General features: G+C 71.4%; 51 protein-coding genes and 1 pseudogene (1 of these 52 running past the window's edge). 33 read left to right on the top strand and 19 right to left on the bottom strand.

The window, feature by feature from the left end; all coding sequences use genetic code 11:
* Positions 1 to 4184 carry the 5' portion of a permease gene (locus AB0C20_RS05500; protein ID WP_357567442.1) on the bottom strand. Its footprint begins 712 nt before the window's first position, so 4184 of the gene's 4896 nt are visible here — the first part of the coding sequence; the start codon lies at positions 4182 to 4184; its stop codon lies beyond the left edge, outside the window.
* Positions 4185 to 4335: 151 nt separating this feature from the next.
* A complete protein-coding gene (locus AB0C20_RS05495) occupies positions 4336 to 5763 on the bottom strand; it encodes a UDP-glucose/GDP-mannose dehydrogenase family protein (protein WP_238683194.1) in 1428 nt (475 codons plus the stop codon).
* A gap of 250 nt (positions 5764 to 6013) precedes the next feature.
* On the opposite strand from AB0C20_RS05495, the gene AB0C20_RS05490 reads away from it, so the two are divergent.
* The gene (locus tag AB0C20_RS05490; protein WP_357190500.1) at positions 6014 to 7180 is read left to right on the top strand and encodes an acyl-CoA dehydrogenase family protein; all 1167 of its coding nucleotides are present in this window, start codon (positions 6014 to 6016) and stop codon (positions 7178 to 7180) included.
* Positions 7181 to 7225: 45 nt separating this feature from the next.
* Here the strand turns inward: AB0C20_RS05490 and AB0C20_RS05485 are convergent, their stop codons facing one another.
* Genes AB0C20_RS05485 through AB0C20_RS05465 form a run of 5 tightly spaced genes read right to left on the bottom strand, consistent with a single transcriptional unit; the run spans position 7226 to position 11405 of the window.
* A complete protein-coding gene (locus AB0C20_RS05485; RefSeq protein WP_357567441.1) occupies positions 7226 to 7840 on the bottom strand; it encodes a hypothetical protein in 615 nt (204 codons plus the stop codon).
* Positions 7837 to 9225 (bottom strand): hypothetical protein, encoded by a 1389-nt coding sequence (locus AB0C20_RS05480; RefSeq protein WP_357190504.1) that lies wholly within the window; start codon positions 9223 to 9225, stop codon positions 7837 to 7839. Before AB0C20_RS05480 ends, AB0C20_RS05485 begins: the two co-directional genes overlap by 4 nt.
* Complete coding sequence (locus AB0C20_RS05475; protein ID WP_357190540.1) at positions 9222 to 10022, bottom strand: ABC transporter ATP-binding protein; 801 nt, start codon at positions 10020 to 10022, stop codon at positions 9222 to 9224. Before AB0C20_RS05475 ends, AB0C20_RS05480 begins: the two co-directional genes overlap by 4 nt.
* Before the next feature lie 34 nt (positions 10023 to 10056).
* The gene (locus tag AB0C20_RS05470) at positions 10057 to 10857 is read right to left on the bottom strand and encodes a zf-HC2 domain-containing protein (RefSeq protein ID WP_357567440.1); all 801 of its coding nucleotides are present in this window, start codon (positions 10855 to 10857) and stop codon (positions 10057 to 10059) included.
* Positions 10854 to 11405 (bottom strand): RNA polymerase sigma factor, encoded by a 552-nt coding sequence (locus tag AB0C20_RS05465; RefSeq protein WP_220090806.1) that lies wholly within the window; start codon positions 11403 to 11405, stop codon positions 10854 to 10856. The genes AB0C20_RS05470 and AB0C20_RS05465 overlap by 4 nt, the downstream gene beginning before the upstream one ends.
* Before the next feature lie 378 nt (positions 11406 to 11783).
* Here AB0C20_RS05465 and AB0C20_RS05460 point away from each other — a divergent pair, with 378 nt between their 5' ends.
* Entirely contained in the window at positions 11784 to 13004 is a 1221-nt protein-coding gene (locus AB0C20_RS05460; protein ID WP_357567451.1) for a multidrug effflux MFS transporter, read from the top strand.
* A 48-nt stretch (positions 13005 to 13052) separates the two neighbouring features.
* On the opposite strand, the gene AB0C20_RS05455 is transcribed toward AB0C20_RS05460, so the two are convergent.
* Entirely contained in the window at positions 13053 to 13724 is a 672-nt protein-coding gene (locus tag AB0C20_RS05455) for a hypothetical protein (RefSeq protein ID WP_357190511.1), read from the bottom strand.
* Between the two features lie 23 nt (positions 13725 to 13747).
* On the opposite strand from AB0C20_RS05455, the gene AB0C20_RS05450 reads away from it, so the two are divergent.
* Both AB0C20_RS05450 and AB0C20_RS05445 read left to right on the top strand, forming a co-directional pair.
* Positions 13748 to 14266 carry a hotdog domain-containing protein gene (locus tag AB0C20_RS05450; protein WP_091394150.1) on the top strand — a complete coding sequence of 173 codons (519 nt, stop codon included), beginning with the start codon at positions 13748 to 13750 and terminating at the stop codon, positions 14264 to 14266.
* A gap of 143 nt (positions 14267 to 14409) precedes the next feature.
* On the top strand, positions 14410 to 16419 hold the full coding sequence (locus tag AB0C20_RS05445) for an acetoacetate--CoA ligase (RefSeq protein WP_357567439.1): 2010 nt from the start codon (positions 14410 to 14412) through the stop codon (positions 16417 to 16419).
* A gap of 124 nt (positions 16420 to 16543) precedes the next feature.
* Here AB0C20_RS05445 and AB0C20_RS05440 read toward each other — a convergent pair whose 3' ends face one another.
* Positions 16544 to 17233: a TIGR03089 family protein gene (locus AB0C20_RS05440; RefSeq protein ID WP_357567438.1), complete on the bottom strand. Its 690-nt coding sequence runs from the start codon at positions 17231 to 17233 to the stop codon at positions 16544 to 16546.
* 154 nt (positions 17234 to 17387) lie between these two features.
* Here AB0C20_RS05440 and AB0C20_RS05435 point away from each other — a divergent pair, with 154 nt between their 5' ends.
* Together AB0C20_RS05435 and AB0C20_RS05430 are read left to right on the top strand one after the other, a co-directional pair.
* Positions 17388 to 18533 carry a glycosyltransferase family 1 protein gene (locus AB0C20_RS05435; RefSeq protein WP_112582435.1) on the top strand — a complete coding sequence of 382 codons (1146 nt, stop codon included), beginning with the start codon at positions 17388 to 17390 and terminating at the stop codon, positions 18531 to 18533.
* A gap of 63 nt (positions 18534 to 18596) precedes the next feature.
* Positions 18597 to 19688 (top strand): sugar phosphate nucleotidyltransferase, encoded by a 1092-nt coding sequence (locus tag AB0C20_RS05430; RefSeq protein ID WP_357190518.1) that lies wholly within the window; start codon positions 18597 to 18599, stop codon positions 19686 to 19688.
* Here the strand turns inward: AB0C20_RS05430 and AB0C20_RS05425 are convergent.
* Positions 19657 to 20274 (bottom strand): NUDIX domain-containing protein, encoded by a 618-nt coding sequence (locus tag AB0C20_RS05425; RefSeq protein ID WP_357190520.1) that lies wholly within the window; start codon positions 20272 to 20274, stop codon positions 19657 to 19659. The genes AB0C20_RS05430 and AB0C20_RS05425 overlap by 32 nt on opposite strands.
* Positions 20275 to 20313: 39 nt before the next feature.
* Between AB0C20_RS05425 and AB0C20_RS05420 the strand changes: the two genes are divergently transcribed.
* Both AB0C20_RS05420 and AB0C20_RS05415 read left to right on the top strand, forming a co-directional pair.
* Positions 20314 to 21360 carry a hypothetical protein gene (locus AB0C20_RS05420; protein WP_357190522.1) on the top strand — a complete coding sequence of 349 codons (1047 nt, stop codon included), beginning with the start codon at positions 20314 to 20316 and terminating at the stop codon, positions 21358 to 21360.
* A gap of 279 nt (positions 21361 to 21639) precedes the next feature.
* Complete coding sequence (locus AB0C20_RS05415) at positions 21640 to 22632, top strand: winged helix-turn-helix domain-containing protein (RefSeq protein ID WP_357567437.1); 993 nt, start codon at positions 21640 to 21642, stop codon at positions 22630 to 22632.
* Positions 22633 to 22662: 30 nt separating this feature from the next.
* Here AB0C20_RS05415 and AB0C20_RS05410 read toward each other — a convergent pair whose 3' ends face one another.
* The gene (locus AB0C20_RS05410) at positions 22663 to 23748 is read right to left on the bottom strand and encodes a coenzyme F420-0:L-glutamate ligase (RefSeq protein ID WP_357190526.1); all 1086 of its coding nucleotides are present in this window, start codon (positions 23746 to 23748) and stop codon (positions 22663 to 22665) included.
* Positions 23745 to 24692: a 2-phospho-L-lactate transferase gene (gene cofD, locus AB0C20_RS05405; protein ID WP_357190528.1), complete on the bottom strand. Its 948-nt coding sequence runs from the start codon at positions 24690 to 24692 to the stop codon at positions 23745 to 23747. The genes AB0C20_RS05410 and cofD overlap by 4 nt, the downstream gene beginning before the upstream one ends.
* 98 nt (positions 24693 to 24790) lie before the next feature.
* On the opposite strand from cofD, the gene AB0C20_RS05400 reads away from it, so the two are divergent.
* The 6 genes from AB0C20_RS05400 (at position 24791) to AB0C20_RS05375 (ending at position 31483) form a co-directional block, all read left to right on the top strand.
* Entirely contained in the window at positions 24791 to 25816 is a 1026-nt protein-coding gene (locus AB0C20_RS05400; protein ID WP_357190530.1) for a hypothetical protein, read from the top strand.
* Between the two features lie 173 nt (positions 25817 to 25989).
* Positions 25990 to 28533 (top strand): bifunctional FO biosynthesis protein CofGH, encoded by a 2544-nt coding sequence (locus tag AB0C20_RS05395; protein ID WP_357567436.1) that lies wholly within the window; start codon positions 25990 to 25992, stop codon positions 28531 to 28533.
* 162 nt (positions 28534 to 28695) lie between these two features.
* On the top strand, positions 28696 to 28974 hold the full coding sequence (locus tag AB0C20_RS05390) for a hypothetical protein (RefSeq protein ID WP_196921188.1): 279 nt from the start codon (positions 28696 to 28698) through the stop codon (positions 28972 to 28974).
* Between the two features lie 51 nt (positions 28975 to 29025).
* Positions 29026 to 30420, top strand: coding sequence for a DUF4331 domain-containing protein (locus tag AB0C20_RS05385; RefSeq protein ID WP_357190534.1), 1395 nt, complete (start codon positions 29026 to 29028; stop codon positions 30418 to 30420).
* A gap of 17 nt (positions 30421 to 30437) precedes the next feature.
* The gene (locus AB0C20_RS05380) at positions 30438 to 30767 is read left to right on the top strand and encodes a phospholipase (RefSeq protein WP_357190536.1); all 330 of its coding nucleotides are present in this window, start codon (positions 30438 to 30440) and stop codon (positions 30765 to 30767) included.
* A 458-nt stretch (positions 30768 to 31225) separates the two neighbouring features.
* Entirely contained in the window at positions 31226 to 31483 is a 258-nt protein-coding gene (locus AB0C20_RS05375) for a WhiB family transcriptional regulator (RefSeq protein WP_007455784.1), read from the top strand.
* A 190-nt stretch (positions 31484 to 31673) separates the two neighbouring features.
* On the opposite strand, the gene AB0C20_RS05370 is transcribed toward AB0C20_RS05375, so the two are convergent.
* Positions 31674 to 32123 (bottom strand): metallopeptidase family protein, encoded by a 450-nt coding sequence (locus tag AB0C20_RS05370; RefSeq protein ID WP_074316962.1) that lies wholly within the window; start codon positions 32121 to 32123, stop codon positions 31674 to 31676.
* 153 nt (positions 32124 to 32276) lie between these two features.
* Here AB0C20_RS05370 and AB0C20_RS05365 point away from each other — a divergent pair, with 153 nt between their 5' ends.
* Positions 32277 to 32645 carry a DUF3499 domain-containing protein gene (locus AB0C20_RS05365; RefSeq protein ID WP_238691079.1) on the top strand — a complete coding sequence of 123 codons (369 nt, stop codon included), beginning with the start codon at positions 32277 to 32279 and terminating at the stop codon, positions 32643 to 32645.
* A 199-nt stretch (positions 32646 to 32844) separates the two neighbouring features.
* On the opposite strand, the gene AB0C20_RS05360 is transcribed toward AB0C20_RS05365, so the two are convergent.
* On the bottom strand, positions 32845 to 34191 hold the full coding sequence (locus tag AB0C20_RS05360; RefSeq protein ID WP_357567435.1) for an aspartate aminotransferase family protein: 1347 nt from the start codon (positions 34189 to 34191) through the stop codon (positions 32845 to 32847).
* Between the two features lie 778 nt (positions 34192 to 34969).
* Here AB0C20_RS05360 and AB0C20_RS05355 point away from each other — a divergent pair.
* Together AB0C20_RS05355 and AB0C20_RS05350 are read left to right on the top strand one after the other, a co-directional pair.
* On the top strand, positions 34970 to 35713 hold the full coding sequence (locus AB0C20_RS05355) for a DUF5753 domain-containing protein (protein WP_357567450.1): 744 nt from the start codon (positions 34970 to 34972) through the stop codon (positions 35711 to 35713).
* Positions 35704 to 35925, top strand: coding sequence for a DUF397 domain-containing protein (locus tag AB0C20_RS05350; protein ID WP_238683563.1), 222 nt, complete (start codon positions 35704 to 35706; stop codon positions 35923 to 35925). The genes AB0C20_RS05355 and AB0C20_RS05350 overlap by 10 nt, the downstream gene beginning before the upstream one ends.
* On the opposite strand, the gene AB0C20_RS05345 is transcribed toward AB0C20_RS05350, so the two are convergent.
* Positions 35904 to 36416: an Lrp/AsnC family transcriptional regulator gene (locus AB0C20_RS05345; protein ID WP_091394101.1), complete on the bottom strand. Its 513-nt coding sequence runs from the start codon at positions 36414 to 36416 to the stop codon at positions 35904 to 35906. The genes AB0C20_RS05350 and AB0C20_RS05345 overlap by 22 nt on opposite strands.
* Before the next feature lie 214 nt (positions 36417 to 36630).
* Here AB0C20_RS05345 and AB0C20_RS05340 point away from each other — a divergent pair, with 214 nt between their 5' ends.
* From AB0C20_RS05340 to AB0C20_RS05275, 14 genes are all read left to right on the top strand, one after another.
* Entirely contained in the window at positions 36631 to 37815 is a 1185-nt protein-coding gene (locus tag AB0C20_RS05340; RefSeq protein ID WP_238683562.1) for a spermidine/putrescine ABC transporter substrate-binding protein, read from the top strand.
* Positions 37815 to 38972 carry an ABC transporter ATP-binding protein gene (locus tag AB0C20_RS05335; RefSeq protein WP_357567434.1) on the top strand — a complete coding sequence of 386 codons (1158 nt, stop codon included), beginning with the start codon at positions 37815 to 37817 and terminating at the stop codon, positions 38970 to 38972. Before AB0C20_RS05340 ends, AB0C20_RS05335 begins: the two co-directional genes overlap by 1 nt.
* Entirely contained in the window at positions 38969 to 39877 is a 909-nt protein-coding gene (locus AB0C20_RS05330; RefSeq protein WP_357183964.1) for an ABC transporter permease, read from the top strand. The genes AB0C20_RS05335 and AB0C20_RS05330 overlap by 4 nt, the downstream gene beginning before the upstream one ends.
* Positions 39877 to 40713 (top strand): ABC transporter permease, encoded by an 837-nt coding sequence (locus AB0C20_RS05325; protein WP_357183967.1) that lies wholly within the window; start codon positions 39877 to 39879, stop codon positions 40711 to 40713. The genes AB0C20_RS05330 and AB0C20_RS05325 overlap by 1 nt, the downstream gene beginning before the upstream one ends.
* Positions 40714 to 40750: 37 nt before the next feature.
* Positions 40751 to 42211, top strand: a complete 1461-nt coding sequence (locus tag AB0C20_RS05320) for an FAD-dependent oxidoreductase (protein ID WP_357567433.1) — start codon at positions 40751 to 40753, stop codon at positions 42209 to 42211.
* Entirely contained in the window at positions 42211 to 43392 is a 1182-nt protein-coding gene (locus AB0C20_RS05315) for a saccharopine dehydrogenase C-terminal domain-containing protein (protein WP_357183973.1), read from the top strand. The genes AB0C20_RS05320 and AB0C20_RS05315 overlap by 1 nt, the downstream gene beginning before the upstream one ends.
* Before the next feature lie 271 nt (positions 43393 to 43663).
* Positions 43664 to 44440 carry a G5 domain-containing protein gene (locus AB0C20_RS05310; protein ID WP_357567449.1) on the top strand — a complete coding sequence of 259 codons (777 nt, stop codon included), beginning with the start codon at positions 43664 to 43666 and terminating at the stop codon, positions 44438 to 44440.
* Between the two features lie 277 nt (positions 44441 to 44717).
* Positions 44718 to 45563 (top strand): DUF559 domain-containing protein, encoded by an 846-nt coding sequence (locus AB0C20_RS05305; RefSeq protein ID WP_357567432.1) that lies wholly within the window; start codon positions 44718 to 44720, stop codon positions 45561 to 45563.
* Positions 45564 to 45920: 357 nt separating this feature from the next.
* A complete protein-coding gene (locus tag AB0C20_RS05300; RefSeq protein WP_357183983.1) occupies positions 45921 to 46586 on the top strand; it encodes a response regulator transcription factor in 666 nt (221 codons plus the stop codon).
* On the top strand, positions 46583 to 47647 hold the full coding sequence (locus AB0C20_RS05295; protein WP_357183986.1) for a HAMP domain-containing sensor histidine kinase: 1065 nt from the start codon (positions 46583 to 46585) through the stop codon (positions 47645 to 47647). The genes AB0C20_RS05300 and AB0C20_RS05295 overlap by 4 nt, the downstream gene beginning before the upstream one ends.
* Before the next feature lie 73 nt (positions 47648 to 47720).
* Positions 47721 to 48731, top strand: a complete 1011-nt coding sequence (locus tag AB0C20_RS05290) for a pyridoxal-phosphate dependent enzyme (RefSeq protein WP_357183989.1) — start codon at positions 47721 to 47723, stop codon at positions 48729 to 48731.
* A complete protein-coding gene (locus AB0C20_RS05285) occupies positions 48728 to 49858 on the top strand; it encodes a D-alanine--D-alanine ligase family protein (protein ID WP_357183992.1) in 1131 nt (376 codons plus the stop codon). The genes AB0C20_RS05290 and AB0C20_RS05285 overlap by 4 nt, the downstream gene beginning before the upstream one ends.
* A complete protein-coding gene (locus AB0C20_RS05280; protein WP_357183995.1) occupies positions 49855 to 50532 on the top strand; it encodes a M15 family metallopeptidase in 678 nt (225 codons plus the stop codon). The genes AB0C20_RS05285 and AB0C20_RS05280 overlap by 4 nt, the downstream gene beginning before the upstream one ends.
* A 57-nt stretch (positions 50533 to 50589) precedes the next feature.
* A complete protein-coding gene (locus AB0C20_RS05275) occupies positions 50590 to 51264 on the top strand; it encodes a hypothetical protein (protein ID WP_266303627.1) in 675 nt (224 codons plus the stop codon).
* A gap of 74 nt (positions 51265 to 51338) precedes the next feature.
* Here the strand turns inward: AB0C20_RS05275 and gabT are convergent, their stop codons facing one another.
* Positions 51339 to 52610 carry a 4-aminobutyrate--2-oxoglutarate transaminase gene (gene gabT, locus AB0C20_RS05270; RefSeq protein ID WP_357567431.1) on the bottom strand — a complete coding sequence of 424 codons (1272 nt, stop codon included), beginning with the start codon at positions 52608 to 52610 and terminating at the stop codon, positions 51339 to 51341.
* Between the two features lie 64 nt (positions 52611 to 52674).
* The gene (locus tag AB0C20_RS05265; RefSeq protein ID WP_357184002.1) at positions 52675 to 54111 is read right to left on the bottom strand and encodes a gamma-aminobutyraldehyde dehydrogenase; all 1437 of its coding nucleotides are present in this window, start codon (positions 54109 to 54111) and stop codon (positions 52675 to 52677) included.
* 142 nt (positions 54112 to 54253) lie between these two features.
* Between AB0C20_RS05265 and AB0C20_RS05260 the strand changes: the two are divergent.
* A pseudogene (locus AB0C20_RS05260) lies at positions 54254 to 54433 on the top strand (aldehyde dehydrogenase); the annotation flags it as partial.
* A gap of 54 nt (positions 54434 to 54487) precedes the next feature.
* Here AB0C20_RS05260 and AB0C20_RS05255 read toward each other — a convergent pair.
* Positions 54488 to 54949, bottom strand: a complete 462-nt coding sequence (locus tag AB0C20_RS05255; protein WP_357184005.1) for a MarR family transcriptional regulator — start codon at positions 54947 to 54949, stop codon at positions 54488 to 54490.
* 43 nt (positions 54950 to 54992) lie between these two features.
* Between AB0C20_RS05255 and AB0C20_RS05250 the strand changes: the two genes are divergently transcribed.
* On the top strand, positions 54993 to 55724 hold the full coding sequence (locus tag AB0C20_RS05250; protein WP_357184008.1) for a hypothetical protein: 732 nt from the start codon (positions 54993 to 54995) through the stop codon (positions 55722 to 55724).
* Here AB0C20_RS05250 and AB0C20_RS05245 read toward each other — a convergent pair.
* The coding region (locus tag AB0C20_RS05245; protein WP_357567430.1) for an SUKH-3 domain-containing protein at positions 55721 to 56357 on the bottom strand (637 nt) is incomplete at its 5' end. The genes AB0C20_RS05250 and AB0C20_RS05245 overlap by 4 nt on opposite strands.

Here is a 56357-nt window from a genome sequence, read left to right as displayed (position 1 = left end):
GCGAGCACCCCGAACGCGGACCAGACCGCCGCCAGTCCGGCGACCAGGCCGGCGGTGAGCACGAAGAGCTGCGCCATGAGTGAGGCGAAGAGCCAGCCGAGGATGCGCGCCCGCTGGGTGGTGCCGAACAGCGCCGCCACCGCGCCCACCCCGACCGCGCTGCCGAGGGTGAACAGGGTCATCTGCCGGTCGGCCAGGCTGCCGGCGAGCCCGGCGCTGCCACCGGCCAGACCAATGGCGAACACCAGCACCCGGGCCAGCCGCAGTGAGCGGGCCCGCTCGACCAGCGCCGGCGGCGGGGTCAGTGCGAGACCGAGCATCGCGATGGTGAAGACGGAGAGCGCGGCGACGGTGCTGGCGGGCCAGCCCTGGCCCAGCGCGATGGGCGCGATCAGCAGCGTGACGGCCGCCCCTGGCAGCACCACCGGCACGGCGCGGGACCGTCGCCCACCGCTGAACCCGGTGGCGGCCAGCGCGGCGGTCGCGGTGAGCAGCAACGCCGTCAGTACGTGAGTCGGGTTGACCACGTCCGACGGTGGAGTGAGCAACTCCGGGAGCGGACCCTGCCAGATCCGGGTCAATGTGCGGTGTGGCTCGACCAGGGCGGTGACCAGCGCGGGTGCGATCGAGGCGAGCGCCAGGGCGGTCGGCAGCGCCGCCGCGGCCAACGCGCCCGCTGCCGGGTTGACCCGCCACCGCCGTCGCTCCGGGTCGTCGGGCAGCCGCCAGAGGGCGCCGTCGAGTCGCACCGACCAGCGCCGGACCGGCTGGGCCGCGCCGGTGGGCGGCACTGTGGCAGCGCGGATCAGCTCGGCCAGCACGCCGAGCAGGGCGGCGGCGGCCGCGTAGACCCCGGCGGCGAGCCCGGTGGGGATGGCGGCGAGGGCGCTGATGGTGGCCCCGCCGACCACCGCCACGCTGACCCAGGGCAGATATTGCGGCACCAACCGGCGGACGGCGGCCACAGCGGCCAGGCCGAGGCTCGTCGCGGCCAGCGCGGCGGTCAGCACCACCTGCGCCGAATGATCGAACTCGGCGGACAGTGCCGCCACCGCACCGGGAAGGGCCAGCAGGGCGGCACCGATCGCCGCGCCGCCGATCTGCGCCAGGTGCGGCGGCATACCCTCGGTTTCGATGTCGGCGACCTGTGGACCGGCGAGGACGCGGGCCAGCGAGGCCACCACCACGCCGATCAGCGCGATGCTGCCCAGCGCCAGGGCCGTGGTCCACGGGCGGACCAGTCCAGCTCCGGCGGCGTGCAGCGCGACGACCCCGGCCACCGTGGCCCGGGACAGCCCGGCGCGGGCCTCCTCGGTGGCCACCGCGGCCATGCCGAACACGGTGGCGACCATTCCGCCGACCAGGACCGGTGACCACCAGGCCAGATCGAATGCGGCCGGCGCGCCGATCGTGGCGAGCACCACCGCCACGCCGGAAACGTCCCAGCGCCACGGCGGCGGGAGCAGAATGCCGGCGGCGAGGGCCAGGAGCGCCAGCGCCACAGGCGCCTGCCAGGTGGCACCGCCCACGGGGGCGGCCGGCCAGTCGCTCAGGTCGCCCCTCCAGATCGGGCCGGGGGTGGCCAGCACGCCGACCCCACCGCGCACCGCCGACCAGCCGGCGAGGACGCCGATCAGGACACCGCCGACTGTGAGGCCGAGGATCGGCCCGCGTCGCCACTCCTCCGGCATGCTGCGGGCACCCACGGCGACCACCAGGAGCAGGGCGGCGGCCACCGCCAACTGCCCGCCCGGGGCGAGCACCGCCCCGATCCGTACCAGCGTGGCGATCAGGGCGGTGGTGACCGCCGCGGCGGCCAGGTCCGAGCCGTCGAGGGTGAGGTCGGCTCGACGGCCGGCGTCGATGGAGGGGGCCAGGAAGAGCAGCACCGCCGCGACCAGCAGAAGCGCACCCACCCAGGCGTCGGCGACTGTCGCGCCGGGCGCCCCGAACGCGGCGGCGGTGACCATCAGCGCGCCCAGTCCGGTGCCGACCGACAGCGGCGCGGGGATGTGGCGCTGGGAGACCTGCACGACGGCTGCGTAGCCCAGGGTCACGCAGACCGCCAGGAAGCTGGCCGCCAGGATCGGGACTGTCACCTCGCGCAGGCTCGCCGGGGTGGGGGTCGGGTCGCTCGGCATGGTCGCGGCCACGAACGCCGCCACCGCCCCGGGCAGCGCGAACGCGGCGCCACCGGCGGCCCAGGCGGTGACCGTGTCCGAGGCGGCCGAGGCGATCCGAATCCGGGGCGCCAGCGTGACCAGCGTGCCGGCCACGAACACTGTGATCAGGACCGCGGCGGTGAGTGTGGGGCTGGCCAGGCTGGCACCCGCGCCGAACAGGCCGACCACTGCCGCCCCGATGGCGTGCGCCACAGCGGCCCGGTCGGTGCGGGCGGACAGCCCGATGACACCGATGCCGATCGCGGCGATCACCATGGGCCAGGGTGCTGTCGCCCAGCCGAGACCGAACGAGGCCGGGACGGCGAGCGCGGTCAGCGCCGCGCCGGCGACAGCGAACTCCCGGCGGATCTCGGTGGGCAGGGCCAGCACCGCCGCGATGGTGAGCAGGAACGCGGCGCCAGCGAGCTGCCAGGTGGTCGGCCCGACGGCGGCGGCCAACTCACCCGGGTACCGGCTGAGGTCGGGGTTCCAGGCGGGCAGTGCGGCCCGGACCGGTGCCACCCCGGCGCGTAGCGCGCCGCCGGCGACCACCAGCCCACTGACGGTCAGCGCCACCGCGGAGGCGAGCTGCGGGCCCCGTCGAGCCGCCTCCGGGACCGCGCGCACCGCCAGCCCGGTCACAGTGATGACCGCCGCGATCAGCAGCAGCGCCCGGCCGGGGAGTGCCACCGAGGCGATTCGGCTGAGCGAGCCGATCACCGCCAGGGTGACGATGCCGGCTGCGACGTCCGGCAGCGGCGGGCGACGCAGCACCAGCGCGCCGGCCAGCCCGATCACGGCGGCCAGCAGCAGCACCACCCCGGCGCCGGTCGCGGTCGGCACTGTCTGTGCCCGCAGCAGGGCGGTGACCGCGTACGCCAGCGAGACGGCGACCGCCACGGCGTGCAGCGACCAGGTCAGCTCACGCAGGCCGGGTACCGGTCGGGTCGGCTGGGGGTCGGCGGTGCCGCCGCTGGCGTCGATCAGCTCCGCGGCCTCCTCCGGGTCGCCCTCCGGCCGGCTCTCGGCGTCGCGTTGGCGGGGCGCGGACGGGGTGCCCGGCGTTGGCAGGTCCTGCCGCACGGGGCGTTCGACTGTCACGCCGGAGCGGGCCAGGCCGAGGTTGACGAGGGCGACCACTGCCAGCACCAGGGCCCAGCCGCCCGGCCCGGTGATCTGGTCGTACGCCAGCAGAGGCAGCACCGGCTGGGCGGCGAGCACTGTGGCGAAGCGGGGCGCGCGCAGACCGGTCCAACCGGCGTACCCGAAGGCGACGGCGGCGGTGACCGCGAAGATCACCCCGGCGAAGACAGTGCCGGAGCCGCCGCCGGCGCCGATCCGGTCCACCGCCCAGAGGGCGTTGCCGGCGAGCGGCACCAGCAGCAGGCCGACAGCGGCGATGGTCTCGGCGGTCGAGGTGAGCCCGCGCCGGGCCAGTGCCGGTGGGGCGAGCAGCATCAGCACGGTGGCCAGGAGCAGGATGCCGAGCCGGGCCAGCGCGTCCATCGAGCTGGTTGCCACCGCGGCGAAGACCACAGCGGCCACGCCGAGCAGCAGCGCGCCCAGCCCGAGCGGGATGTTCTGCACCTCGCGCGAGGACGCCTCCGGCGGGTGCTCCGGGTCGTCCACGTCCAGCCAGGCGGCCCGGGGCGGGGGCGGCGGCGGATCCTCCGGGGCGGGCGGAGTGCCCTGGCGGGGCACCCGGGGCGGCGTTCCCATGGTGGCCGTCGGTGGCCGGCGGCTTGGGCGGCGGCGCAGCACCCGGCGCGGCCGGGTCGCCTGCTTGATCCGCTCCTCGCCGGCGTGGGCGAGGATGTCCCGCTGGAAGAGCGCGGCCTGCATCTTGGCGGCGATCTGCCGCTGCTCGCGGGCGATGGCCGCGTCGCGCGCCTTCATCTCCGCGATCGAACGCTCAATGTCGGCCAGGTGCTCTACCCACTGTGGTTGATCTGCCCCACAGTGCGGGCATCGGACGGCCGGCTTGATCTCCCGGCCGCACGAGGAGCATTGAAAGGTCGCCACGACACCCCTCCACCCGCACTGTGGACATCCACTGTCGCAGCATGCCCAAAGCTGGCGCGGATTTCGACTCTTGTCGGCGGGTCCGGGGCAAACAACGACACCGGCCGGTCACCGAGATGCGCGATGGCCGGCCGGTGGTGCGTCGGTGGGGTCAGGGGCGACCCATGCCCCGGTACTCCCAGCCCGCCTGTGCCCACAGTGCCGGGTCGAGGCAGTTACGGCCGTCGACGACCTTGCGACCCTTGACCAACTCGCCGAGGGCGACCGGATCAGCGTTGCGGAAGTCGGCCCACTCGGTGAGGACGCAGACCAGGTCGGCCCCGTCGACCGCCTCGTTGATGCTGCTCTCGTAGGTCAACTCGGGGACCGCGCGGCGGGCGTTCTCGGTGCCCTGCGGGTCGTACACGTGCACGTCGGCGCCGGCCTTGTGCAGCAGCGCGGCGACGGCGAGCGCCGGGGCGTCGCGGACGTCGTCGGTGTTGGGCTTGAAGGTGGCGCCGAGCACGGCGATCCGGGTGCCGGAGAAGTCCGGGCCGGCCGGGCCGGAGCGGCGGCCGAGCAGGTCCGCGGCGAGCTGAAGCACCCGGGTACGACGGCGCAGGTTGATCAGGTCGACCTCGTGCAGGAAGCGCAGCGCCTCACCGGCGCCCAGCTCCTGGGCGCGGGCCTGGAAGGCCCGGATGTCCTTGGGCAGGCAGGCGCCTCCGAAGCCGAGGCCGGCCTGGAGGAACCGGTTGCCGATCCGCGGGTCGTAGCCGATCGCGCGGGCGAGCTGGGTGACGTCGCCACCGGAGGCCTCGCAGACCTCGGCCATCGCGTTGATGAAGGAGATCTTGGTGGCCAGGAAGGCGTTCGCGGCGACCTTGACCAGCTCGGCGGTGGAGAAGTCGGTGACCACCAGGGGCACCTCGCGGTCCTCCGTGGCGGCCAGGTCGAACACGCCCTTGTGCGCGGCGTAGAGCATGCCGTTGGCCCACTCGCTCTTGACGCCGACGACGATCCGGTTGGGCCGCAGGACGTCGTCGACGGCGAAGCCCTCCTGGAGGAACTCGGGGCTCCACGCCACCTCGACGTCCAGGTCGTTCGGGGTGTGCTTGCCGACGAGCTGCTCGACCCACTCGGCGGTGCCGACCGGCACGGTGGACTTGCCGACGATCAACGCCTTGCGGGTCAGGTGCTGCGCGAGGCTGGTGACCGACGCCTCGACGTACGACAGGTCGGCGCCCATGCCGTCGGCCCGCTGCGGGGTGCCGACGCAGATGAAGTGCACGTCACCGAACTCGGCGGTCTCGGCGATGTCGGTGCTGAACCGGAGGCGGCCGGCGGCGAGATTGCGCCGGAGCAGCTCGTCCAGGCCGGGCTCGTGGATCGGCACCTGACCAGCGTTCAGCATTGCGATCTTGTCGGCGTCGACGTCGAACCCGAGAACCTCGTAGCCCAGTTCGGCGTAGCAGATGGCGTACGTCGCACCGAGGTAACCAGTCCCTAGGAACGTCACCCGCGGCCGGGGTGCGCCCGAGGGCGGGGTCACCGCGGCGATGGCGGGGGTCGGCTGGATGGTGGGGTAGGGGATCGTCACGCCTGTCTTCTCCGCTCGCGCTGGCGTCGCGTCGTCGCGTCGCATTCTGCTGCGGCGCCTGGGCGGGGCACCGGAGGGTGGCTCACTGTCTCAATCTCCATCATCGCTGAGCGCGTCAGGTGCACCGTCCTGCCCATACCTACGCGCCGGTAACATCACCTGAACTGCAGTCGCTAGTCTTCAGTCTGCGCGGTCGGCGGTCAGGAGTCGTCACAGACTGCGCATGATAGTGGTGAAGGGGAGGGCCGAGATGGCCGCAGGTGAGTCGTTCGACGTCTACCGGTTGCCCGAGGAGCACCAGGCGATCCGGGAAGCCGTGCGAGAGGTCTGCGCCGCGAAGGTGGCTCCGCACGCCGCGGAGGCCGACGAGACCGGGGAGTTCCCCAAGGCGTCCTACGACGCGCTGCGAGCGGCCGACTTCCACGCACCGCACATCCCCGAGGAGTACGGCGGCGCGGGCGCGGACGCGCTGGCCACCGCCATCGTGATCGAGGAGGTGGCACGCGCCTGCGCGTCCTCCTCGCTGATCCCGGCGGTGAACAAACTCGGCACCATGCCGCTGTTGTTGTCCGGTTCCGCCGATCTCAAGACTCGTTACCTGACGCCGGTCGCGGCCGGTGACGCGATGTTCTCGTACTGCCTCTCCGAGCCGGAGGCGGGCAGCGACGCGGCGTCCATGACCACCAGGGCGGTACGTGACGGGGATCACTGGGTGCTCACCGGTGTGAAGCGCTGGATCACCAACGCCGGGGTGTCCGAGTTCTACACCGTCTTCGCCGTCACCGACCCGTCCGCCCGGTCCCGGGGCATCTCGGCGTTCGTGGTCGAGAAGTCCGATGCGGGGGTGAGCTTCGGCGCGCCCGAGAAGAAGCTCGGCATCAAGGGCTCGCCCACCCGCGAGGTCTACCTCGACAACGTGCGGATCCCGGCCGACCGGATGATCGGCGCGGAGGGCACCGGCTTCGCGACAGCGATGAAGACCCTGGACCACACCCGGGTCACCATCGCCGCGCAGGCCGTCGGGATCGCGCAGGGCGCGCTCGACTACGCGAAGGGGTACGTGGCCGAGCGCCGGCAGTTCGGCAAGGCCGTCGCCGAGTTCCAGGGGATCCAGTTCATGCTGGCCGACATGGGCATGAAGCTCGAGGCGGCCCGGCAGCTCACGTACGCGGCCGCCGGCAAGTCGGAGCGGGGCGACGCGGATCTCACCTACTTCGGGGCGGCGGCGAAGTGCTTCGCCTCCGACGCGGCCATGGAGATCACCACCGACGCGGTGCAGTTGCTCGGTGGCTACGGCTACACGCGGGACTACCCGGTCGAGCGGATGATGCGGGACGCCAAGATCACTCAGATCTACGAGGGCACCAACCAGGTGCAGCGGATCGTCATGGCGCGGCAGTTGCTGGCCGACGTCTAGGACGGGTTTCCGGCGCTCCGGGATCCTGGAGCGCCGGAGCGTCCGTCACCGGTCGGGGGCGGTCTCGCTCACCGGCCGCACGGGGCAACCCCGCAGGGCGTACGCGAGCAGACCGGTCACCGCCAGGACGGCGGCGCAGGTGGTGGCGGCGGTTGTCCCGGCGGGTTGGATCAGCCAGCCGGCGACCTGCATCCTCAGATCCGGGCTGGGCCCCATCATCGGCAGCACCGCGATGAGGGTCCAGATCAGCGGAGCGATCCAGGCCAGGGCGGCGCCCAGCAGTGTGGCGCCGAGCGCGGTGAGCCCGAGTAGCCCCGCGGTGTTGCGCAGCACCAGGGCGAACGGTTCGTAGCGCGTGTCGGTGATCATGCTGAGCGACAGCAGCGCGGCGATCACGGCGGCGGCGAGCAGCAGGTGTCCGGCGCGGCGTACCGGCCAGTTGACCGCCATGGTGTGGTCGAGGGAGTTGTCGGCACCGGTGAGGGTCGTGCCGACGGCGACCGCCGCCAGCATGATGGCCAGGCTGGCAGTCCGAGCGTTGATGGTCGGCGAGTCGGTGTAGGCCAGCGACAGCGCCCACGCCAGCGCGATCAGGGCGGTCCCGGTGGCCGTGGCGAGGGGGACCCGGCGGGAGCGCAGGTGGAGCTGGAGCAACCTCACGGCCGGTCCTCCGACATGATCGCCACCAGCTCGTCGTCCCGGCAGGCCAGTGCGCCCTCGCGTGCCGTTGCCATCCGGCGTCGTTGCTCGGCCTCCGGCAGGTTCACCAGCGCCTGGTACGCGTTCTCCAGCAGTGCCATCTCCTCGGGTGCCCATGCGGGCTGCGGGGCCGGTGGCTGCCCGGTCAGCCAGGCGGCGGCGACGGTCCGGGCCCGGTACACGTCGCCCAGAATCGGCTGTTCGCCGCACTCCTGCCGCCAGGCGGCCTCCAGCAGGGACGGCAGGAAGTAGTCGCCGGACAGGTCGGCGTGCCCGAAGCGGTCGATCGTGGGAGTGTCGAAGACGAGGGTGTCGGCGGAGTTGCGGGGCGGTGCCATGTCCGGTTCCAGCATCGCCCAGAAGGTGACCCGTTCGGTCTCGACCGCCCGGACCGGTGCGTTGGGCAGCTTCGCCGCCATCAGGCCCAGCGCCTGCCGGGCGGGGCCGACGACATCGGGCAGCAGCCCTGCGTGCACTCGCCGCACGCAGACCTGCGGGCCGTCGTTGTCGCAGACCAGCTCGACGGCGACCGGGTCGACGGCCGCCGCCCCGCGGGCTCCGCCGACGGGCAGGAGCGGTAGGGCGACCGCGACGCCGAGCACCGCGGGGAGTACGGCGAACGCGATGGCGCGGCGGCGGACCGCGCCGAGCAGCAGCAGGCCGGTCGCGGCCAGGGACACCAGCCACAGCGCCTGGACCAGGCTGACCCGCGTCATGACCGTCTGGAAGTCGTCCAGACTGTTGATCGTCGGTAGGAGCAGCATCGCCGCCGGTTCCGGCCGGAACCGCGCGATCCCCGTGCTCGTGTCGGGTGCCATGGCCAACTCCGGAACCAACCCAACCACGGCGAACCCGACCACCGCGAGGACCGGTGCGGTGATCACCCGGGGCACGGCCCGGCCGGCGGCCATTCCCAGCCAACCCGCGGCGACCAGTGCCGGGACGCCGACCGCGGTGACGACGATCGCCGCGAACGGGAAGTAGCCCGCCGTGGGCACCACCCATCCGGCCCCGACGAGGAACGTCAGGAGGTACGCGGTCGTCACCGAGACCGCGAGCGCGCCGGCGGTCGGGACGACACGCTGCCACCGCGGCCGGACGGTGCTGGCGAACAACTCGTCGACCCGGTGGCGCGCGTCGCGCCGGCCCATCCACGCCCCACCGGCCAGCGCGAGCGGCAGCAGCACCATCAGCAGCGACCGGGCCATCACCGCCAACTGCATCCAGCGCCCCGCGAAGAACTGGGTGGACGACAGCAGCAACGCCGCGCCACTCACCAGTATCAACAGGGCGGTGCCCAGTGCCGCCGAGCGGCGCAGTTCGATGCGGAGGATGCGTCCCGTCATGCCGACACCCGCTCGCGGTAGGCGCGCAGCACCGACGAGTAGCCACGTTCGGTGGCGCTGTCACCGGCGTCGCCGGCCCCACCCTGTTCGGTCAGTTGCCCGGTGGTGCCCTGCCACACCAACCGGCCCTCACTGATGAGCACCACGTCGGAGCAGGCCACCGCGACGTCCTCGACCAGGTGGGTGGAGACGAGTACGCAACTGTCCAGGCCGATCTCCCGCAGCAGTTCGCGGAAGTCGAGGCGCTGCTCCGGGTCCAGGCCGACCGTCGGCTCGTCGAGCAGCAGCACCGCCGGGTCGTTGACGATCGCCTGGGCGATGCCGGCGCGGCGCAGCATCCCGCCGGACAGCGTCTTCATCCGGGAGTCGGCGCGGTCCGCCAGACCCACCCGTTCGACGGCCCGCTGCACGGCGCCGGGGATGACCGCCTTCGGCATCTCCTTGAGCCAGGCGATGTACTCGACGAACTCCCGGACCGTGAAGCGCGGGTAGAAGCCGAAGTGCTGCGGCAGGTAGCCCAGGCCGCGGCGTACCTGGCGGAGGTCGGCGTTGCCGGTGACCTCGCCGCCGAGCACCGTCAGCCGCCCCCCGGCCGGCTTCAGCACCGTGGCCAGGGCTCGCATCAACGTCGTCTTTCCGGCGCCGTTGGGGCCGAGCAGCCCGTGCACACCGGTGCCCAATTTCAGGTCGAGCTCGTTCACCGCGAGGTGTCGGCCGGCCCGGACCTGCAACTTCTCGGCGTGCACCGCCCACGCGTAGGTGGGCGGGGCGGTCTCGGCCACGCTGACCGTACGCATCATGATCTCTCCATTCGGCAGTGGCTCGGTGTCGTCATCGGTGCAGAAGGTTCTTGTGCGGTTCGTGCGGCCGTCGCCACGCTCGAACGAGGACGACTGCCGTCAACGCCACTGTGGCGAGCCCCCACCCCGGCAGGCTGCCGCCGGTGAGGACCGTCGGAAGTTGCCCGTCGGTGAGGCTCGGCCCGACCACACCGGCGGACCAGGCGACTGTCAACGCGAGTGCGGCGCGGTCGACCCCCACCACAGTGCCCAGCGCCAACGCGCCGGCGGTGAACCCGAGGGCGGGCAGCAACCAGAGGCCAGGGGAGTGGCCGGTGACCCAGCCCGCCACCGCCAGCACCGGTATGACCGCCGACAGCACCCCCAACGTGCGGCGCATCAGCAGCGGCAGGCCGGTGCGAGGCATGGTGGCCGTCAGTTCCCAGGCCGGGTCGAGGCGCCGGCTCCAGACCGCTGCCACCGGCAGCAGCGGTGCCACCGGCGCGATCAGCAGCACCAGCGACGGCAGGCTGTCGAACGTCCACTCGAACAGGGCCGCCGCCAGCATCAACCCGGTGGCGGTGACCAGCCAGGGCAGCACCCGCGCGGCGACACCGGTACGCGGCAGCCGGCGACGGCGTACCGGAGGTGGGCCGGTGGCGATCCCGGTGGCGATACCGTCGGCCACCCGGTCCAGCAGGTCCCGGGTGCCGGGGTCGACGTCCGTGAGCACCGCTCGGCAGGCGGCGCAGGTCTCCAGGTGCGCCTCGATCGCCCAGATGGTCGTGTCGTCGACGCCGGCAGCACCCGAGGCGTACTGGGAGATGACTGTGGGCGTCGGGTGAGTGGTCATGACAGCGCCTCCCGGAGGGCGATTCGGGCCCGCCGGGCCCGGGTCTTCACGGTCCCCTCCGGCATGCCGAGCAGCAGAGCGGTCTCCCGTGCGGTCAAGCCGTCGAGGACCATCGAACGCAGCACCTGACGGAGTTCCGCAGGTAGCTCGTGCAGGGCCCGCTCCAGGTTGGCGTCCATCCCGCCGGCCAGCGCCTCGTCCTCGGCCGCCGGGGCCACGGTCTCGAAGGTCTGCACGGACGGGACCCGCTCCCGTCGGGCGCGGTGGCGAAACGCGTCGATCAACCGGTGCGCGGCGATCGTCCACAACCAGCCCACCGCGCTGCCGGAGGTGGAGGACTGCGCCTGACTACCGGCCGACCGCCAGACCGCCAGGTACGTCTCCTGCAACACCTCGGCCACCACGTCCTCGTCGGCGCAGCGTCGGCGCAGTCGCGCTGTCAACCACGGGGCGGTACGCCGGTACAGCGCGTCGAAGGCGCGCCGGTCGCCCCGGGCGACGCGGCGAAGGAGTTCGCCCTCGTCGAGCCCGTCCAGACTTCGTTTCACACCAGGCAAGACGACGCGTACCCCGGCCTCGGTTCTGCTCCGGCTGTGACTCCGGTCACACTGGTCCCCGGAGAACGGGCGGGGTGACTCCCCACACACCGGGAACGTCACCCGCCGCCGAGGTGTTGCCGAGCGAGAGGATCACCCTCGGATCATCGCCCCACCCGGCCGCCCCCGCCACGACGCTGCCTCGTCACATCCACGCTGCCCACCGTCGGGCGTCCCACACCGTGCCGCCACGTCCACGCGGTCCCGGTGACGCCCCGCGCCGCCGCTCGTGACGACGCGCCCCGCAGAGAGATCGAGATGATGAAGCAGTTGGTGGAGAAGACCGGACGCGATACCGCCGTCGCGCAAGAAGTGCTGCCCGGTGACCTGATGACGAACCGTCAGCGGGCGCAACTCGTCCTCGTGCTGGGCGCGTTGATCGCGATCGGGCCGTTGACCATCGACATGTACCTGCCCGCGCTGCCCGCCATCACGGCGGGCCTGCAAACCACCGAGACCGCCGTGCAGTTGACGCTGACCGGCACGCTGGTCGGCCTCGCGTTGGGCCAGTTGCTGATCGGGCCGCTCTCCGACGTGGTCGGGCGGCGGGTGCCGCTGCTGGCCGGGCTGGCCGCGCACATCGTGGCCTCCGTGCTGTGCGTCTTCGCACCCAACATCGCGGTGCTCGGCGGGCTGCGCGTACTCCAGGGGCTCGGCGTCGCCGCCGCCACAGTGGTAGCGACGGCAGTGGTCCGCGACCTGTTCAGCGGGGCCTCGTTCGCGCGGATCTTCTCCCGGCTGATGCTCGTCATGGGCCTGGCGCCCATCCTCGCGCCGACCTTGGGCAGCGGCCTGTTGAGCTGGACCGACTGGCGGGGCGTCTTCGCGGCGCTGGCGGTGCTGGGCGCCCTGCTGATCGTCGTTGCCGCACTCCGGCTTCCGGAGACCCTTCCGATGACGCGTCGGCGGCACGGCGGGGTGCGCGCCACACTGCGCGACTACCGGGGGTTGGTCAACGACCGGGCGTTCGTCGGCCTGGTGCTGGTCGCGGGGCTGGCGATGGCGGCCCTGTTCGCGTACGTCTCGGGCTCGTCGTTCGTGCTCCAGCAGGAGTACGGCCTCGACGAGCAGCAGTTCGGCATCGCCTTCGGGGCCGGCGCTGTGGGCCTGATCGGGGCCACCCAGTTCAACGTTCGGCTGCTGCGCCGCTACACCCCGCAGCAGATCCTGGTCAGCGCCCTGACCGCCGGAACGGCGGCTGGCCTGCTGCTGGTCATGTTCGCGGCGACCGGCATCGGTGGCCTGGGCACCCTGCTCGCGTCACTGTGGCTGGTCCTGGCCGCCGCCGGCCTGGCCCTGCCCAACGCGCCGGCGCTGGCCATGAGCCGGCACAGCGAGGCCGCTGGCACCGCCGCGGCGTTGCTCGGCGCCGTGCAGTTCGGCATCGGCGCGGTGTCGGCGCCACTGGCCGGTCTGTTCGGCACCGGGAGCGTACCGATGGCGATCGTCATCGCGGGCGGCATGGCCGCCGCGCTGATCGTCATGCTCCTCGTGGTTCCCCGTGCCAGCCTCGGCACCGTCGACAGGGATCTGGCGGTCGCGCTGCACTAGCTCGAAACGGATGGAGGGGCGGGCCGGGTCACCGGCCCGCCCCGACGATCAGCGGATCTCGGTGGTGTCCTCGGGGCGCGGTTGGCCGCGCGGTGGGGCGGACCAGGGTGATTCGCCACCCACCCGGCGGGGCAGCGGCTCGGTCGGTGTCGAGTCCGCCGGGTAACCCAGAGTGAGGGGCGCGGTGTCGCGCTCCGCGGGCGCGGGGGCCGGCCAGTCGGTCAACGTGAAGTCGTCGTTGCGGGGGCCTCCGTCCGACACGGGGGCGGGTGCCGCGGCCGGTTCGGTCGCCGGGCTCGGCCACTGCCGCCAACGCTGTTGGCTGAAGGTCGCCATCAGCAGCAGCAGGCCGAGCAGGAAGAGCGTGCCGTTCTCCACCGGCAGTCGCAGCGGCAGAGGATCGCCGAACACCTTCCACTCGTGCGGGATCGCGTTCCGCACCGAGAAGGGCGCCACGAACATCCCGATGTACGGGGTGACCAGCAGCGCACCGGCCACCAACGGGCCCAGCGGCGAGAAGCGCAGCGTGCCGAGCAGGCCCAGCAGGACACCGCCGACACCGAGGTACACGGCCGGCTCGATCAGGTTTGCGGTGTTGAACGTGCCGATCTCCACCCAGCGGTCGACCGTCCGGCTCGACCCGTCCTGCCCCAGTGTGACCAGCACCCAGGTGATGGGCGCCACCACCAGCCCGGCGAGGAAGCTCCAGAGATGTCGCATCCGCGCACCGTACCGTTTTCGACATGACTGAGCACCTCTCCGCCGCTCCGACCGGCAAGCCGACGTCGTACTCGCGCGTCACTCTCAGCAAGATCATGACCGCTGTGGACGTCAACCTCTACGGCACCGTGCACGGCGGAGTTCTGATGAAGTTCGTCGACGACGTGGCCGGTGCCGCCGCCGCCCGACACAGCGGCGGGACCGCGGTGACCGCGGCGATCGACGAGATCGTCTTCTCCGAGGCGGTCCGGGTCGGTGACCTGGTGCACGCGCACGCCCAGGTGAACTGGACCGGCCAGACCTCCATGGAGGTGGGCGTGCGGGTGGTCGCCGAACGGTGGGACTCGGCCGAGGACGCGCCGGTCCGGGTTGCCACCGCGTACCTGGTGTTCGTCGGCGTCGACGTGGGTGGGGCGCCGCGCGCGGTCCGCCCGGTGCTGCCGGAGACGGCGGAGGACGAGCGCCGGTACAAGGAGGCGGAGATCCGCCGAGCGCACCGGCTGGCCCGCCGCCGTGCCATCCAGGCCCACCGTGCCGGCTGACCCACATGAGGTGGCGGGTTGGAGTGTGGGGCGGGCACGCGTCGGTTGGCCTACCCGGTGCGCAGAATGGCGCTTCGAGGTAGGGCAAGATGGCGCCACGGCCCAGTCACAGTGTCGTGTCGGGCCAGGGGGAGGGTGGAGCAGTGGGTGACATGCTGTGGACGCCGCCGGCGGACGTACGTGAGCGGTCCCGGATCGGTGCCTACCTGCGCTGGCTGCGGGAGCACCGCGGGTTGGACTTCGCCGACTACGACGCGCTGTGGCGCTGGTCCACCACCGATCTGGACGGGTTCTGGCGCTCGATCTGGGACCACTTCGAGGTGATCGCGCACACCCCGCCGACCGCCACCCTGGCCGAGCGGGGAATGCCCGGCGCCCGGTGGTTCCCCGACGCCACGCTCAACTACGCGGAGAACGTGCTGCGGATGCCGGGGCGGGCCGACGACGACCCGGTGGTGATCTCCCACGGGCAGACCCGCCCGCCGGTCACGCTGACCGCCGGTGAGCTGCGCGAGCAGGTCCGCCGGGTGTCGGCCGGGCTGCGCCGGCTCGGCGTCACCGCCGGTGACCGGGTGGCGGCGTACGCCCCGAACATCACCGAGACGTACGTCCTGCTGCTGGCCACCGCCAGCCTGGGCGCGATCTTCTCGTCCTGCGCGCCCGAGTTCGGCACCCGCAGCGTCACCGACCGTTGGCAGCAGATCGAACCGACGGTGCTGGTCGCCGTGGACGGCTACCGGTACGGCGACAAGCCTGTGGACCGGCGTGCCGAGGTCGCCGCGATCCGGGCCGCCCTGCCGTCGCTGCGCCACACCGTCAGCATCGGCTACCTCGACCCGACGGGCCCCGCGCCCGAGGGCGCGCTGGGCTGGGCCGAGCTGGCCGCGCCCACCGACGAGCCGTTGACGTTCACGCCGGTGCCGTTCGACCACCCGCTCTACGTGCTGTACTCCTCGGGCACCACAGGGCTGCCGAAGCCGATCGTGCACGGCCACGGCGGCATCCTGCTGGAGCACCTGAAGATGCTCGCCCTGCACCACGATCTGGGCCCGGCCGACCGGTTCTTCTGGTTCACCACCACCGGCTGGATGATGTGGAACTTCCTGGTCTCCGGCCCGGCGGTGGGGGCGACCATCGTGCTCTTCGACGGCAACCCGGGGGTCCGGGCGGAGCCCGGCCGGCCGGCCGAGCCCGACCTCGGCGGGCTGTGGCGGCTGGCGGCGGAGACCGGGACGACGTACTTCGGCACCTCAGCGCCGTACCTGCTGGCCTGCCGTAAGGCCGGGTTGGTCCCCCGTGAGGTCGCCGACCTGTCGGCGCTGCGCGGCGTGGGTTCCACGGGTGCGCCGCTGCCCGTTGAGGGTTTCCGCTGGGTGTACGAGACCGTCGGCGACCACCTCCAGCTCCAGTCGCTCTCCGGCGGCACCGACGTGTGCACCGGTTTCGTCGGCGGTGTGCCGCTGCTGCCGGTGTACGCCGGTGAGATCGCCTGCCGGGCGCTGGGCGCCAAGGTGGAGGCTCGTTCCGCCGACGGCACGCCGGTCATCGGTGAGCTGGGCGAGCTGGTGATCACCGAACCGATGCCGAGCATGCCGGTGGGCTTCTGGAACGACACGGACGGCACCCGCTACGCGGAGGCGTACTTCGACGTCTACCCGGGTGTCTGGCGCCACGGTGACTGGATCACCATCAACGAGCGGGGTGGCTGCGTGATCACCGGCCGCTCCGACGCCACCCTCAACCGCGGTGGGGTGCGCCTCGGCACCGCCGAGTTCTACTCGGTGGTGGAAGGGCTCGACGAGGTGCTCGACTCGGTCGTCGTGCACCTGGAGGACGACGAGGGCGGCGCCGGTGAGCTGCTGCTCTTCGTGGTGCTGGCCGAGGGTCTGGAGCTGGACGACCCGATGCGCACGAAGATCTGCCGTGAACTGCGCACGGCGCTCTCACCCCGGCACGTGCCCGACGAGATCCATCAGGTGCGTTCGGTGCCGCGCACCCTCTCGGCGAAGAAGCTGGAGGTGCCGGTCAAGAAGATCCTCACCGGCACCCCGGTCGACCAGGCCGCCGCGAAGGGGGCCCTGGTCAACCCCGAGTCCCTGACCGCCTTCGCCGCCCTGGCCCAACGCCGAGCCACCGACAGCACCCCCGCCTAACCTCACCCTCCCGCGTCGATCAAGGACTTGTGGTGCCTCGCGAAAGGGGCATTGGCCCATCAGTTGCCCACCACGACTCCATGATCGACGGGGCGGGCGGGGCCGCGGGGGACGGGCGGCGGGGTTACTGGAGAGTTTGGGTGACCTTTTCGGTGGCCTGGCGGTTGGCCACCTTCGTTGGGTCGAGGTTGGCGCAGAGGACGACTGTGGCGGCCCTTGTCAGCGGGGCCAGCAGCCAGTCGACCGGGTCGGGGTAGCGGGCGGCGTCAACCAGGACCCGCGCGCCGGGCTCGATGCCCAACTCGGTGGCGCGGGCCTCGGCGCGACCCAGCAGGTGCGCGTCGGTGGGGCCACTGCCGGACTGCGGCGTGAAGTGGTCCCCGTGGCCGCGTACCTCGACGACGTAGTCGGCGAACCCGGGCGGCACCTGCCGAAGCGGTGCGGCGAGCGGGGCCAACCCGAGGGCGTACCGCTCGTCGGCGGACCAGGACTGCGCCTCGTCGAACTGGTCGGCGGCGGCGAAGAGCACCCCCACGTCGCCCGGCGTGTCGACCACGCTCAGCTTGGCCGACCAGCAGGCCAGCAGCACCGCCGCGGTCTGCCAGTGTGGCGGCAGCAGCACGCCGGCCGGGGTGCCCGGCGCGAGGCCGACCTCGTCGACGAGGAGGTTTGCGGTCTTCGCCACCCAGTTCGCCAACGTGACGCCGGAGAGTTCGGTGCGGTCGCCGGTGGCGTCGTCGTACCAGGTGAGCAGCGGTCGGGTCGGGTCGGTCGCGATCGCGTCGGCGAACACCCGGGCAATGTTGTCGGCCATCGGCGCGAACGATACGCCAGTGCGGGCCGTACTCGATGACGATGACAAGTCGGCGTACCGTCGGGTCGCAGTCAGCGTCGGCCCCGCGCCCCGGCGTAGGCTTTACCCCCGGAGTGTTGTTCCCCACAGGCCCGCCAGTTCAAGGAGTCGCCCCGTGACCGCCGGTCGCCCGCCCCGCGTGCTCATCGACGCCACGAGTGTCCCCACCGACCGTGGTGGTGTCGGTCGATACGTCGACGGTCTGCTCGGTGCCCTCGGAAAGGTGTGCGGGTCGGGGGTGGAGCTGGCGGTGGTCAGTCTCCGCACCGATCTGGAGCGGTACACCCGCATGCTGCCCGGCGCGGAGATCATCCCGGCTCCGGCCGCCGTGGCGCACCGCCCGGCCCGGCTCGCCTGGGAGCAGACCGGTCTGCCGCTGCTCGCCCAGCAGGTGGGCGCAGAGGTGTTGCACTCGCCCTTCTACACCTGCCCGCTGCGGGCCGGGTGTCCGGTCACGGTCACTGTGCACGATGCGACGTTCTTCACCGAGCCGGAGCATTACGACAAGTCGCGCCGCACGTTCTTCCGCAGCGCCATCAAGACCTCGTTGCGCCGCGCCGACCGGGTGATCGTGCCCAGCAAGGCCACCCGGGACGAGCTGATCCGTCTGCTCGACGCCGACCCGACGCGGATCGACGTGGCTTACCACGGCGTCGACCAGGCTGCCTTCCACGCTCCCACCGAGGAGGAGAAGGCCCGCGTACGCGCGCGTCTGGGGCTGGGCAACAGCAGCTACGTCGCCTTCCTCGGTGCCAAGGAGCCTCGGAAGAACGTGCCCAACCTGATCCGTGGGTGGGCGCGGGCGGTGGCTGACCGGGTCGACCCGCCGGCCCTGGTGATCGCCGGTGGGCAGGGGCACGACGAAGACATCGACCGGGCCGTGGCCGAGGTGCCGTCGCACCTGCGTCTGCTGCGCCCCGGCTACCTGCGCTATGCCGACCTGCCGGGTTTCCTCGGCGGTGCCCTGGTCGCCGCGTACCCGTCCTACGGCGAGGGCTTCGGGCTGCCGATCCTGGAGGCGATGGCGTGCGCCGCCCCGGTGCTGACCACGCCCCGGCTCTCGCTGCCCGAGGTGGGCGGCGACGCGGTCGCGTACACCTCGGAGGACCCGGAGCAGATCGGCACCGACCTGGCCGCCCTGCTCGACGACGAGCAGCGGCGGTTGTCGCTGGCGAAGGCGGGGTTCGACAGGGCCAAGGAGTTCACCTGGGAGTCCAGCGCCGAGGTGCACATCGCGGCGTGGAGTCGCGCCCGCTCCTGACCCTCCGCGTCGCTGCGGGTGACCCGTGCCACTTTGGGCAGGTACGTCGGGCATGATGTGCGGATGCTCTATGCGGTCATTCCGGCAGGTGGCAGTGGCACGAGGTTGTGGCCGTTGTCCCGCGCTGGCCATCCCAAGTTCCTCCACCCGCTGACCGGCACCAGCGCCTCCCTGCTCCAGGCGACAGTCGAACGGCTCGCGCCGCTGACCACACCGGATCGGACCCTTGTGGTCACCGGCGCCGCGCACGTCGCGGCGGTGGCACGGCAGCTGACAGTGCTGCCGGAGGAGAACATCCTGGTCGAGCCCTCCCCCCGGGACTCCTGCGCGGCGATCGCGTTGGCCGCCGCGGTGATCGCGGCGCGCGACCCGAACGCGGTGATGGGCAGCTTCGCGGCCGACCACCTGATCCGCGACCCGGAAAGCTGGGTCCGCACGGTCCAGGAGGCGGTCCGCGGCGCCGAGCAGGGCATGCTGATGACCGTCGGTATCACTCCGACCCGTGCGGAGACCGGCTACGGCTACCTGGAGACCGGCGATCCGACCGAGGGTGTGCCGTGGCGCCAGGTGGCCGAGTTCAAGGAGAAGCCGGCCGCCGAGGTCGCCGAGGCGTACGTCCGTTCGGGCCGGCACCTGTGGAACGCGAGCATGTTCGTGTGGCGGGTGGACGTCTTCCTCGCCGAGCTGGCCCGCCAGCAGCCGGCACTGCACGCCGGCGTCGCCGCGATCGCCGCCGCCTGGGGCACCCCGGAACAGGACGACGTCCTGGGCGCGATCTGGCCGACCCTGCCGAAGATCTCCGTCGACTACGCGGTGATGGAGGGCGCTGCCACCGCGGGTCGAGTCGCGACGGTGCCCGGCGACTTCGGTTGGAACGACGTCGGTGACTTCCACACCCTGGGCGACGTGCTGCCGGCCGACGACGCGGGCAACGTGGTGCTCGGCACGGAGGCCAAGCCGGGTGTGCTGCTGCGGGACAGCAGCAACCTCGTTGTCGTCCCGCAGTCGGGTCGGTTGGTGGCAGTGCTCGGTCTGCGCGACCTGATCGTGGTGGACACCCCGGACGCGGTGCTGGTCTGCCCGCGCGACCGGGCGCAGGACGTCAAGGCCCTGGTCGACGAGCTCAAGGAGCGAGGCGAAGAGGGCTACGTCTGAGGGCTGCGAGTGCCGGCGCGACCTGTTGCGCGGTCCCGCCGGCCAGTGGCTCGGGCAGCTGGTCCGGGGGGAACCAGCCCAGCGCCTCGGCCTCGTCGCTGACCTGCTCCACAGCCGAGGGCGGGGCGAGCACGGCGAACCGTACGTCGTGGTGCGCGGACCCGCCCTGACACTGCACCGGGTGCACGTCCACGTCGATCGGCACCGGGTCGATCCGCAGGCCGGTGATTCCGGACTCCTCGGTGGCCTCGCGGAGGGCGGCGCCGACCAGGGTCTGGTCGACCGGCTCACAGTGCCCGCCGAGCTGCACCCACCACCCGAACTTGACGTGCAGGCAGAGCAGCACCCGCGAGCCGGTGGCGTCCAGCACCAACGCGCTGGCCGTGACGTGCCCCGGTCGGTGCTGCCGACTCATCGCGATCGGACCGGCGGCGAGCAGGGTGAGGGTCCGGTCCCGAGCGCTGGCCGCACCCGGGCTGGTCGGCTGCCAGCCCTTGAGCAACGCTGTGGCGTCGGCGTGCAACGCGGCGTACGCCTCGGGGTCGGTCGGGTGGGCGGTGGGTCCGGTGATCACGGCGTCGGGCACCCCGCCACTGTACGAGCGTGTGCTCCGTACGCTGGCTCGGTGACAGTGCGACTCGTCGAATTCGTGGTGGCAGGTAACGAGGCCAGCGATCTGCTGCCGGTGCGCTCGGCGGCGCTGCTGGGCGCGTACGGTGCCCGGCGGGGCTTCTGGACGGTGCTGGACGAGGGGCCGGTGGAGCGCTGCCTCGCGCTGCTGCTGGAGCGCGACGACGGGCAGTGGACGGCAGTGCACGTGAGTGCGGATGCCGGTGTGGAGAACGGGCGGACCGAGGACGGTGAGGCGCTCGCCCACCACGACGGCTGGGTGTACGTCTTCGGCTCCCACTTCGGCTCGAAGGCTGGCCCGCTGCGACCTCGGCGCGCCTTCGTGGCCCGGTTCCGCGAGGACGACGCGGCGGCCGGGCCGGTGCCGGTGCACGTGGTACGCAACTCGTTTCGGCTGCACCGGGCGGTGAACGATGCGCTCGCCGCGGCGCCGCTGACGCTCCTGCCGGCGGGGCAGCGGGTGCGGGAACGGTTCATCGTGGAGACGCTGGCCCGGGGGACCGCCCGGGAGAAGAGCTGGGTGAGCCGCTTGGCCCCGGACGACCTGCCGTTGAACGTGGAGGCTGCGGCGTTCACCCCGGCCGGGACGGTGCTGCTCGGGCTGCGTTTTCCGGTCACCGACGCCGGTGAGCCGATCCTGGTCGAGGTGGCCGGTGTGCCGGGTATGTTCACTGCCGAGCGGGCGTGGCCGCGGGCGTTGGGCGCGTACGTGTTGACCGCTGTCACTCCGCCGGGGCAGCTGACCGGCTTCCGCGCGATCACCCCGACGGCCGACGGCGGGTACGCGGCAGTGATCGGCTCGATCGACGCGCTCGGCAAGGGGTCCGTCCTGCTCGACGACCATCCGGGTGGAGGTGAGGTCACATCCCGCCACGTCCGCTTCCGGCTCACCGGTGGCGAGGCGGGCGACGGGCGGCGGCTCGTCGGGGAGCAGGTGGCGGACCTGGCCCCGTTTCACCACGTCGAGGGGGTAGCGGAGCTGGATGGGCTGTCGTTCTACGTCACTGACGAGGACCATCGGGTCGCGCTCTGGGTCGGCTGAGCCGGCGCGGGGGGCGGGATGACCGGACGGCACCTCCGCGGAACAAGGGCCGCAGACCCTCGTGGTGCCGTCCGATCACCGGGGCCTCCCCGGTCCCGGTGCCCCGGCAGCACTGACGTCAAGGACGCGCGGCGCCGTGTTCGGGCATGGGAAGCATGCCGAACCGGCCCCGGAGACGTCGAGGTTTTTCAGCCCAGGCTTAAAGATGGAGATTACTGCCGGCCAGGTAGAGTCGAACGGTCATCCGGCACCCCCCTGTCGGCGACACAGGAGCGCTCCATGCTGAAGATCCACTTTTCTGGGGAGGACATCCTCCGGACCCGGGTGGCGCCGGCGGCGGACCCGGTCTGGGAGCTGGTCCTCAGCCTGCACGTGCTGCGCGGCCGCACCCGCGATCCGCTGACCGCCAACTGGCGGCGCAGCGTGGCCCGGGATCTGCGCCAGGACTCCGCCTCCGAGCAGCTCCGCCTGCTCTTCGCGTTGAACCCGCCGCGTGGCTACTTCCCCGACTTCCTCACCCCGTACGCCAGCGTCGGCGGCTTCGAGGCCGGGCTGGACGCGGTCCGCAGCACCCCCACCGAGTTGCTGCACCGGGACCTGAGCGTGCTGGCCTCCGAGAACCAGCTGCCCTCCTCGGCGGCCGCGCTCGCCCGCGGTGAGGTGTCGGCGCTGCACCACCTGGCCGAGTCGATGGAGCAGTACCGGTCGCTGGCGATCAGCCCGTACTGGGGCCGGATCCAGGCCGCGGTCGCGGCGGACCGCACGCGACGTGCGCGGGCGCTGCTCGACGGCGGCGTCGAGGGCCTGCTCACCAGCCTCCGGCCGGCGATGCGCTGGGAGAGCAGGGTGCTGGAGGTCCACAGCTACCCGCACAGCCGGGAGCTGCACCTGGACGGCCGTGGGCTGCTGCTGGTGCCGTCGTTCTTCTGCGCGGCCACCCCTGTCGCACTACTCGACCCGGCGCTGCCACCCGTGCTGGTCTACCCGGTGGACCGGCTGGGCGCCCTGGTCTCCGCCGACGCCAGCGCCGCGTCCGGTGCTGCCCGCGAATCACTCGCCGCGTTGCTGGGCCGCACCAGAGCGGCGGTGTTGCAGGCCAGCGACGAGGGCTGCACCACCGGCGAGGTCGCCCGCCAGCTCAACATCTCACCGGCGGCGGCGAGCCAGCACGCCACGGTGCTGCGCAACGCTGGTCTGCTGGTCAGCCACCGCGAACGCAACAGCGTGCTGCACACGTTGACCCCGCTGGGCCGGGCCATGCTGGACGCGTGACCCGGCCGTTCACACCGGCCGAGGGCGCTTCTACAGGGCGAGCACGGCGCTCGCCGGGCTGCCAGGCGGTGGCGGCAACAGGGTCGACCCGACGCCCTGGGCGGCCAAGGCGACGCGCAGCCGGTGCAGGTCGGCGCCGAAGCGGACCAGACCGAACGGCTCGACGGGCGTCGGGGCGGAGCCGAGCAGCAGGTCGGCGCCGTCCGGCCACCCGGGCATCTCAGCGACCAGACCGGCGCGTACCTCGGCCTCGTCGACAAGTGTGAAGACCGTGCCGGGGGCGACCAGCCCGGCGACAGCGTCGATCGCCCGTCGCACCGCGGTCAGGTCGGCCGGTGTCGGACCGGGACCGTCGGTCAGGGTGGCGGCGTCGGAGAGCCCGGCGGCACGGGCCTCGGCGGTACCGAGCGAGAACAGGTCCTGTGCCGCGTCGCGGATCAGCGCCCGCGCGCCACCGGCGTCGTCCGGGTTTGTGGCCGGCAGGTAGCCCCGCACCACAGCGACGGGGACCTGATCGCACTTGCCCTTGATCAGTTCGCCGGCACCCGCCAGCTCGTCCACCACTGCCATCTGGGTCAACTGCAACTCGTTGCCGTACGGGTCGACCTCGCCCCGGTGGTCGCGGATGGCCGGCATCCCGGCCACCCCGAGTGCCACGTCGGTGAGCCCGTTGCGCCAGGGCCTGCCCATCGTGTCGCTGATGATCACGGCCAGGTCCAGGTCGTAGCGCTCCAGCAGCGCGTCCCGCAGAGCCCGGGCCGAGGCGTCCGGGTCGACCGGCAGCAGCACCAGTTGGGTCTTGTCCACGTTCGACGCGTCGATCCCCGCCGAGGCCATGACGAAGCCGTGGTGGGTCTGCACGATCCGGGTCGCCCCCCTGCTGGCGACCACCCGGGCGGTCTCACCGGCCAGGACCTCGTCCCGGGCGGCCAGCCGTTCCGGCCCGTCCGCCGGCACGTCGACCAGCCGCCCCTCCGCCTTGGAAACGATCTTGCTGGTCACCACCAGCACGTCACCGTTGCGCAGCCACGGCGCGGCGGTCGCGATCACCGCGGCCAGATCGTCGCCCTCGGTCACATGACCGATGCCGAGCACCGGCAGAACTTCCAGCCTCACGTCAACTCCACCGCGGCACGGACCATGGCCGCCGTCGCCGCCTCGTCGGTCATCCGCAGCGGCACCGCGCGGACCGTCACCTCGGGCACCACAGTGCCCGCGTCCTCCTCGGCCACCAGCCAACCGTCGAGCAGGCCGCCGCTCGCCCGCCCGCCGTAGAGCCGACCCACCCCCGCCGCGCTGCACTCCGCACCGAGCACCTCCAGGCAACGGTCGGCCATACCCCGCACCGGCGCGCCGCCGATGATCGGCGAGACACCCACCACCGGCGCCGGGCCGTCCGCCACCGCCGCACGCAGCCCCGGTACGGCCAGCACCGGCGCGACGCTCACCACCGGGTTGCTCGGCGCGATCAGCACCAGGTCGGCCGAGGCGATCGCGTCCAGCACCCCGGGGGCCGGCTTCGCCGTCTCCGCACCGACGAACACGAAACGGTGCGTGGTGATGTCGGCCCGGTACCGCACCCACCACTCCTGGAAGTGGATCGCCCGCTGACCCTGGTCGTCCTCCACCACGGCATGGGTCTCCAGGCGGTCGTCAGTCGCCGGCAACAGGCGTACGCCCGGCTCCCAGCGGCTGGCCAGCGCCTCGGTGACAGCGCTCAACGGGTAACCGCCGTTGAGCATGGTGCTGCGGACCAGGTGGGTGGCGATGTCCTTGTCGCCGAGGCCGAACCAGGTCGGCTCCGCCCCGTACGCGGCCAACTCCTGTTTGACAGTCCAGCTCTCGCCGACCCGACCCCAGCCCCGTTCCGGGTCGGCGCCCCCACCGAGCGTGTACATGACGCTGTCCAGGTCGGGGCAGATCTTCAACCCGTGTAACCACAGGTCGTCGCCGACGTTGACAACGGCGGTCACCTCCGCGCCGACGTCACGGGCGTACGCCCGGACGCCGAGCAGGAACCGGGCGCCGCCGATGCCGCCGGCCAGAACCACGATGCGCATGTCGACCATCCTCGCGCACGTGACGCCTCCGATCCCTGGGAGGCCCGCGAGACTAGGCTCACGTGCACCCTGTCCGTTGATGCCCCGAGGGGGAACTCGTGACCAGCCCCGCCGAGCCCGCGTCCGCCGACGCGACGCAGGCCCGCCAGCTGACCAAGCCGCTACGGGAGCTCGCCGCGCTCGCGCTGCTTGGCGCCAACGCCGTGTTCCTCTTCGTGGGCCTGCTCCGGCTCATCGCCCCGAACGACTACAGCTCCTTCACCGACCGCGCGGGCAGCGCCTTCTACGCGTTCGTCGGGGTGGAGGCGGTGGGTCTCCCGCTGCTGGCGGTGCTGCTGGCCACGCACATCTCGCCGGTGTTGGCGAAGGCGAAGCTGATCACGCAGGCGGCCGTCGTCGAGTATGCGGTCAGCGCCCTGTTCGGCACGCTGACCATGCTGATCTGGACGGTGGGCCGGCTGGCCGAGGCCGAGGTGCTCGACGCGCTGCTCGGTGTGCTCACCCGGTTCGCCTGGATGGTGATCTTCGCGATCGCCGCCTGGGTGGTCTACACCATCTGGCGCGCCCACTACTACGTGCCGCGGCCCAAGCCGCAGCCGGGCGTCTACGGCCAACCCCAGCCGGGCTGGCCGCAGCAGCAGGGTAGTTGGCCGACCCCGGGTCAGCCCGGCGGCCAGCCGCAGGGCGGTTGGCCCGCTCCCGGCCAGCCCGGCGGATACCCGCAGGCTGGTCAGCCCGGTGGTTACCCGCAGGCCGGTCAGCCCGGCGGATACCCGCAGGCCGGCCAGCCTGGTGGTCACCCGCAGGCCGGCCAGTACGGCCAGCAGTCGCCGCCGTTCCAGGCCCCGCAGTCGGCCCCGCCGTTCCCGCAGTCCGCGCCGCCGCACCCGCAGTCGGCCCCGCCGTTCCAGGCATCGCAGTCCGCGCCGCCGGCGAACCCCGCCCCCCAGTCGGCGCCTCCGCCCACAGTGCCGCCGTTCGGGCAGCCGCCGTCGGCCGACCCCACCCAGGCGATCCCGCGCCAGTCCGCCGACCCGACCGAGGTCATCTCCCACCCGGCCGACCCGGACACCGACCGCACCCAACACATCAAGCCCAACGACCACCCCGACCAGCCCCGCTGAGGCAGCCAACCCCGTCGCCCCACCGACCTTCGTCGATCATGAAGTTATTGCCCGATCACGTGGCGTGTCGTGGCAATAACTTCATGATCAATCGGGTGGGGGCCGGGGGTGCCGTTTCCCACGGTGGGGCTGGGCACGGCGGGGCAGGCTCGCGCTGCGCATAGGGTGAGTGGATGGTTGATCGCACCCACTCCGGCCCGAGCGATGCGAGCGTGCGGCGGGCCCTGGGCCGGGCCGCGAACGGGCGGGCGCTGGATGTCGACGAGGCGACCGCGCTGCTGTCCGCTCGCGGCGACGCGCTCGACGAACTGCTCCGGCTCGCCGGGGGAATCCGCGACGCCGGGCTGCGGGATGCCGGGCGGCCGGGTGTGGTCACGTACTCCAAGAAGGTCTTCATTCCGTTGACCCGGCTCTGCCGGGACCGCTGCCACTACTGCACCTTCGCGACAGTGCCGCACCGGCTGCCGGCGCCGTTCCTTGACCGCGACGAGGTCCTCGCGATCGCCCGGGCCGGTGCCGCGCAGGGCTGCAAGGAGGCGCTGTTCACCCTGGGTGACCGGCCGGAGGAACGCTGGCCGGCGGCCCGGAGCTGGTTGGACGAGCGTGGCTACGACTCGACACTGGACTACCTGCGCGCCTGCGCCGTGGCGGTGCTGGAGGAGACCGGTCTGCTGCCGCACCTCAACCCCGGGGTGCTGTCCTGGTCGGAGCTGCAACGGCTCAAGCCGGTCGCGCCGAGCATGGGCATGATGCTGGAGACGACAGCGACCCGGCTCTGGTCCGAGCCGGGTGGCCCGCACTTCGGCTCGCCGGACAAGGAGCCGGCGGTCCGTTTGCGGGTGCTCGAGGACGCGGGGCGGGTGGGGGTGCCGTTCACCACCGGCATCCTGATCGGCATCGGGGAAACCTCGGCGGAGCGGGTGGACGCGCTCTTCGCGATCCGCCGCGCCCACCGGGAGTACGGGCACCTCCAGGAGGTGATCGTGCAGAACTTCCGCGCCAAGCCGGACACGGCGATGCGCGGCATGCCGGACGCGGAGCTGCACGATCTGGCCACCACTGTGGCGGTGGCCCGGCTGCTGCTCGGCCCGAAGGCCCGGATCCAGGCCCCGCCGAACCTCATCGCCGGTGAGTACGACCTGCTGCTGCGCGCCGGCATCGACGACTGGGGTGGCGTCTCCCCGCTCACCCCCGACCACGTCAATCCGGAGCGCCCCTGGCCGCAGATCGACGAGCTGGCCCGGCACACCGAGCTAGCCGGGTTCACGTTGCGGGAGCGGTTGACGATCTACCCCGAGTACGTGCGCGCGGGTGACCCGTGGCTCGACCCACGGTTGCTGCCGCACGTCGGCGCCCTGGCCGATCCGTCGACGGGCATGGCTGTCGAGTCGGCGATGCCGCAGGGACGACCGTGGCAGGAGCCGGAGGAGGTGTTCGGCGGACGGGTCGACCTGCACGCCACCATCGACACCACCGGCCGCACCGACGACCGGCGCGGCGACTTCGACAGCGTCTACGGCGACTGGGCCGAGGTCGCTGGCAAGGTCACCCCGGAGGCGACCGCCCGCCGGGCTGGCGTACCCGTGGCACCGGCCGGAATTGGTGCGGACCGTGACCTGGCGGCCGGTCTGCGGCTCGCCGCGGACGACCCGGCGGCCCTGCTCGACCCCGCGCACACCGATGCCGCGCTGGCGTTGTTCGGCGCGGACGGGCCGGCGCTCGACGAGGTGTGCCGCCTCGCCGACGACGTGCGCCGCGCGGTGGTCGGCGACGACGTCACCTACGTGGTCAACCGCAACATCAACTTCAGCAATGTCTGCTACGTGGGCTGCCGGTTCTGTGCGTTCGCGCAGCGTGAGCGGGACGCCGACGCGTACCGGCTCTCCGTCGAGCAGGTCGCGGACCGGGCCGAGCAGGCGTGGGCCGCCGGCGCCAGCGAGGTGTGCCTCCAGGGCGGCATCGACCCGAAGATGCCGGTCACCGGGTACGCCGACATCGTGCGCGCGATCAAGGCCCGGGTGCCCGAGATGCACGTGCACGCGTTCTCGCCCATGGAGATCGTCACCGCCGCCGCGAAGGCCGGGGTGCCGATCCGTGAGTGGCTGCTCCAGTTGCGCGAGGCCGGGCTGGACACCATTCCGGGCACCGCCGCCGAGATCCTCGACGACGACGTGCGCTGGGTGCTGACCAAGGGCAAACTCCCGGCCGCCGCCTGGGTCGAGGTGGTCAGCACCGCGCACGAGCTCGGCATCCGGTCCAGCTCCACGATGATGTACGGCCACGTCGACCACCCCGGGCAGTGGCTGGCGCACTTCCGGGTGCTGGCCGGGGTGCAGGACCGCACCGGCGGGTTCACCGAGTTCGTGGCGCTGCCGTTCGTGCACACGAATGCTCCGATCTATCTGGCGGGTATCGCCCGACCCGGCCCGACCTGGCGGGAGAACCGGGTGGTGCACGCCATGTCCCGGCTGCTGCTGCACGGCCGGATCGACAACATCCAGTGCTCCTGGGTGAAGCTCGGTGACGAGGGCACTGTCGCGATGCTCCAGGGCGGCTGCAACGACCTCGGCGGCACGCTGATGGAGGAGACCATCTCCCGGATGGCCGGCTCCGACAACGGTTCGGCGCGTACCGAGGAGCAGTTGCGGGCCATCGCGAAGACCGCCGGTCGTCCGGCGCGCAAGCGGTCGACTGCGTACGGTCACGCCCGCCCCTGACATCGAACCTTTCCCCGCCCCCGGCCGTACCACGCGATGCCGGTGGCGGTCGCGGCGAGGACCGCCGCCGGTGTCCCCTCAGGGGCCCGGCGGCGTCGCGAGACGGCACCGGACCCGTCCGTCTCCGCGGGCGCGCTCGCGCCACCGCCGGAAAGGTTGCCCATGACCAGTGATCAGCGGAAGCGGCAGTGGCCGCGACTGACCCGCCGGCAGACGTTGACCGCCGCGGCCAGCGCCACCCTCGGCGCCGCCGCGCTCACAGTGCCGGGCCTGTCGGCCGCGCAGAACGCCCCCGGCGCGGCCGGGCGAGCCGACGAACCGATCGTCGTGCACCTGCGTGACGCCGACTCGGGAACGATGGACGTCTTCGTCGGTGAGACGCGCATCGAGGTACGCGACCGCGGCCTGGCGGACCGGCTGCGGCGCGCCGCCCGGCGCTGACCCGACCCTCCGCCCCGCCATCCTGTCCCCGCCCAGTGAGGTTGGTCCGTCATGTCTTCCCACCGCGAGGCCCCGGAGATAGCCAAGGATCCGGTCGCCGACAGCTCCGACCTGTACGCGTTCGTCAGCCCCGACAAACGCGACACGGTCACGTTGATCGCCAACTACGTGCCGTTGCAGCTCCCCTCCGGGGGCCCGAACTTCTTCGAGTTCGGCGACGACGTGCGGTACGAGATCCATATCGACAACGACGGTGACGGTCGTCCGGATGTCACCTACCGGTTCGAATTCACCACCGAGATCACCAACCCGAACAGTTTTCTCTACAACACCGGTCCGATCGATTCGCTGGACAGCAAGAACTGGAACCGGCGGCAGTTCTACAGCCTGACCAGGGTCGCCGACGGCCGCGAGCACCGGCTGGCGCACAAGCTGCAGTGCCCGCCGTGCAACGTCGGCCCGCTGTCCACCCCGAAGTACGCCGACCTGGTGCGGCAGGCCACCTACTCGCTCTCCACGGGGGAGCGGGTCTTCGCCGGGCAACGCGCGGACGGGTTCTTCGTGGATCTCGGGGCGATCTTCGACCTCGGCACGCTGCGGCCGTTCCAGCAGCTGCACGTCGCCGGGAAGAAGATCTTCAAGGCCGAGGGGGAGCCGGTCAACGCCACCGACCGGATGAACGTGCACAGCATCGCGGTGCAGGTGCCGCTGGAGCGGGTGCGTCGGCGCGCCAACCGGTACGGCGCCGCGGATCGGGCGTCGGTGATCGGGGTGTGGACGTCCGCGTCGCGTCGGCAGGTGCGGGTGCTCGGCGACAGGGGCGGGGCGGACACCAGCACCGGCCCGTTCACCCAGGTCTCGCGGCTGGGCAATCCACTGTTCAACGAGGTCATCGTGCCGATGTCCAAGAAGGACCTGTGGAACTCGCTGCCCCCGTCGGAGGACAAGCGGTTCGCCCAGTTCGTCGAGCAACCGGAGCTGGCCGCGTTGCTGCCGGCGCTCTACCCTGACGTCTTCCCCAATCTGGACAAGCTCACCAGGGCGAAGAAGGCCCGAGCCGACCTGGTGGCGATCCTGCTCACCGGCGTGCCGGCCGGGCTGATCGACGGCTTCACCAACACCACAGGCGAGGTGCAGGCCGACATGCTGCGACTGAACACGGCGATCCCGCCCACCAGGCGGCCGGACCGGTTCGGGGTGCTCGGCGGCGACCTGGCCGGGTTCCCGAACGGTCGGCGGGTCGGCGACGACGTGGTCAGCATCGCGTTGCGGGCCATCGCCGGGGTCACCGTCCCGCTGGTGGACAAGACGTTCAAACCGGATGCGGCGGCCGCCGCTGTCACCCCGGGGCTGAGCGCCGCCGACGTGACAGCGCCGTTCCTCGGAAACTTCCCCTACCTGGGTACGCCGTACGACGGGTTCAACAACCCGCCGGCGGCGTCCTGATCGGGCGGGGCGGGCGGATGCACGAGCACGCGTACGGGCCGTCGGAGACCGGGACCGTCGTCCTCGATCTGGGCGGTGACACCGGTGCCCTGATCGTCTACACGGGTCCGGATCTGCACGGCCGGGAGATCGAGATCAGTCGCGACGAGGACCGGCGGGTCCACTCGGCGGTGCGTGAGCGTCGGGTGCGGGACGGCTCGTTCCACAGTGCGGTCTATCCCGATCTGCCGAGCGGAATGTATACCGTCTGGTGGGACGATCGTACGCCAGCCGGCACGATTTCTGTCCATGGTGGAGAGATAGCCGAGTTTGCCTGGCCCAGCAGCAGTTTTGGGGCCGCCGGCTGACCCCGGAACCTCGTTTTCACCACCGCGCCCCGTCCACAATGTGGACGGGGCGCGAGTGCTGTCCACAGCTCGACGGGCAGTCTGCGCCGCGCCGCGTTAACCTGTCCCCCACCAAGATCAGCTTAGGGGTGGAGGTCTCTGGTGCCGTCCGGTTGGCGACTCCTCGGAGAAGCGCCACGGCAGAAAAGTCGGGCAACTCGCCGGAGAGGGCGTTACTCGGCCGGGGTCTGAATCGATAGGGCAGGTTGCGAGGCTGGACGGCCCAAGTGGCCGACCGGGGGTGTCGGGAGGGCGACTCCATTATCAAGTTTGGCTTGACGGCGCACGCATTACACGCGTGTAATTTGAATGGGGTTGTTCGCACGGAACGCAACAAAACGGGACCGGACGGACAAGCACGCCTTTCGCGTGGGGGGTTGCAGCGGCGATGACGCCGGTGCGCGACAAGGAGGCATTTGATGGACGGCCAGCTTGAGGTGGCCGACCTGCTCGGAAACGCGCCGGAGTGGCAGGAGCGGGCGTTGTGCTCGCAGACCGACCCCGAGGCGTTCTTTCCCGAGAAGGGCGGCTCGACCCGCGAGGCGAAGCGGATCTGCTCGCGTTGCGAGGTCAAGACCGAGTGCCTCGAATACGCACTGGGTCACGACGAGCGGTTCGGCATCTGGGGTGGGCTCTCCGAGCGGGAGCGGCGCAAGTTGAAGCGGCGGGCCGCCTGAGCGGTGTGAGGCCGAGGCAGTTGGCCGCCTGAGCGGGCTAGCTCTGCGCGGGGGGCCGCCTGAGCGGTGTGAGGTCGAGGCGGTGGGGGCCGCCCGACTCTCCGCTCGAGGGTCGGCTCAGCCTCGAGGGTCGGCTCAGCCTCGAGGGTCGGCTCAGCCTCGAGGGGTCGGCTCAGCCTCGAGGGTCGGCTCAGGCGAGCTCGTCCGGGTCTACCCCGAGAAGGTTCGCCACCTGTTCGATGATCACGTCATGGACGAGATCGGCGAGGTCCTCACGGTCCATCGCCCGGAACTCCAGGGGCCGCCGGTACAGCACGATCCGCGGCGGCACTTCCTGCCGGCCCGGGCGGCCGGGCAGCAGTCGGGCCAACGGGACCTCGCCGTCCTCCAGCACGTCCGAGTCGTAGACGTTCAGATCCGGCGGGACGTCCTCGACCGCGAACTCGACCCCGGCCAGTTCCTTGGCGAACCGACGCTCCAGCGTCTCGACGGTGTCCAGGACCAGGTCGTCGAAGACCTCGGCCTTGGTTCGCGCCAGCGGCACGGTGGCCGGAACCAGCCGCCCGCGCAGGCCGCGCCCGTGCCGGTCACGATGCGCACGCCGGCCGGAACCGGGGCGGCGGTGTTCCGGGCTCGTCATGAGGCAAAGGGTAGCGCCCGCGCCGGGCTGGTCAGCGGCAGCGCCGCTCCCGTGGCGCGGCGCGCCCAGAACGGTCGACTGTGATCACCATGACGGGCGTGTCGCAACGCGAAGCGATGCGCCGGACCCGGTAATGGAGATACCCTGCCGCACGTGAGGTCACCACGGCGCTGCTCCCGTAACGGCTGCCCCCGGCAAGCGGTCGCCACATTGACCTATGTCTACAACGAGTCGACAGCGGTGGTGGGGCCGCTGGCGGCGTTCGCCGAGCCGCACACGTACGACCTCTGCGAGCCGCACGCCCGCAGCCTGACCGCGCCGCGAGGCTGGGACGTCGTCCGACACGAGGGCGAGTTCGAGCCGCCGCCGCCCACCACCGACGACCTGGTCGCGCTGGCCGAAGCGGTCCGCGAAGCCGCCCGACCGGCCCCCCGCCCCCCGGAGCCGGACCAGAACCGTCCCGAGCACCCCCACCAGACCGGCCGCCGAGGCCACCTGCGGGTAATCCCCCCCAACCACTAACCCCGCACCCCTTCCGGCCCCCGGCGCTCCCGCCCCCGGCGCTCCCGCCCCCGGCGCTCCCGCCCCCGGCGCTCCCGCCCCCGGGGTTGATCAAGAGGTTTCGGTCATCAGCCGGAGCGTTTTTGACGCAAACCTCTTGATCAACAGCGGTGGGTGGGTGGTGGGTGGGTGGTGGGTGGTGGGTGGGTGGGTGGGTGGGTTAGAGCTTGGTCCAGGCTTGGGTTAGGACTGTGCGGAGGATCTGCTCGATCTCGTCGAAGTGCTGCTGCTCGGCGATCAGGGGTGGGGCCAGCTGGATGACCGGGTCGCCCCGGTCGTCGGCCCGGCAGTAGAGGCCCGCCTGGAACAGGGCGGTCGAGAGGAAGCCGCGCAACAGGCGCTCCGACTCGGCCTCGGTGAAGGTCTCCCGGGTGGTCTTGTCCTTGACCAGTTCGATCCCGTAGAAGTAGCCGTCGCCGCGGACGTCGCCGACGATCGGCAGGTCGTACAGCTTCTCCAGGGTGGCCCGGAAGTCGTCCTCGTTGGCGCGTACGTGCCCGACCAGGTCCTCCCGGGCAAACACCTCCAGGTTGGCCAGGGCCACCGCGCAGGAGACCGGGTGCCCGCCGAAGGTCACCCCGTGGGCGAACATGCCGGTCTCGGTGAGGAACGGTTCCATCAGCCGGTCGCTGGCGATCATCGCGCCAAGCGGGGCGTAGCCGGAGGTGATGCCCTTGGCAGTGGTGATGATGTCCGGCTGGTAGCCGTAGCGCACCGCGCCGAAGTACTCGCCCAACCGACCCCACGAGCAGATCACCTCGTCCGAGACGAGCAGCACGTCGTACGCGTCGCAGATCTCCCGTACCCGCTCGAAGTAGCCGGGCGGTGGTGGGAAGCACCCGCCGGAGTTCTGCACCGGCTCAAGGAAGACCGCGGCGACGGTGTCCGGCCCTTCCCGCTCGATGGCCCGACCGATCTCGTCGGCGGCCCAACGGCCGAACGCCTCGGGGTCGTCGCCGTGCTCGGGCGCCCGGTAGAAATTCGTGTTCGGCACCTTGATCGCGCCCGGCACCAGTGGCTCGAAGTCGCTCTTGATGCCGGGCAGGCCGGTGATCGACAGGGCACCCATGGAGGTGCCGTGGTAGGCGATGTACCGACTGATCACCTTGTACTTGTTGGGTTTCCCGGTGCGCTTGAAATACGCGCGGGCCAGCTTCCACGCCGCCTCGACGGCCTCGGAGCCGCCGGTGGTGAAGAAGATCCGGTTGAGGTCGCCGGGGGTGAGCGCGGCGATCCTCTCGGCAAGCTCGATGGCCTTCGGGTGCGCGTACGACCAGAGCGGGAAGTAGGCCAGCTCGCCGGCCTGCTTGGCGGCGGCCTCGGCCAGCTCGGTGCGACCGTGGCCGGCGTTGACCACGAAGAGCCCGGCGAGCCCGTCCAGGTAGCGGCGACCCTGCGCGTCCCACACGTACGCTCCCTCGCCGCGCACGATGGTCGGCACCTCACCGGCGGAGTAGCTCGCCATCCGGGTGAAGTGCATCCAGAGGTGGTCGGTGGCGTTGGCCATGTCAGCCCCATCGGTCGTCGGGCCGGTCAAAGGGGTGAGGCCGGCCGCTCTGCCAACGGTTATCGCACAGTCTTAACCACGGAAGCAAGTGTTATCGGCGGTATCACGGTCAGTTGGCGACGGATTTAGCGTAGGGGCGTCACAGATGCAACGGAATCCGCATCACTTGTGGGCCGGTTGGTCGGCGGTCGGCAGGAGTCGTCGGCGGGAGGCGGAGGTGTGCTGGTGGCTGCCTTTGGAGCTGAATCGTTTGTGGCATCACGGCCGTCCTGTGGGGGCCGCGCCACGTGCCCTCCCGGATTCGCGCCCGTCGGCCAGGCAGGCCGGCCCGTCACCGGGTGCTGCCGTCCGCGACTCGTTTGCGACATCAGCTCCAAAGGGCCCGGCCGGTGGTAGCGCCTCCCTCGGCCGCCGGATCGATCCACTCTGTTTCGCCGAGATCGCGGTGTCCGGACGTGGTTGATACCGCGACATTGCTGAAGTCGAGTGGATCAAGCGCGGGAGCGGGCGCGCGGGGCCGAAAGCCGCGGACCGTGGGCCTTGGGACGCTGGTGGGGCACTTCGGGGACGGTCGGGGGCGTTCTGGCTGCGCGCCAACACGTCCCACCGCAACACGCCGTAGGTCGCAGACACGGACACGCAGCGTGGCTATCGTCCGCCGCAACGTGCATCGAGCGGCGTCGCAGCGCGCCTGCTGGGCGAACGACCCGGAGTCGTCCGTCACGGCACGGAGGAGCGGCGGGAGGGTGCGGTGGCGAACGAGGCGTTGCGGGTGGCGATGGCCGAGGCGGGGGAGACCGTCGAGTCGTTGGCCGAGAAGGTCCGCGTCGACCCGAAGACGGCGGGGCGGTGGCTCGCTTCGGGGCGCATCCCGCATCCACGTACCCGGGTGGCGGTGGCCGAGGTCCTGCGCCGGGACGCGGCCGATCTCTGGCCGGAGCCGTTCCGCCGCCGTGACCTGCCGTGGTTCCGGCCGTGGGCCGACCTGGAACAGGACGCCACCTCGCTCCGGTGGTATGAGCCGCTGCTCGTGCCGGGTCTGCTGCAGACCGAGGGGTACGCCCGCGCGATCCTGGGCACCGGCGGGCTGGTCGCACCGTCCGAGGTGGACCAGATCGTGGCGGGCCGCCTCGAACGGCAGGCGGTCCTGTGCCGCGATGCTCCACCGCAGCTCGTGGCGGTGATCGACGAGGTGGTGCTGCGCCGGCCGGTCGGTGACCGCGCCGTGATGGCCGCTCAGTTGGCCCACCTCGCGAGAGTGGCCGAGTGGGAGCACGTGCAGGTCCGGATCATCCCGGCCGAGAGCCCGTGGCACACCGGGCTGGCCGGCCCGTTCATTCTGGGGCGGCTGCCCGACGGGGCGGAATTGGCGTATCTCGACAATCAGCTCCGCGGTCAGGTCGTGACCGATCCCCTCGACGTCGCTAGCCTGGGACGCAGGTGGGAGAGCGTCACCGGTGAGGCGTTCCCCCAACGACGGTCGATCGAGCTGATCGGGGAAGTGGCCACGACATGGACATGACCGACGCCCGCTGGCGCACCGCGACCCGCAGCAGCAACAACGGTGGTGCCTGCGTCGAGGTGGCCGACAACCTGCCCGGCCGGGTGCTGGTGCGTGACAGCAAGGATCGCGACGGCGCCGCCCTGACCTTCGCGCCGACCGCCTGGGCGTCGTTCATCGGCGCGGTCAGCGCGGCGAGCGGCGGGCAGCGTCAGGCCGTACCCCAGGTGTAGGTCTGCTTGCGCAGCTTGAGATAGACGAACGCCTCGGTGGAGAGCACCCCGGGCACCGCGCGCAGTCGTTGCAGGATCTCCAGCAGGTGGTCGTCGTTGCGGCAGACCACCTCGGTGAGCAGGTCGAACGACCCGGCGGTGATCACGACGTAGTCGACCTCGTCCAACTCGGCCAGCCGGTCCGCGACAGCTTCCAGGTCGCCGTCGGTTCGGAGGCCGATCATCGCCTGCCGGTTGAAGCCGAGCTGGAGCGGATCGGTCACCGCCACGATCTGCATCACGCCGGAGTCGAGCAGTCGCTGCACCCGCTGGCGGACCGCCGCCTCGGACAGCCCCACCGCCTTGCCGATCGTCGCGTACGGGCGACGGCCGTCCTCCTGGAGCTGCTCGATGATCTGCTTTGCCACGTCATCCAGCAGAGCGTGATTGGCGCCGTCACGGACAGCGACGCGTCGACCGCCGTTGCTGTTCTCGTGCTGCCGGTTTGTCATTGCCCGCTCCCCATGTCCCGAATCGTGATGTCGCGCGTGTATCCCCGCGTAGTCTGGCGTATTTCGTCGTGCATCGCTATTCCCGCAACGGAATCCCTTGTAAGGGAGGTCACCTCATGTCAGGATCAGTCGTCCATGGCACTTGACCCTCCCGACATTCCCGCCGGCGTGCCTCCCCGTCCCGCCCGCCGACGATGACCCCCTAGGAGTCGTCATGCGTACTCCCCTCCGGCCCCTCTCCCGGCGTGGACTGCTCACCGGCACTCTCGGCTCGGCCGCCCTGCTCACCATGGGTGGCAGCCTCGCGGGCTGCGGCACCAAGGGCGCGCAACAGACCGAAGCTGGCTGCGTCAGCGAGGACCTCTCCGGCACCGAGAAGAAACTCGCCTTCGCCAACTGGCCGCAGTACATGGACGTGGACGACGCTGACGAGTCCAAGCGGCCGAGCCTCGACGAGTTCATCACGAAGACCGGCATTCAGGTGACCTACACCGAGGACATCAACGACAACAACGAATTCTTCGGCAAGGTGCAGAACCAGCTCGCCGCGTGCCAGAGCACCGACCGGGACATCATCGTGCTTACCGACTGGATGGCGGCCCGGATGATCCGGCTCGGCTGGATCCAGAAGCTGGACCCGGCGAAGATCCCGAACGTGCAGGCCAACCTGCTTCCGTCGCTGCTCAACCGCCCCTTCGACGCCGAGAACCGGATCTCCATCCCGTGGCAGTCCGGCCTCGCCGGCCTCGCCTACAACGGCAACGTCACGAAGGAACTGCGGACTGTCGACGAACTGCTCACCCGCCCCGATCTCAAGGGCAAGGTGACAGCGCTCAGCGAGATGCGCGACACCATGGGTCTGCTGCTCGGGTCCAACGGGCACGACCCGGCGAACTTCACCGCCGCCCAGTTCGACGACGCCCTGAACAAGCTCAAGAAGGCAGTCGACTCCGGGCAGATCCGCAAGTTCACCGGCAACGACTACGCGCCCGACCTGGCCAAGGGCGACATCGCCGCGTGTATCGGCTGGTCCGGCGACGTCATCCAACTGTCCGGTGAGGACGAGAAGGTGCGGTTCGTCGCACCGGACTCCGGCGTGATGCTCTACAGCGACAACATGATGGTCCCCAACAAGGCCACCCACAAAGGCAACGCCGAAGCCCTGATCAACTACTACTACGAGCCGGCTGTCGCGGCGAAGCTCGCCGCGTACGTCAACTACATCTGCCCGGTAAAGGGCGCTCAGGCCGAGATGGAGAAGATCGACCCCGAGCTGGCCGCCAACCCGCTGATCTTCCCGGATGAGGCGCTGCTGTCGAAGTCCAAGGTTTTCATGGCGCTGGACGAGAAGCAGGAGAAGGAGTACGAGGGCAAGTTCCAACAGGTCATCGGGGCGTGATGAGGATGGCGCGCGAGACACCCGCCGGCGACCTGCGCCTGGCCAACCTCACCAAACGGTTCGGCGTCTTCACCGCTGTCGACGACCTGAGCCTGACCATCGAGCGGGGCTCGTTCTTCGCGTTGCTCGGCGCGTCCGGCTGCGGCAAGACCACCACGTTGCGGATGATCGCCGGCCTGGAGGAGCCGACCAGCGGCCAGGTGCTGCTCGCTGACCGGGACATCGCCCGGCTGCGGCCATACAAGCGACCGGTCAACACCGTCTTCCAGAGCTACGCGCTCTTTCCGCACCTCACCATCTTCGAGAACGTCGCCTTCGGGCTGCGCCGACGCGGCATCCGCTCGGTCGACGACGAGGTCACCCGGATGCTGTCGCTGGTGCAACTCGACGGGTACGGCAACCGCCGCCCCGCCCAGCTCTCCGGCGGCCAGCAGCAGCGGGTCGCGTTGGCCCGCGCCCTGATCAACCGGCCGCAGGTGCTGTTGCTCGACGAGCCGCTGGGCGCACTAGACCTCAAGCTGCGCCGACAGATGCAAATCGAGCTGAAGCGCATCCAGACCGAGGTCGGCATCACCTTCGTGCATGTCACCCACGACCAGGAGGAGGCCATGACAATGGCCGACACCGTCGCGGTGATGAACGCCGGCCGGATCGAGCAACTCGGTCCTCCCGCCGACCTCTACGAGTTTCCCGCCACCGCCTTCGTGGCGAACTTCCTCGGCCAGTCGAACCTGCTCGCCGGCGAGGCCACCGGCGCCGGTGGCGGCGAGGTCGCGGTGACGGCGCACGGCACGCGCTTCTCGGTGCCCGCCGGCCGCTCACGGGCCGACCACGGTCCAGTCCACCTGGGGGTACGCCCCGAGAAGCTGATTCTGGTCGGCTCCGCCGACCAGGTGCCCGCTGGGCATCAGCACGTCACCGGAGTGGTCACCGACGCCTCCTACGTGGGAGTCAGCACGCAGTACCTGCTGCGCACCGGCTGGGGCACCGAGTTGTCGGTCTTCGCCGCCAACAGCGGGACGTCGACGCCGGTGGCGGTCGGCAGCGAGGCCGTGGCGTACTGGGATCCGCGGCACGCGTTCCTGCTGCCCCGCGACGCCGCCGACACCGACCGGACATCGCCGGTGCTGGACGAGCCGGTGGGTGCGTCGTCGTGACCCTGCTGGCCCCCACCAGGGCGGGGCAGCCGCCACCCGTGCCACCGGCAGCCCGGTCCGGGCGGCGCCGGCTCCTGCCGTACCTCCTGTTGTTGCCCGGTGCGGCCTGGCTGCTCATCTTCTTCGGTGTGCCGTTGGTGCAGTTGGCGGCGGCCAGCCTGTACGACCCCGGCGGCTCGCTCTCCACCGGGTACGCGATGACCTGGGCGGTCAGCAACTACCCCGACGTGCTGCAGGCGTACTGGCCGCAGTTCCTGCGCTCGTTCGGCTACGCCGGGATGGCCCTGGTGCTGGCGTTGCTGCTGGGCTACCCACTGGCGTACGCCATCGCGCAGAAGGCCGGCCGCTGGAAGAACCTGCTGCTGGTGTGCGTCGTCGCGCCGATGTTCACCAGCTTCCTGGTCCGCACACTGGCCTGGAAGACGATCCTGTCGGACAACGGCGCGCTCGTCGGTCTGCTGCGCGGCGTGCACCTGCTCGCCCCGGACGGTCGGCTGTTGGCCACCCCGTTCGCTGTGGTGCTCGGCCTGACGTACAACTTCCTGCCGTTCCTGGTGCTGCCGCTGTACGCGAGCCTGGAGCGGCTGGACCCCCGGTTGCTGGAGGCGGCCACCGACCTGTACGCGAGCCCGGTACAGGCGTTCCGTCGGGTGACGCTGCCGTTGTCAATGCCCGGTCTGGTCGCCGGCACGCTGCTGTTCTTCATCCCGGCCAGCGGCGACTACATCAACGCCGAACTGCTCGGCACCCCGAACGAATACATGATCGGCAACGTCATCGACTCGGCGTTCCTGGTCCGCCTGGACTACCCGCAGGGCGCCGCGTTGTCGTTCCTGCTGATGGCGGCGATCCTCGCTGTGGTCTTCGGCTACCTCCGTCGAGCCGGCACGGAGGAGGTCCTCTAATGCGACTTTCCCGTTGGTTGGCGGACCGCTGGGTGATGATCGTGGCGTTGCTGGTGCTCGGCTACCTGGCGCTGCCGATCCTGGTGGTGGCCGCGTTGTCGTTCAACCGGCCATCGAGCCGGCTGTCCTACGACTTCAACGAGTTCACACTGGACAACTGGCGGCAGCCCTGCGCCACCTCGGACATGTGCGACGCGGTGGTCCGCAGCGTGCGGATCGGCTTTATCGCCACGGTGGTCGCCACTGTGCTCGGCACCCTGATGGCGTTCGCGCTGGTCCGGCACCGCTTCCGTGGCCGATCCGGGATCAACGTGCTGATCTTCCTGCCGATGGCCACCCCGGAGCTGGTGATGGGCACGTCGTTGCTGGCCCTGTTCGTTTCGGCGGGCGTACCGCAGGGTTTCTGGACCATCGTGATAGCGCACGTGATGTTCTGCGTGTCGTTCGTGGTGGTGACAGTGAAGGCGCGGCTCGCCGGGATGGACCGGCGACTGGAGGAGGCCGCCATGGACCTCTACGCAAACGAGTGGCAGACCTTCCGACGGATCACCCTGCCGCTGGTACTGCCCGGCATCGTGGCCGCCGCGTTGCTGGCCTTCTCGCTGAGCTTCGACGACTTCATCATCACGAACTTCAACGCCGGCACCACAGTCACGTTCCCGATGTACGTCTGGGGCGCTGCCCAGCGTGGCATCCCACCGCAGGTCAACGTGATCGGCACCGCGATGTTCGCTGTCGCGCTGCTGCTCGTGGGGCTCAGCTCGCTGCGCGGTCGACGGGCCCGCCGCGCCAACCTGCTGGCCGGGCCGTCAGGTCACCTGCGTCGGTCGTCATGACCCTCCGGCATGCGGGTCTTCCGACCAGTGAACCGTCATGACGCTCCCGCACACCGGCCGGGCGCTTGCCGACGCGGCACCCGTGCCGTACTGGCTCGACCGCCCGGACCGCCCCGACCCGCTACCGCCACTGAGCGGCCGGCACTCCGCCGACCTGCTGGTGATCGGCGGCGGCTACGGCGGACTGTGGGCCGCGCTGTTGGCGAAGCAGGCGGACCCGGACCGGGACGTGCTGCTCGTCGACGCCGGGACCTGCGGTTGGGCCGCGTCGGGGCGCAACGGCGGGTTCTGCGCCGCCTCGCTGACCCACGGCCTCGCCAACGGCGTCGACAGGTTTCCCGACGAGGTCGGCGAGTTGGAACGCCTCGGCCGGGACAACCTGGACGCCATCGCCGCCACAGTCGCGACGTTCGACATCGACTGCGACTTCGAGCGCACCGGTGAGCTGGCCGTCGCCGTCGAGCCGTACCAACTCGACGGGCTGGCCGCCGACGCGGACCTGGCCCGCCGGTACGGCCACCGGGTGCTGCTGCTCGACCGGGACGAGGTACGCGCCGAGGTGCACTCACCGACGTACCTGGGTGGAATGTTCGACGCCGACCGGGTGGCATTGGTGGACCCGGCGAAGCTGGCCTGGGGGCTGCGCCGCGCCTGCCTCGACCTCGGCGTACGCGTGCACGAGCACACAAGGGTCACCGGCCTGCGCGCCGACAACGCCGCGCTGCACGCCAGCACAGTGGGCACCGATCCCACCGCCCACCCGGCCGACCCCGCCGACACCCGCGCCACAGGTCAACCCGGCTCGATACGGGCGCGCCGGGTGGTGCTTGCCACCAACGCGTTCCCGCCGTTGCTGCGCCGGCTGCGGGCGTACCTGGTGCCGGTCTACGACCACGTGCTGATGACCGAGCCCCTCACCCCGGCTCAGCGCGACGCCATCGGTTGGCGCAACCGGCAGGGGCTCGCCGACACCGCCAACCAGTTCCACTACTACCGGATCAGCACCGACGGGCGGATCCTCTTCGGCGGCTACGACGCCGTCTACCACTACGGCAACCGGGTCGCGCCCGAGCTGGAACAACGGCAGGCCACCTTCACCACCCTCGCCCGCCACTTCTTCACCACGTTCCCGCAGCTCGCCGACGTGCGGTTCAGCCACCGCTGGGGCGGGGTCATCGACACCTGCACCCGGTTCTGCCCGTTCTTCGGCACCGTCTACGGCGGTCGGCTGGCGTACGCGGCCGGATACACCGGCCTCGGCGTTGGGGCCACCCGCTTCGGGGCCCGGGTGCTGCTCGACCTGCTCGACGGCGGGAACACCCCGCTGACCCGACTCGACCTGGTTCGCCGCAAGCCACTGCCGTTCCCGCCGGAACCCGTCCGCGCGATCGGCATCAATCTCACCCGCTGGTCACTGGCCCGCGCCGACGCGCGCGAGGGCCGGCGCGACCTCTGGCTCCGTACTCTCGATCGTTTCGGTTTGGGGTTTGATTCCTGATGCGTGTCCTCCTCGTCGGCGCCGGTGGCGTCGGCTCCGCCGCCGTAGCCATCGCCGCCCGACGGACCTTCTTCGAGACCATCGTGGTCGCCGACCACGACCCCGTTCGGGCCGAGCGTGCGGTCGCCGGGCACGGTGACCGGTTCGTCGCGGCCCAGGTGGACGCCTCCTCGGCCGACGCGGTCACCGCGCTGTGCCGGGAGCACCGGATCACGCACGTGCTGAACGCCGTCGACCCGCGGTTCGTCATGCCGATCTTCAACGGTGCGTTCGCTGCCGGCGCGGACTACCTGGACATGGCGATGTCGCTGTCGCACGTCGAGACCGGCGTGAAGCTCGGCGACGAACAGTTCGCGCTGGCCGACACCTGGTCGGCGGCCGGTCGGCTGGCGCTGTGCGGCATCGGGGTCGAGCCCGGCCTCTCCGACGTGTTCGCCCGCTACGCAGCCGACGACCTGTTCAGCGAGATCGACGAGATCGGTGTCCGGGACGGGGCGAACCTCACAGTCGACGGGTACGACTTCGCGCCCTCGTTCTCCATCTGGACCACCATCGAGGAGTGCCTCAACCCGCCGGTCATCTGGGAGCGGGACCGGGGCTGGTTCACCACCGAACCGTTCTCCGAGCCGGAGGTCTTCCACTTTCCGGAGGGGATCGGGCCGGTCGAGTGCGTCAACGTCGAGCACGAGGAGGTGCTGCTCATCCCGCGCTGGGTCAAGGCCCGGCGGGTCACCTTCAAGTACGGCCTCGGTGACGAGTTCATCGAGGTGCTCAAGACGCTGCACAAGCTCGGCCTGGACGCTGTCTCCCCGGTGCGGGTACGCGGCGTCGAGGTCTCCCCGCGTGACGTGGTAGCCGCGAGTCTGCCCGACCCGGCGACGCTCGGTGCCCGGATGCGCGGCAAGACCTGCGCCGGCACCTGGGTACGCGGCCTCGGCCCGGACGGGCAACCCCGCGAGGTCTACCTGTACCACGTGGTCGACAACGAGTGGTCGATGCGGGAGTACGGGCACCAGGCGGTCGTCTGGCAGACCGCCGTCAACCCGGTCGTCGCGTTGGAGTTGCTCGCCAGCGGCGCGTGGGCCGGTGTCGGGGTGCTCGGGCCGGAAGCGCTGCCCCCGATGCCCTTCCTCGACCTGCTGAACGATTACGGGTCACCATGGGCGATGGAGGAGCGGTGAGCCTGCCCCGCTGACGGCATCGCGACAGTTCCGTCGTCGCCGTTGGACCTCCGATCCCTTGTCGATGCGGTGCGTGGTGATCTGCGGCTTTTGATGGTGCTGACACCCGCACGATCGGCCCTGCCCTGCCAACCTGGAGGTTCGCCGCACCTGCCGACTCGTCGCCCGCGAGCGCGCCCACCGATCTTCCCGGCGAAGCGAAAGGCGCAGGTGACGAGCGCGACGGGGGATATTGCAGGCTGTGTTTGCGACGACACTCATCGCCGTGACGATGCAACCACCACAGAACCCGGGGCCGCCCTACCCGCCGTCGTTCGGCCAGACGCCCCGACCGAACTGGTTCCGCCGGGCCACCCCCGCCAGCCGGGTCGCCGTGATCCTCGGCTCGGTGACGCTGTCGCTCCTGCTGCTCTGCTGCGCCGGCACCGCCATCGTCGGCGCGTTGACCGGCGAGCCGGAACCGACAAAGACCGGCACGGCCGCCGAGCAGCCGCAGCAGCCGATCCTGGCCGCGCCCGGCGAACCGACCGAGGAGGCCCCCGCCGCCGCGCCCTCCACGGTGCCCATGTCGGCGCCCTCCACGGTGCCCACGTCGGCGGCGCCCGCCACGGCGTCCTCGTCGGCGGCGCCCGCGCCAGTGGTGCAGGTGACAACCGTGACGGAGAAGGCCACCATCCGGTACGGCGAGCGGACCGTCAAGGACTCGTCACTGGCCGAGGGCAAGCGGGTAGTCCGGACCAAGGGCGTGAACGGCGTCCGGACCCTGACCTACGAGGTGACCACCACCGATGGCGTGCGGACGGCCAAGAAACTGGTCAAGTCCGCAGTGACGAAGCAGCCGGTGACCCAGGTCGTCGCCGTCGGCACCAAGAAGCCGCAGTCGTCCAAGTGCCACCCGAACTACAGCGGTTGCGTCCCGATCGCCAGCGACGTCGACTGCGCGGGTGGCAGTGGCAACGGCCCCGCCTATGTCAGCGGACCGATCAGGGTGATCGGCAACGACATCTACGACCTGGACCGAGACGGCGACGGCATAGCCTGCGACTAACCCCGCCGCGCCCCCGCACCCCACGCGCCCCCGCCCGCGCCCCCGCCCGCGCCCCCGCGATCTTGCACTTTCTGCGCCGACCTTTCGCTGCATATAGGGCGTATCGACGACAGGAAGTGCAAGATCGCGGGAGTGATGATTCGGGGCCGGGGAGTCCGGGGGGTGAGGCGCTAGCACGGCAGGGGGTGGGGTTGGGGGTTGTCCACAGGGGGGACGGTTTTCCACAGGTGGTCGTCGCGGGACCTCTATGGGCTCCCGGGTTGGTCAGCCTGCTCCCATGGCAACTCAGTTGTGGCGTACCGACGCACTCATGCGGCAACTCACCGTTGGGCGAATCCGTAGTCGGCTCGACCGCGAGGAATTGCACCGCGTACGCAGAGGGGTCTACGCCGACCAACCCTGCGGCGACGATGACGCACTGCGCGCACTGCTGCTCCGGCTGCCCGACGGGGCGATGTTGGCGAGGCAGAGTGCCGCCCGCCGACACGGCTTCGGGGTTCTGCGTGATGATCTGATCCACGTTCATCTGCCCGCCGAGGTGCCAAAGCCCCGTCTACCCGGGGTGGTCGTTCACCGGACGGTGCTACCCGTTCGGCCGGTCTTCGTCGACGGTCTGCCCTGTGTGCCGGCGGCTCGCTGTGCGGTCGACCTGGCTCGCGCCGTCCGACGACTCGACGCACTCCCGGTACTCGATGCCGCGCTGCGGTCGGGCTTGGTCACCCAGGATGACCTGCTTGTCGAGGTCGCAGCCCACAACGCGTTGCGTGGTGTCCGCCAAGCCCGGCAACTCGTACCGCTGGCCGACGGCAGGGCGGAGTGCCGACAGGAGAGCCAGTTGCGACTGATTCTGATCGATGGGGGGCTGCCTCCACCGGAGCCGCAACTATGGGTGGCCGACCGTCATGGCACAGCTCTCTACCGGCTGGATCTGGGTTACCGCGAACGCCGGATCGGCATCGAGTACGACGGACTGTCGCACCTGGACCGTGAACGGCTCAGACACGACCGGGAGCGGGTCAACTGGCTGGACGCTGCGGGCTGGCGGATGCGCTATTTCACCGACCGTGACCTCTACCGCCGCCCCCAGCACATCAAGGCCACCATCCGCGCCGCCCTCTCCTAACCACACCAGCACCCCCGTCACCCCGTCACCCCGTCACCCCGTCACCCCCGTCGATCTTGCACTTTCTGTCCCGACAGATAACGCCTTAGGGATATTTGGGCAACACAAAGTGCAAGATCGACGGGGCGGGGCGGCCCAGAGTGACGCAGCTCACCCGCGCTCGCCAATCCGCCTCGGCCTTCGGGGGACGGATGGCTCAGAGGACGTGCGACGGGCACGAAGTCGACCAGGGCTGGCTTGCGGTGGTTTGCCCGCTGGACACCCGCGTGGAGGATGGCTGCGACGGGTCCTTACAGAACCCTTAACCCGGTCCTGCGACGGTATGCCGGGCAAGCCGAACTGGGGGAGCGGAAAAACGTGCGGGTGCTGGTGGCGGACGACGAGCGGTTGTTGGCGGACACGGTGGCCGAAGGGCTGCGCCGCCTCTCGATGGCCGTCGACGTCTGCTACGACGGTGACGGTGCGCTGGAGCGGGTCGGGGTGAACCGGTACGACGTCGCGGTGCTGGACCGGGACATGCCCGGACACACCGGCGACGAGGTGTGCCGCAGCATCACCGACTCACAGGTCGGCACCCGGGTGCTGCTGCTCACCGCGGCGGCCGGCATCCGGGACCGGGTAGAGGGCCTGGGCCTCGGCGCGGACGACTACCTGACGAAGCCGTTCGCCTTCGCCGAGTTGGTGGCCCGGGTGCAGGCCCTCGGGCGGCGGTCCACGCCGGCGCTGCCACCGGTGCTCGCCCAGGATGGCCTGGCCTTGGACGTGGGCCGGCACCTGGCCACCCGGGACGGCCGCCCCCTCGCGTTGAGCCCGAAGGAGTTCGCGGTGCTGCACGTGCTGCTGCGCGCTGACGGCCAGGTGGTCAGCGCCGAGGAGTTGCTGGAGCAGGCCTGGGACGAGTTCGCCGACCCGTTCACCAACGCCGTACGGGTCACAGTGATGACACTGCGCAAGAAGCTCGGCGATCCGGCGATCATCCACACCGTTCCGAAGGCCGGCTACCGCATCGGCGGCCCGGCGTGAGCTGGACGCCTCGACGTCGGGTGCTGCTGGTGGGGCTGCTGGCGCTGCTGGCCGGCCCGATACTGCCGACGACGGGCAAGTGGCTGTCGGGGGTGACCTGGACCTGGGGGCAGCAGTTCTGTGACGTGCCCATGCCCGGGTTGTCGACGGTGTGCAGCAACATGCGGCCGGGGGCGTTCATGCTGCCCCTGGTGGCCGTCCTGTTCGTGACAGTGGCAGTCCTGGTGGGGCTCTGGTTCGCCGCTGTGTGGTGTCTGCGCCCGGTCGCTGACCTGGCCGGGCCGATTGGGCACCTGGGCCCGCAGAACCTCGGTCACCGGATCCGGCCGCGGGGCCGCGACGAGTTGGCCCGGCTGTCCCGGGCGATCGACGAGATGATGGAACGCGTCTCCGCCGGGTACGAGGGGCAACGACGGTTCGCCGCGAACGCCTCGCACGAGCTGCGGACGCCCCTCGCCGTGCAGCGGACGCTCATCGAGGTCGGCATGGCCAGGGCGCTCAACGGTGAGCAGTTGGAGCTGCTGACCAGTCAGCTGCTGGAGACCAACGAGCGCAACGAACGACTGATCGAGGGCCTGCTCGCGCTCAGCGAGAGTGACCAGGGCCTCCGATCGCGGATACCGCAGCGGTTGGACACGATCGTCGAGGCGGTGCTGGCCGGTTACCTGGACCGGGCCCGGGAGGCCGGGGTCGCAGTGGAGACCCATCTCGAACCCCGCATCGTCGTCGGCGAGCGGGTGCTGCTGGAACGCCTGGTCACCAACCTGGTGGAGAACGGGATCAAGTACAACCGGCCGGGCGGCACACTGACCGTCGTGGTGAGTGGCGTGCCCGCGCTGTCCGTTGTCAACACCGGCCAGCCCGTGCCGGCCGAGGCGGTGGCCGGCCTGTTCGAGCCGTTCCGCCGACTCGCCCGGGACCGGACCTCGCAGGGCGGTGGGGCCGGCCTGGGCCTGGCCATCGCCCGCTCGATCACCCAGGCCCACGACGGCATTATCGCGGCCCGGCCCGCCGAGTACGGCGGCCTGCGGGTCGACGTCCAGCTACCCACAGTGAACTGACACGTCCACCCACCTTTCCCGGGGTCCACGTACCGCTGGACCCCGCCTGTGGTGTGCCCGAAAAGGAGAACCGATGACACGCACCGTTGGCCAGGTCCGGGCCGATGTCGAGGAGGCCAGCCACTGGCTTGCCGGCCGCGTCGTCCGTACCCCGGTGCTGCGCTCCCCGGTGATCGACGAGCTTGCCGGGGCGCGGGTCCTGCTCAAGGCCGAGAACCTCCAGAACGGTGGCTCGTACAAGATGCGGGGCGCGCTACGCGCGGTCGGCCGCCTCGCGATGGCCGGCCACACCGGGGTGATCGCGCAGAGCACCGGCAACCACGCGGTGGCGGTGGCGTTGGCGGCCCGGCAGCACGGGCTCGCGGCGACAGTGGTGCTGCCTGTCGACGCGGCATCGACGAAGGTCGACCGAGCGCGTGCGGCGGGAGCGCGGGTGGTGTTCGCCGGCACCAGCGTCGAGGAGCGGGTGGCGGTGGCCAACGGCCTAAGCGACGAGAGCGGTCACCCGGTCGTCGACGCGTACGACCACCCGGACGTGATCGCCGGGCAGGGCACCGCGAGCCTGGAGCTGATCGAGGACGCCGAGCGCGCGGGGACGCCGTTGGACGCGCTTGTCGTACCGGTGGGTGGTGGTGGCGGGGTGGCCGGCGCGTGCCTGGCCGCCGCCGGCTCCGGCATCGAGGTGTACGGCGTGGAGCCGGTGGGTTGCGACTCGCTGGCCCGCAGCCTGGCGGCCGGTGTACGTGTGCCGGTCGCGCCAGCGCCCACCATCGCTGACGGGCTGCGGCCGTCCTGCGTGGGTGAGCTGCCGTTCGCCATCGTGCGGAACACGCTGCGCGGGGTCGTCCGGGTCGACGACGACGAGATCGCCGCCGCGTTCCGGCTGATCCTGACGGAGCTGAAGGTGCTCGCCGAGCCGTCCGGGGCGGCGGGCCTGGCCGGCGCCCTCCGACTTCCACCGGACCGGGACCGGCAGCGGACGGTCGGCGTGGTGCTGACCGGCGGAAACGTGGAGGCGGCGCTGGTGGCCCGGTTGATGGCCCCGCGATCCGCCGACCTGGCTGAGGAAGGGGCGGCGGCGTGAGCGCGCCAGTTCGGATCGGAATCCTGTTCGGTGGACCGTCGGCGGAGCACGAGGTGTCTTGTGCCTCAGCGCTCGGGGTGGCCCGGGCGCTCGCCGGTGGCGGCTACCGCACTGTCGCCATCGGCGTCACCCGCAGCGGCGGCTTCCGGCTGATGCCCGACGCGCTGCTGGCCGAGTTGCGCGACCGACCGGCCGGCGAGCGGGCCATCGACGACCAGTTGGTGGTGACCGGGCCGGCCGTCGAGTTGCGGGCCGGTCCGCGTCCGGGCGTCGTGCAGGTGTCCGCCGGTAACGCTCCCGGCGCGGTGCACGCCGAACTGGACGTGGTCTTCCCGGTGCTGCACGGCCCGTACGGCGAGGACGGTGTGGTGCAGGGGCTGCTGGAGTCACTGAACGTGCCGTACGTCGGGTGCGGCATCCTCGCCTCCGCGGTCGGCATGAACAAGGTGGCGATGAAGCGGGCGCTGCGCGCCGAGGGCATCCCCGTCACCCCGTACGTGTCGTTCGACGCGCACGCCTACCGGGCGGTCGACGACCCGGAGAAGTTGGTGACCGGGCTGAGCCGGCCACTGTTCGTCAAGCCGGCCAGCATGGGTTCGTCGATCGGTATCTCCCGCGTCGGCGAGGGTGACGACCTGGCCGCCGCCGTGGAGGAGGCGCTTCGCCACGACCAACTCGTCATGGTCGAGCAGGGTGTCGCCGGCCGGGAGTTGGAGTGCGCGGTGCTCGGCGGCTGGCGTCCCGAGGCGTCGGCGGTGGGCGAGGTGCAGGTCAGCGGCGGCTGGTTCGACTACCAGCAGAAGTACTTCGGCGACGCCGACCCGATGATCGTCCCCGCCGTGCTGCCGGACGAGGTGACCGCGCGGGTCCGCGAGCTGTCGCTGCGCGCGTTCGCCGCGATCGGTGGTTGGGGTCTGGCCCGGGTCGACTTCTTCTACGACGAGACGTCCGGTGAGCTGTACGTCAACGAGCTGAACACCATGCCCGGCTTCACCGCGCACTCGATGTACCCGAAGGTGTGGGCAGCCGTCGGGGTCGGCTACCGGGAGGTGGTGGACCGACTCGTCGAGTTGGCACGGCTCCGGCACGCGGAACGGTTTACGAACACGGCGGGGAGCATCCGATGATCCTGCTCTCCGACCCTCGGGTGGCGGCGGTGCCCAGCGCCGACGACGGCGAGGAGTTCGTGGACCTGCGTGAGCTGCCGGAGTTGCGGCTCGACGGCCGCGCGGCCGACCCGGCCGGGGCGTACGCCCGGTTGCGCACCGGTGTCGTGGATCGCCTGCTGGCCGCGCAGCGTGCTCTGCCCGGTGGGCTGCGGTTGCTGGTGGTCGAGGGCTACCGGCCGTACCAGGCGCAGTTGGCCATTTTCACCGGCTACCGCGACGAGCTGCGCCGACGGCACCCGGACTGGTCGCCGCAGCGGCTGCACCGGGAGACCACGAAGTTCGTCTCACCGGTCGAGGTGGCCCCTCACAGCACGGGCGGAGCCGTGGACCTGACGCTCTGCACCGACGACGGTGTGGAGCTGGACCTGGGCACGGCCATCGACGCCACCCCGGAGGACAGCGCCGACGCCTGCTTCACCGACGCGCCGACGATCGGCGGCACCGCTCGCCGGCACCGGCAGATCATGGTGGACGTCCTCGGCGGCGCCGGGATGGTCAACTACCCGACCGAGTGGTGGCACTGGTCGTACGGCGACCGTTACTGGGCGCTGATCACCGGGGCCTCGCGCACCCGGTACGGGCCGGTGGACCTGGCCGTCGCACGATCGATACCCGTGCCGGCTGAACGGTAGGACGCTCCGGTCCGTACCGGTGAGTGAAGGACACCACCGAGGACGGGAGTGACGGCGATGAGGGTGCAGCGCAGGCACGTGCTGGCAGCGAGCGTGGCGGTGCTCGCCGCGGTGGGCGTGTCGGTGGGGACCAGCTTCGGGTTCGCCGACACGGCCCCGGCACGGTCGTCGGTCTGCTCCGGCTCGGTCACCTTCTCCGCGGAGGGCGGGGCGCCGGCGGCGACCAGCGACAGGTTCCCGGTGGGTACCCGGCTGCGGGTGACCAACCTGGACAACAACCGGGCTGCCACCGTGACGGTGACCGGCCCGTCGGGCAGCTGCGTGCTGCTCAACGCGGCGGCCATGGAGCTGGTCCGCGAGCCGGGGAAGAACGTGATCCGCCGCAACGTGGTGGAACGCGTCGACGGCGCGGCCCCGCCCGCCGGCGCTCCGGCCCCCGGCACCGTCCGCCCGGGCGCCGCGTCTCCCGGCGCACCCGGCCCGGCGCCCCAGTCGGCGTGCTCCGGGGCGATCACCTTCTTCGAGGAGGCGGCCGGACCGGCGGCGACCAGCGGGCAGTTCCCGGTGGGTACCCGGCTGCGGGTGACCAACCTGGACAACAACCGGGCGACCACTGTGACGGTGACCGGCCCGTCGGGCAGCTGCGTGCTGCTCAACTCCGCCGCCATGGAGCAGATCCGCGAGCCGGGCAAGAACCTGGTGCGCCGCAACACTGTCGAGGTGCTTCGCTGACCCTCGGCGGAGGGGCCCGTGCACCGGGCCCCTCCGCCGTTCAGCCTGCTCCGCCGTTCAGCCTGCTCCGCCGCTCAGCCGAAGGCGGCGTCGAGGAGGTCGGCACCCCGACCGAGGTGCCCGTCGGAGATCACCAGCGGGGGCAGGAGGCGCAGCACGTTGCCGTACGTGCCGCAGGTCAGGGTGAGCAGGCCGGCGGCGTGACAGGCCGCCGAGATCGCCGCCGTGGCGACCGGGTCGGGGGTGAGCGTGCCCGGCAGCACCAGCTCCACGGCGAGCATCGCGCCCCGGCCGCGTACCTCGGCGACCCGGGGATCCCGCTCGGCGATGGCCAGTAGCCGGGGGACCAGCACCGATTCGATCCGTCGGGCCGCACCAGCCAGGTCCAGCTCGTGCATTGTCTCGATGGTGGCCAGCGCGGCGGCGCAGGCGATCGGGTTGCCGCCGTACGTGCCGCCGAGCCCACCGACGTGCACCGCGTCCATCAGCTCGGCCCTACCGGTCACCGCGGCCAGCGGCAGGCCACCGGCGATGCCCTTGGCGAGTGTCACCAGGTCGGGTTCGACGCCCTCGTGCTGACAGGCGAACCAGTCGCCGGTGCGGCAGAAGCCGGTCTGGATCTCGTCGGCGACGAAGACCACCCCGGCCGCCGTCGCCCAGGCCCGCAGCGCGGGCAGGAAACCCGGCGCGGGTACGACGAAGCCACCCTCGCCCTGGATCGGCTCGATGAGCAGCGCGGCGACGTTCTCCGCGCCGACCTGCTTCTCGATCATCTCGACGGCTCGCGCCGCCGCCTCCGCTCCGGAGAGCCCACCATCGCGCAGCGGGTACGACATCGGCACCCGGTAGATCTCCCCGGCGAACGGCCCGAACCGGTGCTTGTACGGCATGTTCTTCGCTGTCAACGCCATGGTCAGGTTGGTGCGGCCGTGGTACGCGTGGTCGAACACCACTACCGCCGGCCGCCCGGTGGCGTGTCGGGCGACCTTGACGGCGTTCTCCACCGCCTCGGCCCCGGAGTTGAACAACGCCGAGCGCTTCGCGAACCCGGCGGGCGTCAACGCGTTGAGCTGCTCGCACACCGCCACGTACGACTCGTACGGCGCGACCATGAAGCAGGTGTGGGTGAACCGCTCCACCTGCGCCCGGACCGCCTCGACCACCCTCGGGGCCGAGTTGCCCACGCTGGTCACGGCGATGCCGGCGGCGAAGTCGATCCACTCCCGGCCGTCGACGTCGGTGATCGTCCCGCCGGACGCGCGGTCCACGTAGGACGGGATCACACTGCCGACACCTCGGGCCACGGCATCGCCGCGCCGCTTGTGCAGCTCCTCGGAAGTGGTCATGGGGCTGTGCCTCCTTCGTTCGCGACTGCGGGGCTCGCAAACCCGGCTCACTCCTCGCGCTTCACTAGCCCCCCAGGTTGTGCATGACGTGCTTGATCCGGGTGTAGTCCTCCAGGCTGTAGACCGAGAGGTCCTTGCCGTGCCCGGAGTGCTTGAAGCCACCGTGCGGCATCTCGGAGACGAACGGGATGTGCGTGTTGACCCAGACGCAGCCGAAGTCCAGACGACGGGTCATCCGCATGGCCCGGCCGTGGTCCCGCGTCCAGACCGACGCGGACAGGCCGTAGTCGACGCCGTTGGCCCAGCGCACCGCCTCGTCCTCGTCGGAGAAGCGCTGCACGGTGATGACCGGCCCGAACACCTCGTCCTGGATGATCTCGTCGGCCTGACGCAGCCCGGAGACCACTGTCGGCGCGTAGAAGTAGCCGCGTTCGCCCTGCCGGGACCCGCCGGTCTGGATCGCCGCGTGGTCCGGCAGGCGGTCCACGAAACCGCTGACCCGGGTGAGCTGGTTGGCGTTGTTCAGCGGACCGTAGAGCACGTCGGCGTCGTCCGGGGCGCCGGTCTTCGTGTTGCGGGCCTGCTCGGCGAGCGCCGCCACGAAGTCGTCGTGGACGCCGGGGCCGGCGAGCACCCGGGTGGCCGCCGTGCAGTCCTGCCCGGCGTTGAAGTAGCCGCCCAGCGCGATGGCCTCGGCGGCCGCCGCCACGTCCGCGTCGTCGAAGATCACCACCGGGGCCTTGCCGCCCAACTCCAGGTGGGTGCGCTTGAGGTCGGGGGCCGCCGCGGCGGCGACCTCCATGCCCGCGCGGGTCGAGCCGGTGATCGACACCAGCTGCGGGGTCGGGTGCGACACGAGGGTACGACCGGTGTCCCGGTCGCCGCAGACCACGTTGAGCACCCCCGGTGGGAAGAACTCGGCGGCGATCTCGGCGAGCAGCAGCGTCGACACCGGTGTGGTGTCGGACGGCTTGAGCACCACTGTGTTGCCGGCGGCGAGCGCGGGCGCGATCTTCCAGACCGCCATCATCAGCGGGTAGTTCCAGGGGGTCACCTGCGCGCAGACGCCGATCGGCTCACGCCGCACGTACGAGGTGTGCCCGGCCAGGTACTCCCCGGCGGACCGCCCCTCCAGCATCCGGGCGGCGCCGGCGAAGAACCGGAACTGGTCCACCGCCGGGGGAAGCTCCTCCTCGGCGGTGAGCTGACGGGGCTTGCCGGTGTTGCGGACCTCGGCGTCGACCAGCTCGGTGGCGCGTGCCTCCACGGCGTCGGCGAGCTTGAGCAGCGCCCGCTGCCGCTCGGCAGGGGTGACCTCCCGCCAGCTCTCGAAGGCGGTGGCGGCGGCGCTCATCGCCGCGTCCACGTCGGCGGCGCCGGAGACCGGGGCCTGGGCGAACACCTCACCCGTGCAGGGGTCGACCAGGTCGGCGTAACCGCCATCGGACGGGTCGACGTAGGAGCCGTTGACGAAGTTGCGCAGCTGCTGCTGGTCACTCATGAGGGATCACTCCGAGGGGGCCGGGGGCGCGGTTCTGCGGCGGTTATCGCAATCTCTCTGCCATCTTCGCTACTGAATTCGCGGCAGACAAGGGTTATCGCGACTGTTTCCGTCGGCTGGTCGCTCGGCTACCCTGCTCGGCGTGGAGCCCGCAGCCTTCTTCGTCCCCTCCCGCCCCGCCACCGGCGAGGGTGGGTTGACAGTCCACCACCCGTACGACGGCCGCCCGGTGGGGCGTACCACATTCGCCACGCCCGACCAGGTCGACGCCGCCGTCGCCGCTGCGGCCGGGGTGGCCGCGCAGGCCGCGGCCCTGCCCGCGCGGCGGCTGCCGGGCTAGTCGCAACGCCGTTCAGCCAGGGCGGTGGCTGGTTGGTCAAGGGGGGCCTGGTCGCCGGGCGTGCCTACGGTGCAGTTGAGCCAACTCAAGGAGTGCGTCGGTCACCAGACGGCGCTGGTCGGGTGCCAGGCGGCTGGCCGCGCGGTCGATGTCCTCGGTCAATGACCGGAGTTCGCGTAACAGCGTCCCGCTCGCCTTCACCGTTGTCATGAGGGTCTGGCGCCGGCGGTCGTCTGTGCGCAGTTCGCGGCGGATCCACCCGGCTCGCTCCAGGCGGTTCACCAACCCGGTCGCAGCACCTGAGGAAAGGCCCAGCAGGCGGCCCAGTTCCACCGGGCCGAGTGGGTCGTCGGCGACGAACAGGTGCTTGAGCGCCAGGTAGTCGCCGGCGCTCAAGTTCATCCGGCGGGCTATCGAGGCGTCCACCTCGGCCGCGGCGGCTGCCAGGTGGTGCACTGCCCATGCCAGTTGGTGCGGTTGCTGGTCCACGCCGCCCATCGTAAGTTAGCTTAGAAACTAAGCTACCCGACTGGAGGCCCCGATGGACACCGAACGTTCAGTTGCCCTGGCCGCCACGTGCGCCGCCTTCGTCGCGGTGCCCACCCTGGGTGCGGTGATTGGCCAGGGCGAGCGGACCGATCGGTACGACACTGCGATCACCCCACCGCCCTACGCCTTCGTCATCTGGGCGCCGATCTTCGGAAGCTGTGTCGCCTCGACAATGGGCCAGTGCCTACCGGCTGGCCGCACCAACTCGCTGAGTCGCCGGACAGGCTGGCCTCTGGCAGGCGCGTACGCGGTGAACGCCGCATGGTCGCTGGCCGCCCAGACCGACCGGTTCGCGCTCACCCCGTACCTGTTGCCGGTCGCCGCGGGCCTCGCCGCGACCGCCCACGTCCAGCTCCAGCAGGCACCCCGGGCGACGGGCCTGAACGCTGTCACGCCGGTCAGCACCGGGCTACTGCTGGGGTGGACGGTCCTGGCAAGTGCCGTCAACGTCGTTGCCGCACGAGCGGATCGAAAGACGCCAAAGGTGGTGGGGCCCGCGACGGCAGGTCTGCTCGTGGTCTCCGCCGCGGTGGCCACCTCAGTCGTGCGGGCTCGCCGGGGTGGGCTACCGCTCGCGCTGGCGTCCGTCTGGGGCCTGGGAACCCTCGCGGGTATGCGAACCCGCCCGCGCGTCGTACGGCTGGCGGCAGCCGTGGGAGCCGCAGCGATCGGCTCAGCCGGGCTGGCGCGTGGCCGCCTGCGCGAGCACCCCGCGGTGAACTAGTCGGCCTGCCAGGTGCCGTCGTCGCGGACCCGGGCGGGCGCGCGGCCGAGCAGCAGTGTGGTCAGCGCGGCGTCGATGGTGTCGCCGAGGAACCACTCGCCGGCCTGGTCGAGCGCGAAGACCCGACCGCGTTCGTCCACCGCCAGGATGCTGTCCTGTTGCTCGGTGCCGATCGGAAAGAGGCGTACGCCGAGGACCGCGCCGAAGTCCGCGAGGGTGTCGGCGGTGTGCGCGATGGTGTGCGGGCGGATGTCGAAACGGGAGATCCACACCTGCTCGCCCCGGCCGCGCCGCGCGCCGACCAGGCTGGGGAACGCGGTGAGCGCTTCCACGGCGGCGGGAAAGACCTCGTGCCGATGGTTGCGCCCCGGCACCGATGTGACGTCACGTACGGCGGCGGCGGCCATGATCTGATCCCCGATGTGTGGCCGCCAACCGGCCGCGACCAGTGCGTTCGCGACCTCCGCCGGGAACCGCCCAGGATCGGGGTCGGATGCCGTCGGCGCGGTCCACGTCTCGGTGTACGCGCGAGCCGACTCCGGCAGGACGTTCGCCCGCACCAGGAAGGCGATGCACGAGTCGCAGGGCCGCTCGGCGGGCCCACCAGCGGGATCGCCCGGCTCACGGACCCGG

Source organism: Micromonospora sp. NPDC048843 (assembly GCF_040649965.1).
GTDB lineage: Bacteria > Actinomycetota > Actinomycetes > Mycobacteriales > Micromonosporaceae > Micromonospora > Micromonospora hortensis.
The sequence above is the reverse complement of the archived record's forward strand: the minus strand, read 5'-3'. Positions and strand labels throughout refer to the sequence as shown.

Excerpts from the sequence above, each read along its gene's own strand:
- AB0C20_RS05490 (WP_357190500.1), top strand. The coding sequence starts at position 6,014 with ATGGCCGCAGGTGAGTCGTTCGACGTCTACCGGTTGCCCGAGGAGCAC.
- AB0C20_RS05480 (WP_357190504.1), bottom strand. The coding sequence starts at position 9,225 with ATGACGGGACGCATCCTCCGCATCGAACTGCGCCGCTCGGCGGCACTG.
- AB0C20_RS05475 (WP_357190540.1), bottom strand. The coding sequence starts at position 10,022 with ATGCGTACGGTCAGCGTGGCCGAGACCGCCCCGCCCACCTACGCGTGG.
- AB0C20_RS05470 (WP_357567440.1), bottom strand. The coding sequence starts at position 10,857 with ATGACCACTCACCCGACGCCCACAGTCATCTCCCAGTACGCCTCGGGT.
- AB0C20_RS05460 (WP_357567451.1), top strand. The coding sequence starts at position 11,784 with ATGACGAACCGTCAGCGGGCGCAACTCGTCCTCGTGCTGGGCGCGTTG.
- AB0C20_RS05455 (WP_357190511.1), bottom strand. The coding sequence starts at position 13,724 with ATGCGACATCTCTGGAGCTTCCTCGCCGGGCTGGTGGTGGCGCCCATC.
- AB0C20_RS05450 (WP_091394150.1), top strand. The coding sequence starts at position 13,748 with ATGACTGAGCACCTCTCCGCCGCTCCGACCGGCAAGCCGACGTCGTAC.
- AB0C20_RS05440 (WP_357567438.1), bottom strand. The coding sequence starts at position 17,233 with ATGGCCGACAACATTGCCCGGGTGTTCGCCGACGCGATCGCGACCGAC.
- AB0C20_RS05430 (WP_357190518.1), top strand. The coding sequence starts at position 18,597 with ATGCTCTATGCGGTCATTCCGGCAGGTGGCAGTGGCACGAGGTTGTGG.
- AB0C20_RS05415 (WP_357567437.1), top strand. The coding sequence starts at position 21,640 with ATGCTGAAGATCCACTTTTCTGGGGAGGACATCCTCCGGACCCGGGTG.
- cofD (WP_357190528.1), bottom strand. The coding sequence starts at position 24,692 with ATGCGCATCGTGGTTCTGGCCGGCGGCATCGGCGGCGCCCGGTTCCTG.
- AB0C20_RS05395 (WP_357567436.1), top strand. The coding sequence starts at position 25,990 with ATGGTTGATCGCACCCACTCCGGCCCGAGCGATGCGAGCGTGCGGCGG.
- AB0C20_RS05390 (WP_196921188.1), top strand. The coding sequence starts at position 28,696 with ATGACCAGTGATCAGCGGAAGCGGCAGTGGCCGCGACTGACCCGCCGG.
- AB0C20_RS05385 (WP_357190534.1), top strand. The coding sequence starts at position 29,026 with ATGTCTTCCCACCGCGAGGCCCCGGAGATAGCCAAGGATCCGGTCGCC.
- AB0C20_RS05380 (WP_357190536.1), top strand. The coding sequence starts at position 30,438 with ATGCACGAGCACGCGTACGGGCCGTCGGAGACCGGGACCGTCGTCCTC.
- AB0C20_RS05375 (WP_007455784.1), top strand. The coding sequence starts at position 31,226 with ATGGACGGCCAGCTTGAGGTGGCCGACCTGCTCGGAAACGCGCCGGAG.
- AB0C20_RS05370 (WP_074316962.1), bottom strand. The coding sequence starts at position 32,123 with ATGACGAGCCCGGAACACCGCCGCCCCGGTTCCGGCCGGCGTGCGCAT.
- AB0C20_RS05360 (WP_357567435.1), bottom strand. The coding sequence starts at position 34,191 with ATGGCCAACGCCACCGACCACCTCTGGATGCACTTCACCCGGATGGCG.
- AB0C20_RS05355 (WP_357567450.1), top strand. The coding sequence starts at position 34,970 with ATGGCCGAGGCGGGGGAGACCGTCGAGTCGTTGGCCGAGAAGGTCCGC.
- AB0C20_RS05350 (WP_238683563.1), top strand. The coding sequence starts at position 35,704 with ATGGACATGACCGACGCCCGCTGGCGCACCGCGACCCGCAGCAGCAAC.
- AB0C20_RS05345 (WP_091394101.1), bottom strand. The coding sequence starts at position 36,416 with ATGACAAACCGGCAGCACGAGAACAGCAACGGCGGTCGACGCGTCGCT.
- AB0C20_RS05340 (WP_238683562.1), top strand. The coding sequence starts at position 36,631 with ATGCGTACTCCCCTCCGGCCCCTCTCCCGGCGTGGACTGCTCACCGGC.
- AB0C20_RS05335 (WP_357567434.1), top strand. The coding sequence starts at position 37,815 with ATGAGGATGGCGCGCGAGACACCCGCCGGCGACCTGCGCCTGGCCAAC.
- AB0C20_RS05325 (WP_357183967.1), top strand. The coding sequence starts at position 39,877 with ATGCGACTTTCCCGTTGGTTGGCGGACCGCTGGGTGATGATCGTGGCG.
- AB0C20_RS05320 (WP_357567433.1), top strand. The coding sequence starts at position 40,751 with ATGACGCTCCCGCACACCGGCCGGGCGCTTGCCGACGCGGCACCCGTG.
- AB0C20_RS05315 (WP_357183973.1), top strand. The coding sequence starts at position 42,211 with ATGCGTGTCCTCCTCGTCGGCGCCGGTGGCGTCGGCTCCGCCGCCGTA.
- AB0C20_RS05310 (WP_357567449.1), top strand. The coding sequence starts at position 43,664 with ATGCAACCACCACAGAACCCGGGGCCGCCCTACCCGCCGTCGTTCGGC.
- AB0C20_RS05305 (WP_357567432.1), top strand. The coding sequence starts at position 44,718 with ATGGCAACTCAGTTGTGGCGTACCGACGCACTCATGCGGCAACTCACC.
- AB0C20_RS05290 (WP_357183989.1), top strand. The coding sequence starts at position 47,721 with ATGACACGCACCGTTGGCCAGGTCCGGGCCGATGTCGAGGAGGCCAGC.
- AB0C20_RS05280 (WP_357183995.1), top strand. The coding sequence starts at position 49,855 with ATGATCCTGCTCTCCGACCCTCGGGTGGCGGCGGTGCCCAGCGCCGAC.
- AB0C20_RS05275 (WP_266303627.1), top strand. The coding sequence starts at position 50,590 with ATGAGGGTGCAGCGCAGGCACGTGCTGGCAGCGAGCGTGGCGGTGCTC.
- gabT (WP_357567431.1), bottom strand. The coding sequence starts at position 52,610 with ATGACCACTTCCGAGGAGCTGCACAAGCGGCGCGGCGATGCCGTGGCC.
- AB0C20_RS05265 (WP_357184002.1), bottom strand. The coding sequence starts at position 54,111 with ATGAGTGACCAGCAGCAGCTGCGCAACTTCGTCAACGGCTCCTACGTC.
- AB0C20_RS05255 (WP_357184005.1), bottom strand. The coding sequence starts at position 54,949 with ATGGGCGGCGTGGACCAGCAACCGCACCAACTGGCATGGGCAGTGCAC.
- AB0C20_RS05250 (WP_357184008.1), top strand. The coding sequence starts at position 54,993 with ATGGACACCGAACGTTCAGTTGCCCTGGCCGCCACGTGCGCCGCCTTC.